General features: G+C 39.5%; 31 protein-coding genes and 2 pseudogenes. 20 read left to right on the top strand and 13 right to left on the bottom strand.

Annotated elements, in window-relative coordinates; genetic code table 11:
- Window positions 1-97: 97 nt before the first annotated feature.
- From ACM03V_RS28720 to ACM03V_RS28695, 6 genes are all read right to left on the bottom strand, one after another.
- A complete protein-coding gene (locus tag ACM03V_RS28720) occupies window positions 98-1,222 on the bottom strand; it encodes an XdhC family protein (protein ID WP_414624217.1) in 1,125 nt (374 codons plus the stop codon).
- Between the two features lie 147 nt (window positions 1,223-1,369).
- A complete protein-coding gene (locus ACM03V_RS28715; protein ID WP_414624216.1) occupies window positions 1,370-3,511 on the bottom strand; it encodes a xanthine dehydrogenase family protein molybdopterin-binding subunit in 2,142 nt (713 codons plus the stop codon).
- Window positions 3,512-3,650: 139 nt separating this feature from the next.
- Window positions 3,651-4,643, bottom strand: a complete 993-nt coding sequence (locus ACM03V_RS28710; RefSeq protein ID WP_414624215.1) for an FAD binding domain-containing protein — start codon at window positions 4,641-4,643, stop codon at window positions 3,651-3,653.
- Window positions 4,644-4,789: 146 nt separating this feature from the next.
- Window positions 4,790-5,365 carry a 2Fe-2S iron-sulfur cluster-binding protein gene (locus ACM03V_RS28705; RefSeq protein ID WP_414624214.1) on the bottom strand — a complete coding sequence of 192 codons (576 nt, stop codon included), beginning with the start codon at window positions 5,363-5,365 and terminating at the stop codon, window positions 4,790-4,792.
- A gap of 192 nt (window positions 5,366-5,557) precedes the next feature.
- Window positions 5,558-6,133, bottom strand: a complete 576-nt coding sequence (locus ACM03V_RS28700) for a cation:proton antiporter (protein WP_414624220.1) — start codon at window positions 6,131-6,133, stop codon at window positions 5,558-5,560.
- Window positions 6,134-6,328: 195 nt separating this feature from the next.
- Window positions 6,329-6,841 (bottom strand): cation:proton antiporter, encoded by a 513-nt coding sequence (locus tag ACM03V_RS28695; RefSeq protein ID WP_414624213.1) that lies wholly within the window; start codon window positions 6,839-6,841, stop codon window positions 6,329-6,331.
- Between the two features lie 229 nt (window positions 6,842-7,070).
- Here ACM03V_RS28695 and mgtE point away from each other — a divergent pair, with 229 nt between their 5' ends.
- The gene (mgtE, locus tag ACM03V_RS28690) at window positions 7,071-8,462 is read left to right on the top strand and encodes a magnesium transporter (RefSeq protein ID WP_414624219.1); all 1,392 of its coding nucleotides are present in this window, start codon (window positions 7,071-7,073) and stop codon (window positions 8,460-8,462) included.
- Between the two features lie 519 nt (window positions 8,463-8,981).
- Here the strand turns inward: mgtE and ACM03V_RS28685 are convergent.
- Entirely contained in the window at window positions 8,982-9,239 is a 258-nt protein-coding gene (locus ACM03V_RS28685; RefSeq protein ID WP_414624218.1) for a hypothetical protein, read from the bottom strand.
- Between the two features lie 250 nt (window positions 9,240-9,489).
- On the opposite strand from ACM03V_RS28685, the gene ACM03V_RS28680 reads away from it, so the two are divergent.
- From ACM03V_RS28680 to ACM03V_RS28670, 3 genes are all read left to right on the top strand, one after another.
- Entirely contained in the window at window positions 9,490-11,088 is a 1,599-nt protein-coding gene (locus ACM03V_RS28680; protein ID WP_414624212.1) for a peptide ligase PGM1-related protein, read from the top strand.
- Between the two features lie 297 nt (window positions 11,089-11,385).
- Complete coding sequence (locus ACM03V_RS28675; RefSeq protein ID WP_414624211.1) at window positions 11,386-13,158, top strand: protein kinase domain-containing protein; 1,773 nt, start codon at window positions 11,386-11,388, stop codon at window positions 13,156-13,158.
- Window positions 13,159-13,518: 360 nt separating this feature from the next.
- Window positions 13,519-14,082, top strand: a complete 564-nt coding sequence (locus tag ACM03V_RS28670) for a pentapeptide repeat-containing protein (protein WP_414624210.1) — start codon at window positions 13,519-13,521, stop codon at window positions 14,080-14,082.
- A gap of 482 nt (window positions 14,083-14,564) precedes the next feature.
- Here the strand turns inward: ACM03V_RS28670 and ACM03V_RS28665 are convergent, their stop codons facing one another.
- Window positions 14,565-15,050: a response regulator transcription factor gene (locus ACM03V_RS28665; RefSeq protein ID WP_414624209.1), complete on the bottom strand. Its 486-nt coding sequence runs from the start codon at window positions 15,048-15,050 to the stop codon at window positions 14,565-14,567.
- A 41-nt stretch (window positions 15,051-15,091) separates the two neighbouring features.
- Window positions 15,092-16,033, bottom strand: a complete 942-nt coding sequence (locus tag ACM03V_RS28660; protein ID WP_414624208.1) for a hypothetical protein — start codon at window positions 16,031-16,033, stop codon at window positions 15,092-15,094.
- A 1,342-nt stretch (window positions 16,034-17,375) separates the two neighbouring features.
- Here ACM03V_RS28660 and ACM03V_RS28655 point away from each other — a divergent pair.
- The 9 genes from ACM03V_RS28655 (at window position 17,376) to ACM03V_RS28615 (ending at window position 36,212) form a co-directional block, all read left to right on the top strand.
- Window positions 17,376-22,745 carry a beta-ketoacyl synthase N-terminal-like domain-containing protein gene (locus tag ACM03V_RS28655; protein ID WP_414624207.1) on the top strand — a complete coding sequence of 1,790 codons (5,370 nt, stop codon included), beginning with the start codon at window positions 17,376-17,378 and terminating at the stop codon, window positions 22,743-22,745.
- Between the two features lie 75 nt (window positions 22,746-22,820).
- Window positions 22,821-24,536, top strand: a complete 1,716-nt coding sequence (locus tag ACM03V_RS28650; protein WP_414624206.1) for an SDR family NAD(P)-dependent oxidoreductase — start codon at window positions 22,821-22,823, stop codon at window positions 24,534-24,536.
- Window positions 24,537-24,697: 161 nt separating this feature from the next.
- Window positions 24,698-27,535, top strand: a complete 2,838-nt coding sequence (locus ACM03V_RS28645) for a polyketide synthase (RefSeq protein WP_414624205.1) — start codon at window positions 24,698-24,700, stop codon at window positions 27,533-27,535.
- A gap of 151 nt (window positions 27,536-27,686) precedes the next feature.
- Window positions 27,687-29,291, top strand: coding sequence for a PfaD family polyunsaturated fatty acid/polyketide biosynthesis protein (locus tag ACM03V_RS28640; protein WP_414624204.1), 1,605 nt, complete (start codon window positions 27,687-27,689; stop codon window positions 29,289-29,291).
- Window positions 29,292-29,590: 299 nt separating this feature from the next.
- Entirely contained in the window at window positions 29,591-31,096 is a 1,506-nt protein-coding gene (locus ACM03V_RS28635) for a thioester reductase domain-containing protein (protein ID WP_414624203.1), read from the top strand.
- A 376-nt stretch (window positions 31,097-31,472) separates the two neighbouring features.
- Window positions 31,473-32,747: a glycosyltransferase gene (locus ACM03V_RS28630; RefSeq protein ID WP_414624202.1), complete on the top strand. Its 1,275-nt coding sequence runs from the start codon at window positions 31,473-31,475 to the stop codon at window positions 32,745-32,747.
- A 226-nt stretch (window positions 32,748-32,973) separates the two neighbouring features.
- Window positions 32,974-34,197: an ABC exporter membrane fusion protein gene (locus tag ACM03V_RS28625; protein WP_414624201.1), complete on the top strand. Its 1,224-nt coding sequence runs from the start codon at window positions 32,974-32,976 to the stop codon at window positions 34,195-34,197.
- A 39-nt stretch (window positions 34,198-34,236) separates the two neighbouring features.
- Complete coding sequence (gene devC / locus ACM03V_RS28620; RefSeq protein ID WP_414624200.1) at window positions 34,237-35,403, top strand: ABC transporter permease DevC; 1,167 nt, start codon at window positions 34,237-34,239, stop codon at window positions 35,401-35,403.
- Window positions 35,404-35,510: 107 nt separating this feature from the next.
- Window positions 35,511-36,212, top strand: coding sequence for a DevA family ABC transporter ATP-binding protein (locus tag ACM03V_RS28615; protein WP_414624199.1), 702 nt, complete (start codon window positions 35,511-35,513; stop codon window positions 36,210-36,212).
- A gap of 93 nt (window positions 36,213-36,305) precedes the next feature.
- Here ACM03V_RS28615 and ACM03V_RS28610 read toward each other — a convergent pair whose 3' ends face one another.
- Together ACM03V_RS28610 and ACM03V_RS28605 are read right to left on the bottom strand one after the other, a co-directional pair.
- Entirely contained in the window at window positions 36,306-37,433 is a 1,128-nt protein-coding gene (locus ACM03V_RS28610; RefSeq protein ID WP_414624198.1) for an AAA family ATPase, read from the bottom strand.
- Between the two features lie 57 nt (window positions 37,434-37,490).
- Window positions 37,491-38,279, bottom strand: a complete 789-nt coding sequence (locus ACM03V_RS28605; protein WP_414624197.1) for an RNA ligase family protein — start codon at window positions 38,277-38,279, stop codon at window positions 37,491-37,493.
- Window positions 38,280-38,596: 317 nt separating this feature from the next.
- Between ACM03V_RS28605 and ACM03V_RS28600 the strand changes: the two genes are divergently transcribed.
- A complete protein-coding gene (locus ACM03V_RS28600; protein ID WP_414624196.1) occupies window positions 38,597-39,820 on the top strand; it encodes a M20 family metallopeptidase in 1,224 nt (407 codons plus the stop codon).
- Between the two features lie 78 nt (window positions 39,821-39,898).
- Here the strand turns inward: ACM03V_RS28600 and ACM03V_RS28595 are convergent, their stop codons facing one another.
- Together ACM03V_RS28595 and ACM03V_RS28590 are read right to left on the bottom strand one after the other, a co-directional pair.
- Entirely contained in the window at window positions 39,899-40,120 is a 222-nt protein-coding gene (locus ACM03V_RS28595; protein WP_414624195.1) for a hypothetical protein, read from the bottom strand.
- A gap of 172 nt (window positions 40,121-40,292) precedes the next feature.
- Window positions 40,293-41,619 (bottom strand): annotated as a pseudogene (locus tag ACM03V_RS28590) (RNA-guided endonuclease InsQ/TnpB family protein).
- Window positions 41,620-41,979: 360 nt separating this feature from the next.
- Here ACM03V_RS28590 and ACM03V_RS28585 point away from each other — a divergent pair.
- The 6 genes and pseudogenes from ACM03V_RS28585 to ACM03V_RS28560 form a co-directional block, all read left to right on the top strand.
- Window positions 41,980-45,999 carry a PAS domain S-box protein gene (locus ACM03V_RS28585; protein ID WP_414624194.1) on the top strand — a complete coding sequence of 1,340 codons (4,020 nt, stop codon included), beginning with the start codon at window positions 41,980-41,982 and terminating at the stop codon, window positions 45,997-45,999.
- A gap of 172 nt (window positions 46,000-46,171) precedes the next feature.
- On the top strand, window positions 46,172-47,716 hold the full coding sequence (gene dacB / locus ACM03V_RS28580) for a D-alanyl-D-alanine carboxypeptidase/D-alanyl-D-alanine-endopeptidase (RefSeq protein ID WP_414624193.1): 1,545 nt from the start codon (window positions 46,172-46,174) through the stop codon (window positions 47,714-47,716).
- A 430-nt stretch (window positions 47,717-48,146) separates the two neighbouring features.
- Window positions 48,147-51,569, top strand: coding sequence for a caspase family protein (locus ACM03V_RS28575; protein ID WP_414624192.1), 3,423 nt, complete (start codon window positions 48,147-48,149; stop codon window positions 51,567-51,569).
- A gap of 349 nt (window positions 51,570-51,918) precedes the next feature.
- Window positions 51,919-53,571 carry an alpha/beta hydrolase gene (locus tag ACM03V_RS28570; RefSeq protein ID WP_414624191.1) on the top strand — a complete coding sequence of 551 codons (1,653 nt, stop codon included), beginning with the start codon at window positions 51,919-51,921 and terminating at the stop codon, window positions 53,569-53,571.
- Window positions 53,572-53,645: 74 nt separating this feature from the next.
- Window positions 53,646-53,999, top strand: a complete 354-nt coding sequence (locus ACM03V_RS28565; RefSeq protein WP_414624190.1) for a caspase family protein — start codon at window positions 53,646-53,648, stop codon at window positions 53,997-53,999.
- A pseudogene (locus ACM03V_RS28560) lies at window positions 53,944-56,008 on the top strand (hypothetical protein); the annotation flags it as partial. The gene ACM03V_RS28565 and the pseudogene ACM03V_RS28560, both read left to right, overlap by 56 nt.

Raw genomic sequence — 56,008 nt, 5'->3', positions numbered from 1 at the left:
CAGTTATCAGTTAGCAGTTATCAGTTATCAGTTAGCAGTTATCAGTTATCAGTTAGCAGTTATCAGTTATCAGTTATCAGTTATCAGTTAGCAGTTTTCAATTATCCGTTGCCAACTCTTCCTTAGCGTGAATTGGAGCGTTACGATTTTTTAAAAATCCAGCATCACGGTGAGATATTACTGCTTGAATTTCAGCAACTATCGAAAGTGCGATTTCTTCGGCGTTATCTGCACCTATATCTAATCCAACGGGACTGTACATATTAGCATTTGCTGTAATTCCTTCTTCCTGTAATTCTTTTAATATGCGGTTTGTTCTTTTTTTTGGGCCAAGTATTCCCAAATAAATTAAGTTAGATGGTACAAGTAGTTTGAGCATTTCTAAATCATCTAAATAATTATGACTCATAACTACGGCGACGGTACGCTCGGTGATTTCGATATTTTCTAAAATCTCTTCGGGAGGTGAAAGTAATATTTTATCTGCTTGTTCAAATCGCTTTTTAGTTGCTTCTCTTTGACGGTTATCTACTACTGTTACATCCCAACCAAGCTGTTTGCTGAAATTTACTAATGGTATGACATCGTAACCAGCACCAAATACGATCAAAGATAAGGGTGGTTGAATTACTTCGATAAATACTTCTATTTTTACACTTGCTAAATTATATTCTTTTAAAATACATTGATTATTTTGTAATGCCGCTTTTGTATCGCTTAAAACTTCCGTTAATAGGTTATCATCGGTCAAATTATTAATAATAGTATCTTCACCCAATAATAAACGCTGTCCGATTTGGGTTGTAGTTTCACCTTCAACTATAATTACCGTGGCGATCGCCCCATAAGTTCTATTTGACAAACATTTCTCTATAAAAGTAATTTCCTGTAGTTTATTCTCTTGTAAAGGTTCAATTAAAACATAAGCAATTCCCTGACAGCCAAGCCCCAAACCCCAAATCATATCTTCTTCGGAGGTGGTATCGTATTTAATTAAACGGGGATTTTCCGACTTAATTACAGTTTGAGCTTTTTCAAAAACATCACTTTCCAAACAACCACCGCTAATTGAACCAATACTATTTCCGTCAGCACTTATTAGCATTCTTGCACCGGGGCTTCTATAAGTAGAGCCGCTGACTTTTACTAATGTTGCTATTGCTATTTCGTTTGTATTTTTTAATTTTTCTATAGCTGAAATGATATTTTTTAATTCTTTCATTATGACTTTTTGATTATCTCTCTTTACTTCTTCTCTCTGCGTACTCAGCGTCTAGTAAGGTTTTTTAATTCATTATCTTTTAGGATCAAAAAAAGATTCGTAGCGTTTAGATCCCCCCAACCCCCCTTAAAAAGGGGGGCTATTTTATTACATCACTTTGTCGGGGGTAATTGGTAAATCTCTAATCCGCTTACCTGTGGCATGATAAACGGCATTTGCTACCGCAGCAGCAACACCTGTAATTCCAATTTCACCGATACCTTTTGTGCCAATTGGATTGACATGATTATCGACTTCTTCGACCATTTCTATGTCAATATCGGGAATATCGGCGTTTACTGGAACATGATATTCACCAAGATTTGCATTCATTACTCTTCCTAAATTTGGATCGACTACGGTTTCTTCCATCAATGCCATGCCGATGCCCATAATGATACCGCCCATAAATTGCGATCGCGCTGTTTTATGATTTAATATCTTTCCGCAAGCAAAGGCTCCGGTGTAACGGTTAATCCGCACCTCGCCAAAATCTGGATCTATCCGCACTTGCACAAATTGAGCGCCGAAAGCATGTTTGGAATACTTTTTCTCTTGTGAAGACTGAGCATCGTATTCTATTTCAATTTGCTCTTTGTTATTCTTAGCTAAAATATTTGCGTAATCTTCGATTGTTAGTGAGTCGTTTTGATTCTTGCCGCCAAGCTCTAAAACCTTTGCTTGCAATCCTTTAATAGCACCATGTACCGCACTACCAACGCTACTTACTGTCATCGAACCACCGCTGACGGGTGCTTTTGGTAATCTAGTGTCTCCATATTCAAAGCAGACTTTTTCAAAGGGTAAACCCAATGTCTCGGCGATCAGTTGCGCCATCACGGTAGCCGTACCACCACCCATATCGTGAGTGCTGCTTTGTACCACTACGCTACCATCTGCAAGCATTTTAGCTTTAGCAGAAGCAGGTGAAGTAAAAGCTGGGTAAGTTGCTGATGCCATACCCATCCCAATTAAATAGCGTCCGTCGCGCATCGAACCTATTTCTGGATTGCGTTTCGACCAGCCAAATTTCTCCGCACCGATTTGGTAACATTCTTTCAGAGATTTACTCGACCAAGGTAGATTTTCATCTGGATCGGTATCGGCGTGATTTATTAATCTTAATTCTATGGGGTCAATTTTCAAAGCATAAGCAAGTTCATCCATTGCCGCTTCAATTGCAAAAATTCCCGAAGCTTCCCCAGGGGCACGCATGAAGGTGGGAGTAACTCGATTTAAACGTATCAAACGCTGAGAAGCGTGCAAATTATCACAAGCGTACAGCATATGAGTTGCTACTGTGAATGGTTCGGCAAACTCATCGTACATCGATGTATGGGAAATACCATCGTGAATAATTGCCGTTAACTTACCGTCGCTAGTTGCCCCTAACTTAACGTTTTGTTCTGTTTCGGCGCGATGCCCAACAACGTTAAACATATCTTCGCGGGTTAACACCAACTTTACCGGACGATTCACCTGACGAGAAGCAATTACTGGTAACAACATATGCGACCAAAAAGCACCTTTGCAACCGAATGCACCACCAATAAACTGACAAATTACCCGCACGTTTTCTTCTGGAATATCCAAACTTGTTGCCAAAGCTTTTCTAGTTCCGTAAGTGTTTTGCGTCGAGGTATAAACCGTTAACTGATCATTTTCCCATACAGCAGTTGTTGCCGAAGGTTCTATAGGATTATGGTTTTCGGTGGGTGTTGTGTAAATTTCATCTACTTTGATATCTGCTTTATCGAAAGCTTCTTGAGGATTGCCTCTAACAACTTTCGCTGGCTTACCCATTATGGTTTGCGGTTCAAATTCTTCTTCTCGTTGCTTTTGCATCTCCATAATTGGAGTAACTTGATCATAAGTAAATTGCACCAAGGAAGCAGCATAAGTTGCCTGCTCTAAAGTATCTGCAATTACTACCCCAATATGTTGCCCACTGTAGTAAACAGAATTATCTTGAAAAGGTAGAAACTCTTCTGCGGCTGTTCCACCCTGCATAAAGGTTTTCAAAGGTTTTAACTCAGGTGCATTTTCATGAGTAATTACCTTAATAACACCCGGTAATTTTTCCGCCGCACTCGTATCAATACTTTTTATTTTTCCTCTGGCGATAGTGCTGGGAATAGCAACAGCATAAGCCAGATTTTCTTGAGGAAATTCAGCCGAATAAAGTGCGCCACCAGTAACTTTAAGATTACCGTCAACGCGGTTTAAAGGTTTTCCGATTATATTAACCATTTCTATTTTAGATTCTCAAATTAATTTTTCTCTTCTTAGCGCTCCTTTGCGAAAACCTCGGCGTTACTCTGCGTTTCAAAAAAATTTTGTATTCTAACGCAAAGGCACGCAAAGGTATGCGCGGAGGTTTGCAGAGGGTTTATTCTGCTACTGTCATCAACGCTCGCACAATTGCCCGTTTCGCAAGTTCGATTTTGAAATTATTATGTTGATAACCTTGCGCTCCTTCCAATGCGGTTTCTGCTGCTTGTCGAAATACTTCTTCGCCTTGTGTTGCACCAATTAAAATTTCTTCTGCGTTGGTTGCTCTCCAAGGTTTATGGGCAACACCACCCATTGCCAAACGCGCTGTTTTAATAGAATTATTTTCAATTTCTAGTACAGCAGCAACGGAAACTAAGGCGAATGCATAAGATGCTCTATCTCTGACTTTTAAATAATAAGACTTTGCCCCAGAATGAGAAAAATAAGATGGAGGTAAATCGACGGCGGTAATTAATTCGTTTTCTTGTAAATTTGTATCTATATTTGGCGTATCTCCCGGTAAACGGTGAAATTCTGTGGCGGGTATTTCTCTTTCTTCCCCTGATGCACTCACGACTCTTACAACTGCATCCAAAGCGGCTAAAGCAACGCACATATCCGAGGGATGGGTAGCAATACAACTTTCGGAAGCGCCTAAAATAGCGTGAATTCTGTTAAAACCTTCTACAGCAGGACATCCAGAACCCGGTTCCCGTTTATTACAAGGTGTTGCAGTATCGTAGAAATAATAGCAGCGAGTTCTTTGCATTAAATTTCCGCCAACCGTCGCCATATTGCGTAACTGCTGAGTTGCACCGGAAAGAAAAGCCTGAGATAACAAAGGATATTTTTCACGAATTAAAGGATGATTTGCAGTAGCAGTATTCCGCGCCAAAGCACCAATACGCACCCCACCATTAGGTAATTCTGTAATTTCAGCCAGCGGTAATTTAGTGATATCAATTAAACTATCCGGTACTTCCACACCAGATTTCATTAAATCGAGTAAATTCGTACCGCCACCAATAAACTTGGCTTGGTTATTACTGCTTAATTCCTGTACCGCAGCATTTGAAGAATCAGCTTTTTGATAATTAAATGGTTTCATTTTCAGTGAGCAGTGAACAGTTATCAGTGTTAGCGTTAGCGTGTCCCGGAGGGACATACAGTAACCAGTTATCAATTGGGCATGGGGCATTGGTAGTTGGGAATTTCTACCTCCTCTACCCACTCTCCCCCCTTTCTCTTCAACCTTTAACCGTCCGAAGCTTCCTTAACAGCAGCGACAATATGCGGATAAGCACCGCAACGACAAAGGTTTCCGCTCATGCGTTCGCGAATTTCTGTATCGGTTAATTCAATTGATGCGGTTGGGTTAGCAATTAATTCTAAGTCTGTCACCGTACTTGCTTGCCCTGCTTCTATCTCCGAGAGTAAAGCCACAGCAGAACAAATTTGACCGGAAGTACAGTAACCGCATTGAAAACCATCATTATTTACAAATGCAGCCTGCATTGCATGAAGTTCCTCACCCGTACTCAAACCTTCGATAGTTGTAATTTCGTCCCCTTCATGCATTACGGCTAAAGCTAGACAAGAATTAATGCGATCGCCATTTACTAAAACGGTACAAGCACCACATTGTCCATGATTGCAACCTTTTTTACTACCAGTTAAATCTAAACGTTCCCGCAATGCATCCAAAAGAGTAACGCGAGGTTCGATGTTTAAAGTATGTGACCTACCGTTAACTCGTAACTTAACTTCAACGGTATCAACGCTGTTGTTTTTGACAGCAGTTGATAGCGGATTTGGTTTGGTTGTAGTCATTTTTAATTATTCCTATCCCTCTTGCAAATCTTAAATCTAGACTTGAGGGAGTAGTACTATCGAAAGAAGTATGTTGAGTAAACTACATAAAAGTTTAGACAGTTATCAGTTATCAGTGAACAATTATCAAGTAATAGCCAAATATTATCAATTAATATTACAAAATTACAACTAAAAATAAAGCCAAAATATTCACTCTCGCCAGGGTAAGCGAACGGGCATTTCTTCTACAGGTTTCATTTCGGGCATTGTTTCGTGAATATGTTCTTTGTTTGAAATCCGATTAGCGTACCAATTTGCTCCAGGAAAAGCAGTTAAACCATGAGCGAAGACACTGATTAAAACTGTAACTACCATTGTAGAAAACATTAATTCGCTTCCCTGCAAATTTTCTTTTTCTACAATTAACAAACCGTAAACAATTGAAGCGATACCTCTAGGACCAAACCAGCCGATAAATAAGATAGTATCTAACTGTAATTTTAAGCTACTTGTAGAAATTGCAACTCCTAGCATCCGAACAACTGTTAAACTACAAACCGCATATAACCAAGTTTGCCAAGTTGCTTCTGATAAACTTGGAAAAACCATTACCGCGCCGTATAGTAGAAAAGTGATTAAAGTAAGTAATTGTCCTTCTGCTTCGCCAAATTCATATAGCTTTTGTAAAACTGATTTGCTAGCAATTCTTCCCAAAGTTAAACCAGCGCAGAAAGCAGCAATAAAACCGTTTCCACCAATTAACTCGGCACAAGTATAAGCTAAAATTGATCATCCTAATACCGACAAATCTTCAAATGAATCGTTCATCCATTTGCGTCGAATACTTTTAACAATTAACTTGCTACCAAAGTAACCAACCGCGATACCAATTATTGCACCGAAAATAATTTGTTTGCTGGTAAAAGTCAGCCAATAATTAGCCGTATTCAGTTGTTCGCTTTCTCCTGCTAAGGAAATAAATCATAAGAGAATTGGCAAACAAATACCGTCATTTAAACCACTTTCGACATTGATAGCTTGACGAATTGAAACTGGTACGCGAGAACTATTAACTACAGCTTGACCTAATGCAGCGTCTGTAGGTGCAAGAATGGTAGCTAAAGCTGCTGCTTCCCAGATATTTAATTCTGTAGGAAACAATAATAGGGCAAAAATCGTACCGAAGACGATAGTTAAGGGCAGCCCAATACCCAGTAAACGTAAAGGTAAATTATATTCTTGCCGTAATAGTTTTAACTGAATGCGCGAAGCATCAGTAAAAAGAACTATTGCTAATGTAATTTCTGCTAAAGTTCTAATAATTTCGTTGGTAATATTTAGATCATTTACTAATCCGAATACCGTATAACTAATTAGCAAACCGAAGGTGACATAAGCCATTGGTGGAGTAATTACACTCTTTTCTAACCTTCGAGAAATCAACCCAAAGCCTAGTATAAATAATGCTATCGCCGCAATTATTTCTTTGTTCATTTTAAATTCTCGGATTTAAAAACCTGCTCGTTTTAAACTATCTCAACTCAATGCCCATAACGCAAAGCTTTCAATCAAAAGAGATAAAATCATAAAATTAAACTATTATAAATATCCATCGGGGGAATGAAAATTAACCGATTGAACGTTTTTTGCTGCCAATTTCCCATAAACTATGAGTGGTAGACCATTATCAAATCACCTTGAGGAGATACCCGAATTGACTGAGATGGACAACGTAGCTTCTGTCATTCAGGAATCAACGCGCCAGGAATTGCGGGATTTAGTGCGAACTCAATTGCAAATGCTGCTCGAACAAGGAGACTTGCGAGGTGCAAAAGCAATTCTCGTACCAGTTCAGCCTGCGGATATAGCCGAGGTGATTGAAGGTTTACCTGAAACAATGCACGCTTTAGTGTTTCGCTTACTTTCCAAGAATGAAGCGATCGAGGTTTACGAACATCTCGATCACAGCGTTCAAGAAAAGTTAATAGAAGAATTTCGTTCCCAGGAAGTCCTTGATATTGTTGATAAAATGTCACCGGATGATAGAGCAAGATTATTTGATGAATTACCAGCAAAAGTTGTTAATCGCCTCTTAGAACAACTTAGTCCGGCTCAAAAAGAAGCTACTGCTCTACTTTTGGGTTATGAATCCGGTACTGCTGGACGCATCATGACTCCTCAAGTGATCTTGCTCAAGGAAAATTTTACCGTAGCGCAAGCTTTGGAGCGGATTCGCCGTCAAGCTAACGCTAGCGAGATGATTTATTATCTTTACGTTACCGATGATGCTCGCCGTTTAGCTGGTATTGTTTCCTTGCGTCAATTAGTAACAGCTCGCACAGACCAAAAAATTAGCGAAATTATTAGTCGCGACCCGATATATGTTTATACCGATACCGACCAAGAAGAAGTTGCCAGAATTATCCAAAAGTATGATTTTCTCGCCGTACCTGTGGTAGATAGGGAGCAGCGGTTAGTCGGTATTGTTACGGTAGATGATGTAATAGATATTATCCAAGAAGAAACCACCGAAGATATTTATGCCCTTGGTGGTGGCGTACAGTCTGACGGTGACAACTACTTTCAAACAGATTTATTTACGGTTGCTCGCAAGCGCGTAGTTTGGCTATTAGTGTTGTTGATCACGAATACCGTAACCGGAACAATTATTAAATCACAAGAAGATATTTTACAAAAAGTCGTGACCTTAGCAGCTTTCATTCCCTTGCTTACGGGTACTGGAGGTAACGTCGGCGCTCAATCTTCCACGGTGGTAATACGGGGGATGAACACCGATGAAATCCGCTCCCTTGGTACAATGCAGGTAGTTGCTAGAGAAGCCGTTGCCGGTGCAATATTAGGAATAACATTAGGAACCATTGCCACCCTCTGGGCATATCTATTGCAAGGTAACTTACAAGTTGCGATCGCAGTTGGTACTAGTTTGGTGGCAATTTCAATTTTGGCTTCAGTTTCGGGTTCTGCATTACCGTTTCTATTCCGCTTCATGAAATTAGATCCAGCATTGATGTCTGCACCGTTTATCACCACGGCGGTAGATGTTGCAGGTGTTTTGATTTACTTTGGGTTGGCAAGGTTTATTCTTAATCTTTAGTTGATAGTTGATAGTTGTTAGTTGATAGTTTTAGCTTTAAGCAACGTCGATAAATTTACCGTTAACTGATAATGGTGCGTTACTTATGCCGTAACACACCCGCGCAAGCTACGGATCGCTGCTCACTGCTCATTAGACATCTCCGGAAAACATTTAGGTAGTTTAATTTTACACACAAACCTAACCCCCCCTGCCCCCCTTCCCTATGAGGGAAGTGGGGTTTTAAAGCCTCTCAGGGGTGGGAGAGAGGTTTGTATAGAGTTGTTTTTCTTTTTCGGAGATGTCTACTGATAACTTACATTTTGCATCTTGCATCAATGTCGTTAAGTCCCTTCTACCCGCCTTGTAAGCCGGAGGCTTTCTCGCAGAGAAATCAATTGATGCGGCTAATATGCAAAGTAGGTTAAAACGCACTAAAAGCCCTGCCCAGTCGTCAAAAGAGCGACTTTGTTTGTGCAGCCCTGGGATTTATTCCAAGGCGGTTGTTGAGAATGGTGAAAGATGTTAGTGATAACTGATTTACAAATCAGATGGAGTATCGGGAGCAACAACTTCACCAACGCCAATATTCAACATTGGATCTGGAGTGGTAATTAATTCATTGAGTTCGGAAACTTGTAAATTCATCTCTTCACAAGCATTGCTCAATTCTCGTCTAAATGTATTTAAATCATCACCATAGCCACATTGAAGAGCAGCGGTTTCTATACCTTGCTTTGCGTTTGCTTTCGCGCAGTCTACTAAATCGGTACCTTTTAGTGGTGTAGGAGATGCCATATTTATATCTGTAATTGGGTTAACAATAATTATTGCTATGTTAACAGCAGTTCTCCATATGCTCATCTCTCAAATGGTTGAACGTTTTCTAGGCTATTAGGCAGAAAATTGCTGCTAATTCGTCAATCGGTAATAATAAAAGTTAGAATTTGCTGCACTACGCAATTCGTAACCGATCGCAGGTAATTATTAATTGATAATTGATCAACCGCACCTTGCGGGTGAAAACTGACAACCGATAATTAATAAAATGCTTCAGATCACAGATAAAGACTTACTAGAGAAATTTCGTTATCTTCAGTCGGGCTTGCGCGATAAGTGGAAATGTATAGAAGGTGATGAAAGCGATACGAGTGATGTTGATATTTTAGTAATTCCTTCTCTTAGTCTCGATCAGCGGGAACTAAAGAAGGTTGAAGGTTACGAACATTATGAAGAACGTTTGTTATTTTCTTTAATTCGGTTATGGAACCCTCGCAACCGGCTAATTTATGTAACATCGGTGCCTTTACATCCAAGTATTATAGATTATTATTTACAGCTGTTACCGGGAATTCCTTTCTCTCATGCTCGCAATCGCTTGCTACTGCTTTCTACTTACGATTCTTCGCTCAAACCTCTGAGTCAAAAGATTTTAGAACGTCCCCGGTTATTACAGCATATTCAACAAGCTTTAAGAATAGATAAATCTTTTATGATATGTTACAACTCCACTGGTTTTGAAGCAGAATTGTCTTTAAAGTTAGGAGTTCCGCTGTATGCTGCTGCTCCAGATTTACAGATTTGGGGGACAAAAAGCGGCTCCAGACAAATTTTTGCCGAAGCTGAAGTTCCTTTTCCAGATGGTAGCGAACTGATGTGGAATACAGAAGATTTAGCAGAAGCTGCGGCTTTATTGTGGGAACGCCAGCCTTCATTACAAAGAATGGTAGTAAAACTTAATGAAGGAATTTCTGGAGAAGGAAATGCGCTGTTAGATTTAAGACCGATTCCTGAAGTAGCTCCTCCAAAAGCATCTCATCAAGAAAGGGTAATGGCGATCGCCCTACGTTTTAGTAAAATGAGTTTTCAAGCAAAACTTGAAAATTGGTCAACATTTTCGGGAAGAATAACCGAATTAGGAGCGATTGTAGAAGCTTTTGTAGAAGGTGAAGTTAAGCTTTCACCAAGCGTTCAAGGACGCATTACACCGATGGGAGAAGTGGAAATTCTATCTACTCACGATCAAATTTTAGGAGGGCCAGACGGTCAAATTTTCCTTGGTTGTAAATTTCCTGCCGACGAAGATTATCGATTGCAGCTACAGCAGTTGGGCTTACAAGTTGGTCGCAAATTAGCACAAAAAGGCGCTTTAGAAAGATACGGTGTCGATTTTATCGTTGTCAAGCATGATGGAGAATGGGATATCCAAGCAATTGAGATTAATTTGCGAAAAGGCGGTACTACCCATCCCTTCATGACCTTAAAATTACTTACAAACGGTCGCTACGAACTTTCTACAGGTTTATTTTACTCTCAGCAAGGACGACCCAAATATTACATCGCCACCGATAACTTGCAAAAAGACCGCTACAAGGGACTTTTACCCAACGATTTAATGGATATTATTGCTCAACACAGATTGCATTTCGACACCGGAACCGAAACGGGTACAGTATTCCATTTAATGGGTTGTTTATCACAATTTGGTAAATTAGGATTAACCAGCATCGGTGATTCCCCGCAACAAGCAGAAGAAATCTATAACAGAGTAGTCAAAGTTATTGATGAAGAAACCCCAAACCATGATCCGGATTTCTCATTGCTATCAAAACAAACTTTCCCTATTTCCTGGGAAGCAGTTGGTTAAGAATGGGAGTTAGGAGTTAGGAGTTAGGAGTTAGGAGTTAAGAGTAGTAAGTAATGAGCAGTGAAGAATTCTTACCCCCACTCTCCCTATCTCCCCAACTTCCTGTCCGCACACAAATGAAAATCGCGTCATCAGGAATTAAAAATCTTGTTATTAGAAACTTTCTGTAGGAACTAGCCACAAGTGAAAGATGTAAAAGCAGTCTCATACCCCAATCGTTAAAATCTTGATAAAAATATGTTGCTTAAATTCTCAACTCATAACTCCTAACTCCCCATTCCCCATGCCCAATTCCCCATGCCCAATTCTCAACCTAATTTAAATGCAATTCACTGCGTAAATCCTAATTGTTCGCGTCCTTATCCTCAACCTTGGGGAAACAAATTTTGTCTTGCTTGTGGGGCAAAATTACAGTTGCAGGATAGATTTATTCCTCTCGAACGTTTGGGTTCTGGGGGTTTTGCTCGCATTTATACGGTTTGGGATGTTAAGACACAAACAGAAAAAGTTTTGAAAGTGCTGGTGGAAACTTCGCCGAAAGCACTGGAATTATTTGCTCAGGAAGCAGAAGTTTTACAGCGGTTAAAGCATGGGGGTGTTCCTAAAGTTGAACCGGATGGGTATTTTTTCCATAATCTCTCAAGTTCTAACCAAGATTTGGATTTACCTTGTTTGATCATGGAAAAAATCAACGGGCAAACTCTGGAAGAAGTTCCTTATTTGTATCCGAATGGTTGTTCTCAAGAGTTGGTTTTGGATTGGTTGAAGCAAGCGGTGGATATTTTGCAACACCTCCACGAACATATGATTATTCATCGCGATATCAAACCTTCAAATTTAATGTTGCGCGATCCATCTCCCAGCTTAAAGGGTTCTGAATTGGTGGTAATTGACTTTGGTGGTGCCAAACACTTTAGCGTTGCAGCCTCTCACCGTCAATCTAGTTCTACCAGATTGTTTTCTACCGGCTACAGTCCCCCAGAACAAGTTACAGGACGTAATGTTGGGCCATCAGCCGATTTTTACGCTCTTGGAAGAACAGCGATTGAATTACTCACGGGAAAAAATCCTCAAGAATTAGAAGATCCGTTAACGGGAGCATTACGCTGGAGAGAAGCGCTAAAATTTTCTGATTATGGCGGCGATGTCAACCCTCTGCTGGTAGATTTACTCGATGATATGGCGCAGGAAGAAGTGCGATCGCGTCCCGAAAATGCACTAATTATTCAAAAACGTTTGGCGCAAATTATTAGATCGACTAAATCAACATCATATTTGCCAGCACGCCAGCGAAAAAATATTTTTAGCAGAATAGCAGAATCTCTAAAAAAAGTTTTTCTTTTAATCAATGAATTTATTCAGCAATTGATTTTAGGAACAACCCGAGGTGTTAGTAATACCACTTTATTCGCATTTAAAACAATTGTAGGGATAATTCGCGGTTGTTTTGAAACGCTGTGGACAATGATTTTAGCAAGTATCGGCGCTTGTATAGGTACAATTGCCGGTTTTTTCCTGGCATTTGGTACAGTTTTTGGCGATAGAGTTGGCGAAGTGGTTGCGAACTTAATAATAGCTTTTACATCCAATCCTCAACCCGTATTGGGTTCGGAAATAATTTTATTTGCAGCATCTGGCTTGGGAACAGCTTGGGGAATAACTTTAGCCGGGGGTTTCAATCAAAAACGACGATTTTTGATAGCTTCCTTAATTGCAATAATCGGCTATAGCGGAGGCTGGTTTATCTTACAGCTAATAGCACCACAACAAGCAGAAGGATGGGTAGGGCTAATATTATTTGCCATCTCCCTTCTCACCTTGGGTTTAGGACTTCGTTCCCATCAAATCATCCATGCGATAATGGCTGCATTTGGTACGGCAATTATTTTTGCAGGCTTAATAAACTTAGGATTATCACCAACCATATTTACTTCCTCCAGCCCCTTCGATTTATCACAACTGTGGCTCAAAATCGGCTTTTTCAGTATGTTAGGCATCTTCATCAGTTTTTGGTTGGGAATCAGTAACTACTTAGTAGTTCCCGCATTAAAGCTTTTAGGCTGGAGGTAATCAGTTAGCAGTGAGCAGTGAACAGTTATCAATTATCAATTAATTTCTACCCCCTCTACCCCACCCATCTTCCCATGCCCAATTACCAATTACCAAAAAAAGTGAATCCCTCCGCCACCATATAACTGGGCTAGAGGGATTCGATAATTCGTAGACTATAGAACTTTCGGTATATTTCTCGATGTCACTATTCTAAAACCTGTATATGGGATTGTGTAGTTCAGAGTTAACATTTTATAAGTTTTTTATAATTTATTTATCAAGTCTTTATACTTGTTATATAATAATCAGTTTGTATATGTAAGTATAACAATACATAATAGTTTAAAACCCTTACCTTGATAAGTATCTCTAAAAAATATGAAATTAGCAATTGTATCTAGTATTACCATGCTCGCTTGTTTGGGATTTATGCAACAAACAAAAGCATTTAATCCGCAAGATATAGAACTGTTTCAAGCAAATGGTGCTTGCCCGAGATGCGATTTAAGTGGTGCTAATTTGTCGCAAGCTAATTTGTCAGGAGTAAATCTAAGGGATGCGAATTTAAGAGGTGCAGATTTGACAGGTGCGAATTTGTCAAACGCCGATCTTGCAGGTGCAGATTTACAAGATGCAGTTATGAGTAATGCTAATCTTTCAGGTGCTTCTTTGGTGGGTGCGAATCTGAGGTCAGCTTCAATGGAAAATGCTAACTTGTCTTATGCTGGTTTAATGAGTGCTAATTTATCGGCAGCTAATTTAACTGGAGCAAGTGTATTTTTAACCAACTTCCGAGGAGCAAATTTTAGATTAACTACTCAGAGTAATGGTGTTGTTTCATCTGACAAACCTTACTGGTGGTCTTTACAGTCAGAAAGTCTTAAAGATTGTAATAAATTTAGTTACGAGAAAGTTCCAGGTACAACTTGTTACGGCGAATAAATTAATTTAGTTGTTAGTTCTTAGTTGTTATTTATTATTCATTAGGCATCATTACTAATAAACAATAGTTAATTGCTTTTTTCAATACCTTTATAAACCCGGTTTTTTAAACTGGGTTTATTATTTTATAGAGAAATTTTCTGCTCTAGTAGTTCATCACATTAATTTTCACGGGTAAAGGAAGGTTCGTAGTAGCGCTGAAGCGCATCTGGATTCCGGATGCGCTTCAGCGCTACTACGAACCCCCATTGCAATTGATCCCACCAATAGTTTGGGGGATTTTTTGAAGAATATAGTTAAAAATTATGACTTTAACTATTAAGAGGCTTTTGCGCTTTAAGCTAATCAATAATCATATCTACAAATAAATCGTTCACTTACTTAGGGCATCTTAGGGAGCGATGGCACCGCAATGTTAACGAAAATTGGAAAACGCACAAATATGTTTCCTACTCCCCTGACGATACTAAATTGATGGAGTACTAAACTTCGGCTTCTGTTTGCAAGATAAAGTTAATCAGTGGGGCACAACGGTAAACCATAGCAGCGCGACTATCAACTCCAAGTTTAATGAAAGTTCTACGCAAGTGTGTTGAAACTGTCCATTCACTGATTTGCAATCGATTGGCAATCTGTTTATTTGAGTATCCCAGGGCAACGAAAGCAGCTATCTGTAACTCTCGTGCGGTTAATAAATCTGTTACAGTCGGCTCTGCAACCTTAAATGTATTTTTCGCTTTGATAATTAAACAGTATTGGTTTTGAATTTCAATCCGTCCAACTATCCAATAATAATCAGCTTCTTCAGATGGAATCATGTCGTGTTGTGCATAATCTTCCGAGCAATTTCCAAATGAAACAATCATATATTTGAAGCCTTGCAGGCAAAATTCCCCTAAAACTCCTAATCCAGCAGATTGAGCTAATGCTTGAAGACAAGCTTTATTCGGCTCTTCAAAGTTATTCATATAATCCCTTCCCTGTTAAATTACAAAATTACTTGCGAATCTCAAAGTTGGTACCAGAATGTTTCGATATTTGCCCAAAAATTATTTTCTGGTTCAATATATTGTGTTTCTTGAGAAGAAAATTGGTTGGTAATTAGATTATTTTTCAGTTCAGTTCGAGGTAAACCACTAGGAACTACTAAGTGCAGAATAACAATATGGATATCAGCCCAAAAAGGTTGAGCTAATCCAGTATTAGTAATTAACTCACGTAAATATTCGCGTTCGAGAATAACAACTGGGTCATTTTCTGTCAAATATGTACAAGGTATATTCCAAGTTTCCAGAGTTTTGCATATGTCTGGAGGAAGATTTTTTTCATAGTCAGAAGGTAATTGATAGGTAAGAATAAACGCAGATCCTAAACTAGCTGCAAGTGCTACGGCATCTCGAAAAGCTAATGTTAAAACATCATTAGTTGGAATCCGATCTATTTGATTATCTAATGAACGTGCTAAAAATTCCCAATCCGAAAAAATCTCCGGTTCTCTATCTTTAGGAAGTAATGATTCTCGCAAGTTATCTCCTAGCCAGAATAAATTTAACCGGCTTAAGTCCGTTGCTCCTCGTACTCTTTCCCATTCTTTTAGACTCCAAAGCGTTTCTTCTAAGGAAGTACGCTTCTCAGATAGCGTTTTCTCCGAAGCGTTAATTCCTGGAACAACTAACTCCGGCCTTTGCAAGTAAAGATTAATGTTGTCGAGAATGTACCAGAGTTCTCGCACTACCCATAATTCCATTGCTTCTCCCAAGTTTTTGTAGAGAAGTAGTCCCGAAGGTGATAACGCAAGGGCTGGATCTATTACGCAGCGAGGACGTTGTTGATTGTTTGGTAACAAACTAACTGAGAGCATTACCTGATAATCTCGTGTAAATTCACTCATTGCTTGTCGCGTAAATAAGCGTAAATCATTGGCAAAAACAACATTAGTGTAATTAAGCATAGTTAGATGCATAATATAAGGCTGCTTATTGCTCTAAAGCAGGTTTTGCGGTAATTAGATATATGTATAAAAAGAAGTTTCACACCTGCTCAAAGCTATTTAGAAATGGTTTTACCAATTACTACTTATCTATTTATTTGAACATTTGACTTCTGTTTCATGCAAACATTTTAATCAACATTTGTTTCATTTTTCACAGTATACACATCCCAAATACTCCGGACAAGCTGTTTGTTATTTAGATGCATATCGACAGGATTTAGCAAGTATAAAAAAAGTCACATATTTGATAACTAATTTTTATAAACTATTCAAAAATCAAATTGCTTATATCTCTTACAAAAACAGTCTTTACAAGAAAAAACTCGGTTCAAGAATTGTATTCAGATAATTAACATTTAAACAATATGTAACATTTCTTATTTTTGAAAAATCATCATAATTTCAGTATATTAATGTCAACATTTACTAAATTTAATTTATAAAATTTAATTTCAATAGCGAAAAATAACTGAAAATTATAGCAACTCGTTTAAAGAATACTTTGTGCTTATAATTATATTAACTTTGAAGCTAGATTACACATCTTTCCCTGGTATGATTTTTATTACTACATCCGGTAAGTAATGTAGATTTATTCTTCGATTCTCAACTTTGCCTGTGATACCTAATTTCGACATGATACAACCATAAAATCACTTGTATATAAATTAAACTAAGCTTCTCTAAATCATCTACCGTCACAAACAAACTTATATCTAATCTGTCTGACTTTTAAAGTAATTTTCCGTCAAATTGTAATAGTGCGATCGCTGGGTAGGCGTTTTTCAATATTGACTTATATTTTGCAGCATTTTTAACTACATCTAAGTAGACCTGTTTTTTAAGGTACTAATAGGCGTTTGGGGTTCGATCGCAATTAAAATAACCGACTTTGCTTTTAATGCAACATACTATTTTGTATTTTTTACTATATATCAGATGGAACTGAAAAGTCATTTTTGTAACTTTATGGATAAAGTTATTACTTAGGGCATAGCATATTTGTGTTACCTCAAATCAGTTACTGTGAAAAAGTGACTTGTATTAACTGTATTATCGTTTTATTACTAAGGTGGTTGGGAAAACATTGTATTTTTCATCTATTTAGATAGCGATAATAACTGTAACAGGGTTCCTATTTACTTGCCAATAAAGTTCTGGTTGGTACGCTCATCAATAAATTATTTAAATTGATACTTCTTATTCGCACTGTTTTATCGGTTTTAATAATTTTAATTGATAGTAAAATAAGCTTTTGACAAATTCATAGATTCAGGTATTGAAAATAAATTCATGCCAAATGTTAACTAACAAAATTGGCGCTGCTTTAGCTCAGTTTCACAAAGAAATTGATAATTGCGAACGGGCAATATTAGACCTAATTAAACTAAAAAATATGACTTCTGAATCGGTAAAACTTGATCGAACTAATACACAATTACAACAAACTCCCATAGCGATTATTGGGATGGGTTCGCTGTTTCCGCAAGCAAAGAATTTACAAGAATATTGGGAAAAAATTATCGCAGGTGTTGACTGTATTACCGATGTTCCTGCATCGCGGTGGAATGTTAAAGATTATTACGACCCCGACCCTAAAGCACCCGATAAAACTTACTGTAAAAGAGGCGGCTTTATTCCCGATATCGAATTTAACCCGATGGAGTTTGGACTACCTCCGAATCAGTTAGAGGTGACGGATATCTCGCAGTTGCTAGCTTTAGTTGTTGCAAAACAGGCGCTTTGCGATGCCGGATATGACTCTGATAGTGGGTTTAATCACGAACGCACCGGGGTAGTGTTGGGGGTAGCTTTAGCAAGACAGCTGACAATGCCTTTGGCTGCAAGATTACAATATCCCGTTTGGGAGAAAGTTCTCAAAAGTCAGGGTTTATCTGACGAAGATACACAAAATATTATTGAAAAAATTAAAAGCGCTTATATAAATTGGGACACCAACGCTTTTCCGGGAATGCTAGCTAACGTAGTAACGGGAAGAATCGCCAATCGTTTTGATTTTGGCGGAACTAATTGCGTTGTGGATGCTGCTTGTGCCAGTTCCTTGGGTGCATTGTCAATGGCAATTAGCGAATTAGCCGACTATCGTGCCGATATGATGCTTACGGGTGGAGTTGACACCGATAACTCTATTGTTGCCTATATGTGTTTCAGCAAAACTCCGGCTGTAACGCCTGGAGAAAACGTTAAGCCTTTTGATGCTGAGTCCAACGGAATGATGCTAGGTGAGGGTGTTGGGATGATATTGCTCAAGCGTCTGGAAGATGCCGAGCGCGATCGCGATAAAATATATGCGGTAATTCGAGGTGTTGGAACTTCCAGCGATGGCAGGCACAAAAGTATTTACGCACCTCGTGCCGAAGGGCAGATGAAAGCTTTGGAACGTGCCTACGAGCGGGCTGGATTTACACCCCGTACCGTTGGTTTAATTGAAGCGCACGGTACGGGGACAATGGCTGGAGATCCGGCAGAATTCGCAGCGTTGAAAGCTGTATTTGGTAAAGATAATGCATCTGAGCAGTCTGTTGCTTTGGGTAGTGTTAAATCTCAGATTGGACATACTAAAGCAGCAGCCGGAGCGGCAAGTTTGATTAAAACAGCTTTGGCTTTGCATCATAAGGTTTTACCGCCGACGATTAATGTTAATAAACCAAATCCAAAGTTAGAAATTGAGTCTTCACCATTTTATTTGAATACACAAACTCGTCCTTGGCTGCAAGCAGGGGAAACACCCCGACGTGCTGGCGTTAGTTCTTTTGGCTTCGGTGGCACTAACTATCATATTGTGTTGGAAGAATACTGCAATCAAAATCAGCAATTTCGCATTAACCGCACTCCCCAAGAAATATTATTGTCTGCACCTTCACCGGAACAGTTATTGCAAGAGTGCGAATCTGCTTTGATTGAATTGAAATCAGATCAGGCAGAAAGTTATTTTAAAGAGTTAGTTAATCGAAGTAAATCGGTGCAAATCCCGGTAACGGCAGCTAGATTGGGATTCGTTGCTGACTCGGTGGTTGAGTCAATCAAGAAATTACAAATATCTATAAATTGGTTCAATAAGCAGCCTGAAGCAGAAAACTGGCAACTTCCTCAAGGAGTCTATTACCGAAAGCAAGGAATGGATTTGCAAGGAAAAGTAGTAGCTCTATTTTCCGGGCAAGGTTCGCAATATTTAGAAATGGGACGGGAAATAGTCATGAACTTCCCGGTATTGCAGCAAACTTACAACCAAGTCGATCGCTTGTTTTGTAAATCTGGTTTATCGCCTATTTCCGAAAAAGTATTTCCCGCACCCGTATTTGATTCGGCGCAAAAACAGGCACAAACCCAGGCTTTACAACAAACCGAAATATCTCAACCGGCGATCGCTGCATTTAGCGTCGGATTATATAAGGTTTTACAGCAAGCTGGCTTCAAACCAGATATTGTTGCCGGACATAGTTTTGGCGAACTTACGGCATTATGGGCAGCAGAAGTCCTCAGCGATGAAGATTACTTCTATCTGGTGAAAGAGCGGGGGCAAGCGATGGCGAAACCCGACGATTCTAGCCAGGATATGGGAGCAATGCTTGCAGTTAAGGGTGATGTAGCCAAAGTTAAACAGATACTTAGTGGTTTCCCCGAAGTTAAACTCGCTAATTGCAATTCTCCTTTTCAGGTAGTTTTAGCTGGTGCTACCGATAAAATTGCTGAATTGAAGCAGGTTTTAACAGATAAAGGCTTTTCGGCAATTAGTTTACCTGTCTCCGGTGCTTTCCATACATCTTTGATTGCTCGTGCTGAAAAACCCTTTACTAAAGCAATTGGGAAAGTCACCTTTAATACTCCAAAGATACCGATTTATACCAATACAACCGCTACAGTTTATCCTCAAGAATCCGAAGCAATCAGAAAAAATCTGCAAGCTCATATCAGTAATTCAGTACTGTTCGAGCAAGAAATAGAGAATATCTATGACAAAGGCGGTTATTGCTTTGTTGAATTTGGTCCGAGAAGCATTTTAACTAACCTCGTAGGTGAAATTTTAGGCTCGCGTCCCCATATGGCGATCGCCCTGAATGGCAGCCGTCAAAAAGACAGTGACAGTCAACTTCGAGAGGCTGTAGTGCAGTTGCGCGTTGCTGGTTTAGAATTAGCCGAACTCGATCCTCATCAGTTAGAACTAAAGTCGCCGGAAGTTAAGTCCAATAAGGCTTTAAATGTAACTTTGGGATGCCATAATTACGTTTCCGATAAAACTAAAGCAGCATTTACAAAAGCTTTAGAAAATACAAATGGGAATAGGGCATTGCAAAATGGAAATGGAAGACGCGATGAAGGTTTAGTTAGTGCAAATGGTAACGGACATTCTTCAAATGGAAATGGAAGTTCTCAGAATCTTACTTTAGTTACCTCTGCGAATGGTGAATCCACCCCCGTGGGTCGGTTCCCTCCGTTGAGGGGAGTGGTGAACCCGGAGGGTAACGGACATTACAGAAATGGAAATGGAAGTTTGCATAACAAAGATTTAGTCACGGCTAAAATTGCAAGTGCGACAAAATCCAGTACTGCTTTGAAGGAAAAACTGCCTGTAGAACAAACAATGACTTCGATCGAAGGAAATTCTCGTCGGCAAAACGGACAATCTATTACTACAACCGTTGTCGATCGCAAATTGGCTGCTGAAAATAAGCTAGAATCTGCTTTACCGAATCCGGAACTTATTGCTTCTATAGAATCTAGCATCGAACAGTTTAGTCAGACTCAAAGTCAAACTTTAGAAGTTCACGGACAATATTTAGATAATCAGCAGGAATATGTGCAAGCCTGTTTCCAACTGATGCAGCAGCAAAGCGCTTTATTCTCTAATATTGCTCAATCGGGAAAAACCCAACCTGTAGAACGAATTATTGAAAGCGTCGAACGCAGCATGATGCAGGTTCACAAGCATCAAGCAGATACATTACAGATACACCAACAATATTTGCGATCGCAGGTTGAATCGACGGGAAAGTTTTATAAATTAACTCAAAAAGGCTATTCGCATCTAGTAGAAGATGATTATACTCAGCCATTAATATCACGGTATAAAGTAGTTATAGATAGTGATATTACTGAGCCTGTCAGTCAAAATGAACAGTCTATAGATAATCAATCTTTACCCGTTACCTTTGCTGAACCAGAAGTTGAGAATAATTCACCAAAAATCGAACCACAAAAAGTAAATATCGATTTTGATACCTTAAGTCAAGCGCTACTTGCAGTAGTCAGCGATAAAACTGGTTATCCATCAGAAATGTTGGAATTAGACATGGATATCGAAGCCGATTTAGGGATAGATTCGATTAAGCGAGTTGAGATTATTGGAGCATTACAAGAGCAAGTACCCGATTTACCGCAACCGAATCTCGAAGAAATGGCAGAAGTGGAGCTGCGAACTTTGGGACAAATCGTTGATTATATGCGGAGTTTGACGGAAGGTGGAACGGGAAACCTAACCCCCCAGCCCCCTTCCCTACGTTCGCGCAGCGTGTCCGAAGGACATGGGAATGGGGAGAATTTAACAGATAATTTAACCGAACAGCTTTCTTCCCTACGAGGGAATGGCGAGAATTCAACGGAAGATTCAAAGCCTCTCTCCTTGCAGGAGAGAGGTTTGGAGAGAGGTTCTCAAAATGTCATCGACAGCGATACCTTAAGTCAAACCTTACTTGAAGTAGTCAGCGATAAAACTGGTTATCCATCAGAAATGTTGGAACTAGATATGGATATCGAAGCAGATTTAGGGATTGATTCGATAAAACGAGTTGAGATTATCGGCGCATTACAAGAGCAAGTACCCGACTTACCGCAGCCGAATCTCGAAGAAATGGCAGAAGTGGAACTGCGAACCTTGGGACAAATTGTTGATTATATGCAGTCTCTGACAACGGAGACTGAAAAAAAAAAGCAATCGGATACAGTTGACGACGGGCAACCCAACCTAGAGCATAATATCCAAAGAGCGGTTGTTAAGCAAAAGTTTCTACCTCCTCCAGATAAATTAGAATTCGATTTACCTGCAAACCATATTTGCTTGCTTACTGATGATGGTTCTCAACTAACTTGCGAATTAGCTCAATCTTTACAGCATCAAGGTTGGAAAGTGGTAGTTCTGTGTTTTCCTCAATTAGCAACAAAATCATCTTTACCACAAGGTATTGAACGAGTAATGCTACAAAATGGCAGCGATGAACAAATAAAAACACAATTAGCTGAAATTCAAGCTAATTATGGACAAATTGCCACTTTCATGCATCTAAATCCTAGCGAACATCAAGACGCAGCAATTATCAAGCAAGTGTTTTTCCTAGCCAAACATCTTAAAAATTCACTGACTAAAGCCGCGAAATTAGGGCGTAGTTGTTTCATAACCGTAACTCGTTTAGATGGAGAATTAGGATGTTCCGGTAAAGGTGACATAAATCCAGTCAGCGGTGGATTATTCGGCTTAACCAAATCCTTGCGATGGGAATGGCAATCGGTATTTTGTAGAGCGATCGACATAAATCCCGAATTAGATAATACCACCGCAACCCAACATATAATTGCCGAACTCCACGACCCAAATCGCTTAATAACCGAAGTTGGCTATGGTGCGAGGAGGATTACAGTGAGCAGTGAACAGTGAACAGTGAACAGTGAGCAGTTAGCAGTTAATAGTTAGTTATTCTTCTCCCCATCTCCCCCCTACTCCCTTCCAAACATGATTAACCAAAATTCCGTTTGTGCAATAACTGGTGGTGGTAAAGGAATCACTGCCAAGTCGGCTATCAAGCTGGCTCAACAATATAAATGTCAGTTTGTTTTACTGGGGCGATCGCCTTTACCGAAAGCTCCGGAACCTGCTTGGATAGAAGATTGTACGGAAACTGAGTTGAAGCGGCGGATTTTGGAACAACTTGTGGCTGGTGGTGAGAAACCAACGCCGATGATGGTGCAAAAAGAGTATCAAGCAATTTCGTCGCGACGGGAGATTGAGCAAACCCTTGCAGCGATTGAAGCAGCGGGAGGAAAAGCGGAATACCTCAGCGTTGATGTCACCGATGAAAGTGTATTGCAAGAAAAATTAACTGAAGTTGAGCAGAGACTCGGTAAAATAACCGCAATTGTCCACGGTGCTGGTAATTTAGCGGATAAACCGATTGAAAAGAAAACTGAATCGGATTTTGACAAGGTTTACAATCCTAAAGTTAAAGGATTAAGCAATTTATTAAAATGCGTACCTCCGAGTCAGCTAAATTCTTTAATTTTGTTTTCCTCGGTGGTGGGATTCTATGGAAATGCCGGACAAACTGATTATGCGATCGCCAACGAAATTCTGAATAAAACAGCTTATCTGGTTAAACAACAACATCCCGATTGTCATGTAGTCGCAATTAACTGGGGTCCTTGGGATAGTGGTATGGTAAGTCCAGAATTGAAACGAGCATTTGCTCAACGCAATATTGAGACGATACCCGTCGAAGTGGGAACGCAAATGTTAGTTGAAGAGTTTGCACCTGAAAATCATCACGTACAGGTAATAATCGGTTCTCCTTTAACACCTCCTCCCGTTGCTTTAGATTCCGAGTTAAAGAGTTATAGAATCCGACGCTATTTAAACTTAGCTGATAATCCATTTTTACACGACCACGAAATTGCAGGTTATGCAGTTCTTCCCGCTACTTGTGCAATTAATTGGATTGCGAATACTTGCGAGCAACTTTATCCTGGATACAAATTTTTTGGCGTTCAAAACTATAAAGTTTTAAAAGGAATTGTTTTTGATGATACCCTTGCAGATGAATATATTTTAGACTTACAAGAAATTGCTAAAAAAAGTGGAGATGAAATTGTTTTTGATGCCAAAATATGGAGTATAAATCAAGCAGGAAAAACTCGCTATCACTTCAGCGTTAAAATAACACTTAAACAGCAAATTCCTGAACCTCCGCTGTACGATTCATTAGACTTAACACCAAGCAATAAAATCTTTACTTCTCGCGAACAAATATATCAACAAGGGGGAGCAAGTTTATTTCACGGTGCTGCTTTTCAAGGAGTAGAAAAAGTCTTAAATATCAATGACAAAAAAATCACCATCCTGTGTAATTTACCATCCGTAGACATTGAGAAACAAGGACAATTTCCCGTCCAAACTTTTAATCCTTACATAGTTGACGTGAAAATCCATTCATTATGGCTTTGGGTGCAAAATTATTATCAATGTGGCTGCTTGCCTTCAGGAATTATAGCTTACGAACAATTTGCCCCTATCCCCTTTGACGAAACATTTTATATTTCCTGCGAAATCGTAAGCAAAACAAAAACAGCAGCAGTAGCTCAAATCATCGCTCACGATAGCCAAGGAAAAATTTACATCAAAATGCAAGAAGCGAAAGGAACAATTCTACCTTTGAACTTAATCAGTGAACAGTAATCAGTGAGCAGTTTGAAACTCTTAATTCCTATTCTGCTTTAAGATTATCTATCTCTCCTTACCTCTTTCCTCTGCGCTCTCTGCGGTTTTTTAAAATCGGGAATCATAGAGCCGGGAAGAAAGTAATTCTTAACTCCTACCTCCTAACTCTTATTTTAATTATGGTAAATATAAAAAATCAAAACCATAAATTAGCCATAATTGGTATAAATATAAATGGCGGTTCGCTTGTCGAACTAGATAATTTTGAACGTACTATTTATCAGGGAAAACAATATAATATTTCCCCTGATTCCAATCTAAACATAAATGAAATTGTAAATAAAGCACTTAAAGATGCGGAAGTTGAATCTAACGCTAAAATAGCAGTAATTATTGTTAGCGATGAAGATAATACTGCTAATCTTCCTTTTACTCATACGGCAACATCAAAAACAGTATTTAGCGCAATTCAAATGGCGCAAAAGCTACTTGCTGTTAAAGAAGTAGACACGGTTGCGATTGCTTCTGTAGCTTCTCCAAACTCCCCTGCTTTGAATGGTGGATTAGTTCTAATTGATGCTGAATCTATAACAAATAACCAGCGAATTTACGCGATAATTGATGCAGTAACTATTCCCCAAAATTCTTCCCCGAAAGCACAAACAATAACCCAAACTTGTCAGCAAGCTTTCAATATTGCTGGGATTAAAGCTGAAGATATTGGTTATTTAGAAATTTGCGGTAGTTGTATTTCAGAGCCAAATCAGTTAGAAATTAAGGAGTTAGTTGCTGCTTATCAAACTTCTGCTTCAGAATTAAATTGTGCAGTAGGTAGCTTAAAAACGAACATCGGTAATGATGTAAGTTCGGAAATGGGCAGTTTAATCAAAACCGCTCTATGCCTTTACTATCGCTACATCCCCGCAGTCCCAGAATGGTCTAATCCTAAATATCCGGAACTATGGCAAGGTAGTTCTTTTTATGTTCAAACTCAGTCAAAACCCTGGTTTCTAGCCGCAGAAACTAATAAAAGAATTGCCGCTATTAATGGTTTTAGCAACGGTAATATAGCTCATCTGATTTTATCAGAATCACCGCTTGTTCAAGAACGTGACAGCAGATATTTGGCACAAATGCCCATCTTGTTGTTTCCTTTAGCTGCCGATGATTTAACAACATTAATAGAGCAAATCAAAGTATTAGAAACAAAAATATCGCAGAGTGATTCTCTTGCCGTTGCCGCAGCACAAACCTTTGCAACCTACCTTTCGGATCAAAACGCGACTTATGCTGTAGGCATTCTCGGACGAAATCTTAAAGAATTACAGCGCGAAACACAACGTGCTATCAAAGGTATTGAAAAAGCTTTTGAAACTGGGGGAGAATGGAAAACTCCTGTAGGTAGCTACTTCACCGCTAAACCGTTAGGTAAAAAAAGTAAAGTTGCCTTTGTATATCCAGGTGCTTACAGCTCTTATTTAGGAATCGCTCGAAATCTATTTCGCTTGTTCCCTAAAATCTGGGATTCTCCAGTAATTCAAAGTGTTTACAGCCGCGTGGCTGGGATTGAGAAATTTGTTTATCCTCGCAGCTTAAACGCCTTGACAAAAAGACAGTTAGAAGTATTAGAACAGGAGTTAATAGATAACCCTCTTTCAATGTTGGAATCGGAAGTAGGTATTGCCGGATTGATGAGTGCTGTACTCAGAGATTATTTTGGACTGCAACCCGACTGTTGCTTTGGTTACAGCGTGGGCGAAACTACTATGGCGATCGCTCAAGGGATCTGGACTGATTTTAGCTCAATTAGCAGCGGTTTGAATTCTTCGCAACTGTTTAACAGCAGGTTATGCGGTGCAAAAAATGCGGTACGGGAATATTGGAGATTAACAGACGCAGAAACAAAAAGCGATTTTTGGCGTAACTACGTTTTGATGGCAGGGGTTTCCGAAGTTAAGGAACAGCTAAAAAAAGAAAGCCGGGTTTATTTAACTCAAATTAATACGCCTAGAGAAGTTGTTATTGCTGGTGATATCGCAGCCTGTCAAAGAGTAATTGCTTCCCTTGGATGTAATGCAATTGCAGCCCCCTTTAACCATGCTATTCACTGCGAAGCAATGGCTTCAGAATACGATGAATTTGTTAAACTGCACACCCTACCTATTAACAATCAACCTCAGATAGAGTTTTACTCAGCAGCAGAATATGAAACCTTTAAACCTGATAGTGAGGTTATGGGGCATAATATCGCTAAAGTTCTATGCGAGCAGTTTGATTTTCCCCGAATCGTCAACCGTCTTTATGAAGCCAAAGCAAGAATTTTTGTAGAAGTAGGGGCTGGAAACGCCTGTTCCCGATGGATTGGTGAAAATCTCAAAGGAAGAGAACACACTACAATATCTTTAAATCGTCGGGGAATAGATGAATATACCAGCTTACTTAGAGGTTTAGCGCAGCTTTTATCTCAGCGAGTTGAGATAGATTTATCGCCGCTATATAACTTAAATTATTTAGTAAATGATTTAGAATCAAAAGCTTCTTCCCCTGAAGTAAGAGAAGTACAAAAAACAGTTCCACAATCTACTTCACCTAAGTCTGAATTTACGTTAAATAATCAAAACCAAAATCAAAATAAAAACCACGAAGTAATGGTAACTTTATCTCCACATTATTGGAGTAACTTTAGTATGCAAGAGTTACAAACATCGGCAAATAGCAGCAAAGATATAGAAGTATTACATTTTGCAAACCCTCAACTAAATACAGCTAGCTCAAATGAAAATATTGCTAATTTTAAAGCTCCTTCAACATTAATAAATAAGAAATTAAATTCTACTTCGACAAGCAATAAAAAATTATCTGGCTTAATTAATTCTCATGCCAAAGCAATTAGCGAAACCGATCGGCAATCCAGCCAATCCCAAGCTATTTTTTTACAAGCCAGACAATCATCATTTAATCAAATGGTAAACATGGTTGAGCTTCATTTATCTATGTTGAATCAACAAATTAAATGAATGTAGGGAATAGGGAGAAGGGGAGACAAGGGGAAAGGGGACAAGGGGAAGAATAACTAACTCCTAACTCCTAATTACCAATTACCAATGCCCAATTCCCCAATGCCCAATTCCCCAATTACCAATTACCAATTACCAATTACCAATCTATATGACTATCACAAATGTAGCGCCTGAAAAAAATGGGCATCATCTCAAATCAACATTACTCATACAAAATCGAGATATTGCTTTTGATGAAGCAGGAATTAAATCTAAATTATTAAATTTAAATCAACCCTGCTACGTTGTTAGTGCCAAGGGAAAAATCGGATTTACTAATAAATTTGACGCGGATGAACCTAGAGAATTACTCATGGCGCTGCCACCTCTGACACTGCAACAATTGGGCGATAGAAGTTTTCTTGAATTCCACAAAGTAAAATACGCCTATACAGCAGGTGCAATGGCTGGCGGTATTGCTTCAGAGGAATTAGTCATCGCTTTTGGAAAAGCGGGAATCCTCAGTTCTTTTGGTGCTGGTGGTTTGAGTCGGGAACGTGTGGAATCAGCAATCAAGCGAATTCAGCAAGCTTTACCGGAGGGGCCATACGCTTTTAACCTGCTCCACAGCCCTAGCGAACCTGCAATGGAAAGAGGTTCGGTGGACTTGTATTTGCAATATGGAGTCAAAACCGTTGAAGCTTCGGCTTTCCTTGATATTACGCCTAATATCGTTTACTATCGCGCTGCGGGATTGAGCCTTAATAGCGACAATCAAATAGAAATAAACAACAAAGTTATCGCTAAAGTTTCCCGGAGAGAAGTAGCCAGTAAATTCCTAGCTCCCGCACCGCTCAAAATGCTTCAGGAACTGGTCAATCAAGGCTTAATTACCGAACTACAGGCTACTTTAGCCCAAAAAGTTCCTGTCGCTGATGATATCACCGTTGAAGCCGATTCTGGCGGACATACAGACAATCGACCTTTAGTTTGCTTATTACCTACGATACTTGAATTACGCGATGAATATCAGCAACAATACGGTTATACAAATCCCGTAAGAATTGGTGTCGCTGGAGGTATAGCAACACCACAATCAGCATTAGCAGGCTTTATGATGGGTGCTGCTTATGTCGTGACGGGTTCAATCAATCAATCTTGTATAGAAGCGGGAACCTCCGACTATACCAAAAACCTGCTGACAAAAGCCGAAATGACAGACGTAACAATGGCACCAGCCGCCGATATGTTTGAGATGGGCGTGAAATTGCAGGTACTCAAACGTGGCACGCTCTTCGGAATGCGATCGCAGAAGTTATATGAGCTTTATCAGCGTTATGACTGCATCGAAGATATCCCCGTTGCAGAAAGAGAAAAGTTAGAAAAACAAGTATTCCAGCAAAGCTTGGATGCAATTTGGCAAAGCACCCAGCAATATTTATCACAACGCAGTCCCCAAAAATTAGAAAGGGCTATCAAAAATCCTAAATTCAAAATGGCGTTAATTTTCCGCTGGTATTTAGGCTTATCTTCACGGTGGTCAAACTCCGGAGAAAAAGGGCGAGAAACCGACTATCAAATTTGGTGCGGCCCCGCGATGGGAGCTTTTAACAACTGGGTAAAAGACACTTATCTCGCTCAACCGCAGAATCGTCACGTAGTTGATATTGCCCATCATATCCTCACCGGAGCAGCATATTTATACCGACTGCAAACTTTGAAATTACAAGGCGTAGAATTGCCAGCGCGTTTTGCTCAATATCACCCCGGTTGAGGAGCTACCGCGTACACACAAGTCTTCAAAATTTGCTCCATAACGTTTTGATCCCCCCTAGCCCCCCTTTTAAAGGGGGGAATCAAAGTAAAAGTCCCCCAATTTAGCGGGGAATCAAAGTAAAAGTCCCCCTTTTAAAGGGGGATTTAGGGGGATCTTACGAGATGTGTATATACCGTAGGGTTGAGGAGAGGGGGAGATAATATTTATTCTTAACTCCTAACTCCATTACCTATTCCCAACAACAACTAACAACTAACAACTAACAACTAATAACTAATAACTAACAATTAAAAACTATGTCTTTAACTGCTCAAGATATTCAAGATTGGATGCTTACTCAACTTGCGGAACAATTAAATATTGAAGTTGATGAAATTGATATTCAAGAACCTTTAGATACTTATGGGTTGGATTCGGCAGAGGCGATGATTTTGGCTAGTAAAGCCGAAAAGTTGCTAGGTTTTGAATTGCCTTTGAATCTACTGTGGCTTTATCCTACTATTGAAGGGCTTTCCGAGCGTTTAGCTGAGGAAATTGTCGAGAGAAAATCACAACAAGAAACCGGAAATAATCAATCATCAAAAATAGCAGATTTCAAGTTAGATTTAGGTGCTGAAGTGGTTCTCGATCCAAGTATAGATCCTAGTAAAGTACCTTTTGAAGCCAAAGAGGAGCCGGACAATATTTTAGTTACCGGGGGAACCGGCTTTCTCGGAGCGTTCTTAATTCAAGAACTTTTGCAGCAAACTAAAGCTAATATCTATTGTTTGGTAAGAGCGGGTGATGCCGAGTCTGGAAAAAATCGGTTACTGAAAAACTTACAGCAATATCAAATTTGGAAGGAAGAATACGGCTCTAGAATTATTCCAGTTATCGGCGATTTATCGCAGCCACTATTAAATCTTTCTCAGGAACAGTTTAATTTATTAGCAGCCAAAATAGACGTTATTTATCATAGCGCTGCTTTACTAAACTATGTTTATCCATACTCAGTGATGAAGGCTGCAAACGTGTTGGGAACTCAAGAAATTCTCAGATTAGCCTGTGAAGTTAAACGTAAACCCTTACACCACGTATCTAGCGTTGCAATATTTGAATCAACAGCTTATACAGGTAAAGTTGTTCAAGAAGATGATAATTTTGATGAACATGAAGGAATTTTCTTGGGTTACTCTCAAACTAAATGGGTATCTGAGAAATTAGTCAAAATAGCTGCTTCGCGAGGTCTTCCCGTAACTATTTACAGACCACCTTTGATTGGTGGACATAGTAAAACTGGAGTCAGTAACACCGAAGATTTCATCTGTTTAATGTTGAAAGGCTGCGTACAGATGAAAGCTTTTCCCGATATAGATTACTGGTTGGATATGTCCCCTGTAGATTATGTAACTTCTTCAATTGTATATTTATCGCAGCAGCCAGAATCGGTTTCTAAAGCTTTCCATTTACAACATCCTAAGCCAATTCACTTAAGCAAATTAATCAACTGGATTTCAATACTTGGCTACAAGATCGAAAAAGTTTCTTACGAAGATTGGTTAGATAAACTACAAACTAGCGCTTGCTCTCCCGATAATCCTCTTTACACTTTAAAGCCCTTTCTACTTCAGCGCTGGACTGAAGAACAGTTAACCGCCACCGAAATATATATGCAAGCAAGAAGACCAGCCGAAATCAGTTGCAAACAAACTCTTAAAGCCCTTAAAGGTTCCGGCATAGTTTGTCCTTCATTAAATCCACAACTATTTAATAAGTACTTATCATACCTGCTGAAAAATGGTTTCTTGACAGTAGCAGGTTAACAGTTAGGAGTTAAGAATTAAGAGTAGCAAGTAGTGAGTAGAAAGTAAAATACCAATTCGTTATTATTCTCGGCTCATCAACCATCCATTCGGGCTATGATTACTCGCTACTCACTACTTCAGAAATCTCCCCCAATCCCTAAACAAGTTAACTGCCGATGTATAGATTAAAAATAAATAAACCTTGGAATATTAAATTAATTAAATATCGCCCATATAAATCAATAGATAAATCAATTAATTATTCTGCTTGACTTTGAATTTAGTTATAGGGGACGGGAAATATCGAAATCTAGATACAGCCTATTGCTATAACTTTAGAAAAAGGAAACATCCAACATAAATAATATTTTGATAGAATAAATAGGAGAAATAAATGAATGAAGTATCGATTATAATTTGTGGTTTACTAACCTGTTTAGCAATATTTTATGTATGGCTAACGGTTGCTTTCGTATCCAAATTAAACCAATATCGGAGTACACCACAAGAAAAAGATATATTAATAGATGAAAAGAAAAATTTACCATCAGCTAGTGTAATACTTTGTTTGCGTGGTGCAGACCCATTTTTACCTAAATGTTTAGAGGCATTGCTCAACCAAAATTATCCCGACTATGAATTACAAATAGTGGTAGATAGCGATAAAGATCCAGCTTGGGAAATGGTGACTCAGACGGTAGAAAAACAAGCCGCAAAGCACGTTAAAATTAGCTCTTTAGTGGTTCCGCGTTTAACTTGTAGTCTCAAATGTAGTGCCTTAGTGCAAGCTGTATCTAACTTAGATGCTAATTGCGAAGTGGTAGCGTTAGTAGATGCAGATACGGTTGTACATTCCAATTGGTTGCGTCAATTAATTAGTCCTTTAGCCGATCCTCAAGTTGGAGCAACAACAGGCAACCGTTGGTTTTTGCCGCAAGGTAAATATTGGGGAAGTGTAGTTAGATATATATGGAATGTAGCTGCGGTGATTCAGATGCACTTTTACCGGATTCCTTGGGGTGGAAGTTTGGCAATCAAAACAAAAGTTTTTCGTCGAACACAACTCTTAAAGAAGTGGGAACAAGCTTTTAACGAAGACACAATGCTAAAGCACATCTTGCAACAACAAGGGCTAAGAGTCGAGTTTGTACCTTCCATAATTATGGTAAATCGCGAAGAAACCGATTTAAAAAGCTTTATACCTTGGGTTCAACGTCAATTGCTTTGCTCTCGACTGTATCACACCTCTTGGAAGGCGATCGCCATTCATGGAGTTTTAACTACAGTAATTCCCACAGTCGCGATCGCGTTATCGCCCTTTATGTGGTTAAACGGGCAATTACCTGCTGTAGCTTATTTTGGCAGTGGGTTGGCGATCTATGTAGTTACCCAAATCCTATGTCTGGTAATTTTAGAATATCAGGTACGCGGTATAGTTAAACTCAAAGGCGAAATACTTCCATCAATTGATGCAGCTACAGTTTTCAAAGTCTTACTAGCACTTCCCCTGACTCAAATGGTTTATACTTTTGCCTTAACTTCAGCAATGTTTATGCAACAAGTTAAATGGCGCGGTATTACCTATCAAATCAAAGGACCGTGGGATATAAAATTAGTTGAATATCAACCATATACTGCGACAGAAACTTCGGTAGATTCTATAATGTAAAGATTTTAGTCATATCAAAAAAAGAAGTTTACTTTGTCTCCCCGATTTTTAATTTCATCAGTTAAAGCTAAATATAAACCAGAAAAATTTTCTGTTTGTTTTCAATTTATAGTCTAGATATCAGTCACTATTTCTTAGTTGAAAAAAGCTGAGAATTAAAACTTAAATTTAGACTCGAAATAAGTTACAAAGCAACTACTAATCATTCTCAAGGCACGAAACAGTCATGGTTCAAAAGGAAGGTCAGCCTTTAAAGAAACCCCTTTTAGGGCGAATTATATATGTATTAATCGCCTTGGCTGCGAGCGGTGGGGCGGCTGTCTTTCTTTACGGCTTGGTACAGCTTCGCTCTAATTCCCAACAAGTTGCACCTACTACACAACCAAGCGAACCAGCTATTATTGGTGTTGCAGCTTTAGGACGTTTGGAACCGCAAGGAGAAGTTATTCGTTTGTCCGCACCAACTTCGACTGGAACCAATAGAGTCACCCAACTTTTAATCAAAGAAGGGGATAAAGTTAGCAAAGATCAAATAGTGGCAATTATGGAAACTTACGACCGCAGCGAAGCCGCTTTAAACAAAGCCAAAGTAGACGTTGAAGTTGCCAAAGCCCAATTAGCGCGGGTAAAAGCTGGCGCAAAATCCGGGGATATTCAGGCCCAAAAAGAAGACATTTCTCGTTTAACAGCTGAATTAGAAGGACAAATCGCCACTCAAAGAGCAACCATCGCTCGAATAGAAGCCGAGGTTAAAAATGCCGAAGTTGAAAATCGACGCTATCAAGGACTTTACAAAGCCGGAGCTATCGCAGCATCAGAAGCAGATACTCGTCGTTTGCGGCTCGAAACCGCCCAAAAACAACTTCAAGAAGCCAAAGAAACATTAAACCGGACTATCGAAACCACCAAAATTCAGTTAGAGCAGGCAAAAGCAACCTTAAACAGCGTACAAGAAGTGCGTCCAGTCGATGTACAAGTAGCAGAAGCCGAATTGCAAAGCGCGATCGCCGCCGTCAAACAAGCAAAAGCCGATTACGAATTAACCGCGATTCGCTCTCCTATAGACGGTAAAATCCTCGATGTCAACGTCCGTGCGGGAGAAGTAGTTGGTAATAACGGAATTGCCGACATCGGAAAAACAGGTCAAATGTACGTCGTCGCTGAAGTCTACGAAACCGACATTAAAAAAGTGCAAATCGGTCAACCTGCTGTCATTACCAGTGCAGCCTTCAATGGAGAACTACAAGGAACAGTTAATCAAATTGGTTTACAAGTAGACAGACAAGACATTTTTGATGTCAATCCACAAGCAGACACAGACAACAAAGTAATAGACGTAAAAATCCGTCTTCAACCAGAAGACAGTGAAAAAGTTGCTAATCTAACTAATCTCCAAGTACAAACACTTATTAAGACAGTGAGCAGTGAACAGTTACCAGTTATGAATTAATTATCTACCCCCTCTACCCCCTCTCTCCTTCTCCCCATCATGACCATTCCCGTTGCTTGGCTACAACTAACTCAACAAAGAGTACGCTTTCTAGCGACTTTAGCGGGTGTTTCCTTCGTTGTCATTCTGATTTTTATGCAGTTTGGCTTTCAGGATGCGCTCTACTCTAGTGCTACACAATTGCATCAAAATTTTAAAGGAGATTTGTTTGTAATAAGTTCTCAATATAATGCTTTAACTTCTCAACAAAGCTTTCCCCGGAGTCGTTTATATCAGACTTTAGCTTTTAATGGTGTAGAGTCAGTTAACCCTGTTTACGTTCAATTTGCTAAATTAAAAAATCCTTATACTGGAGAAAAAAATCCTATTTATGTAGTTGGTTTCGACCCAGCCGAAACAGTTTTTAACCTACCTCAAGTAAATAAATTATTACCATTAATTAAACTTCCTAATACAGTTCTTTTTGACGGAGCTTCTCGACCGGAGTATGGCCCAATTGCTGAAAACTTTTCGCAAGGAAAAGATATCAAAGTAGAAGTATTTAGCTACAATGCTAACGTTGGTTATAAAGTTAAAATTGGTGGCTTATTTTCTCTCGGTCCTTCCTTTGGTGTAGATGGTCATTTAATTCTCAGCTATTCAACTTTTTTACGAAGCTTTCTTGACCGTAAAGCCAGCTATATAGATATAGGTTTAATCAACCTTAAAGAGAACGTCGATAAAGAAAAACTAATAGCAAATCTGAAAGCCAATTTACCCAATGATGTCCGAATTCTAAACCGTGAAGATTTCATTAAATTTGAAAAAGATTACTGGTCTTTACGCACACCTATTGGTTTTGTGTTTAGTATGATGACCATCATGGGTTTAGTAGTCGGAACTGTATTTGTCTATCAAATTCTCTATAGCAATATTTCCACCAATTTAGTTGCCTTTGCCACTTTAAAAGCAATGGGATTTAAACATAAATATTTATTAAAAGTCGTATTTCAACAAGCGATATTATTAGCCGTACTTAGCTATATTCCAGGATTAATCATTACCTTTGGTTTGTATGATGTAGCCAAAGAAGCCACAAAACTACCAATAGTAATGACTTGGGATAAAGGAATATTAGTTGTATCCTTAGTAACTTCAATGTGTATAGCCTCCGGGTTTTTAGCAGTACAAAAATTACAAGCTGCCGATCCGGCGGATATTTTTTAAGGAAACAAGGAGAGGGGGGATGGGGAGACATTGCCAATTACCAATTACCAATTACCAATGCCCTATTCCCAATGCCCTATTCCCTATTCCCTATTCCCAAAATTATTATGAATGAACCGATTATAAAAGCAAAAAACTTAAATTATTTCTACGGCAATAAATCGCTAAAAAAACAAATTCTGTTTGATATTAATTTAGAAATTAATCCTAGAGAAATTACTCTACTTACAGGGCCATCAGGTTCGGGTAAAACCACATTATTAACTTTAGTTGGTGGTTTGCGTTCGGTTCAAGAAGGAAGTCTGCAATTTCTGGGAAACGAACTTTATAAAGCTAGTTCCGATAAATTGGTTAATGTACGTCGTCAAATTGGCTATATTTTTCAGGCTCATAATTTATTGGAATTCTTGACAGCAAGGCAAAACGTGCAAATGTCATTAGAACTTCAATCAGTTCCCGAACGAGAATCAATTTCTAGAGCCGAAGCAATCTTAAAGTCAGTGATGTTGGGTAATCGCGCCAATCACTACCCCAGCGAACTTTCAGGTGGACAAAAACAAAGAGTGGCGATCGCCCGCGCTTTAGTTGGTAAACCTAAATTAATTCTTGCCGATGAACCTACTGCTGCTTTAGACAGTAAAACCGGAAGAGACATCATCGAACTTATGCAGCGACTATCTAGAGAACAAGGTTCGGCAATTTTGATGGTAACTCATGACAACCGTATTTTAGATGTAGCAGACAGAACTATTCATATGGAAGATGGCTTCCTCAAAGAAATAACCGAAAAATCTAAAGTTAGCAGTTAGGAGTTAAGAGTTAAGAATTAAAAATGTAGTGGGAGCGTCTCGCTCCCTGCTAATAATTAATAAGTTGGGAATTTCCCCTTGTCTCCCCCTCTCTTACTCTTGACTCGCAATCCAATCCACTCGATGCGCTTCAATAACAGTCGGAACTTCCAAACGATTTTTCATCCGGTAAAGTACTTTTTCTGGTAATTTTTCAGTTCTAGTTTGATTTCTTCGCAATAGTTCTGTCCAAGATTTTTCTAGATAAACAATGCGAATCTCTGCTTGATAAGCTGCAAATAAATTAATCAGCATTCCGCGTAACTGCTTGTTTAAATTAGTTGCATTCCAAACAAAAGATTCTCCCGCTCGCATATATTCTTTAGCAATAGATTTCGCGGCATTTGCAACTTCACCTTGATTTTCGCCGGGTTTAATACCCATCTCGTGACGCAATTGATCGAGAGAAATGACTTTATATTCGGGAAGATTTTCATTAATCCAAGTGTCTTTTCCCGAACCGGGTAATCCTGACATCATTATTACTTGAAAGCGAGTATCGTCATAAGCGTGATAATTTGGATTGCCGTTTTGTTTTTGAAAATAAATAAATCTACTGTGGGCTGATGGAAACGAGCGCGGTTGAGTAAAACAATCGTTTTCTTGGCAAAATTCTCTAAAAAATTCAATGCGTTCAAATAATTGCTGTCGATCGTCACAATAACGCCCTCTGACATCAGCTTCGGCAAGCATTGCTAACATATCACAACGGATTATTTGGCTAGCTTTAATTACAGCTTCCTGCGGATTTGATTTATCCCAAAACCACAGAGGTAAACTTCCGTATTTTACCAAAGCCACAATTTCTTCTCGTTGTTTAAAAGGTACATTCAAATCCCAGAGAATTTCCTGGGTCATTTTTGCACCTTGTAACACGTGCCCCTTAGAACTAATTGCACCCGAATCTTCTATTTTGCTAGCCTTTGGTTTTGCGACATCATGCAGTAAAGCCGCAGCAAACAGCACCGAGCGCTGTGTTTCAGGTAAAGCTTGCCATTCAGGTAATCCAACCATTGCCTCACACACCAATTTTGTATGAGTAAGAACATCACCTTCAGCGTGATAGCGTGCATCCTGCGGACAATCAGCAAGCAACCGCAACCACTCAAATTTATCTTCTAATTCGCGCCAATTTATAGCAAAATCACCCTGATTTGGGCAATAAGCAAAAGTCCAATTCATGATTTTAGATTTTGGATTAACAACTGTAGAGACGTAGCAGTGCTACGTCTGTCTGTACTATGCTGCAAACAAGTCAACACCATCGCGCAACTGATTCGGAATTATCGGACGATTGAGCCAATGTCCATCCGATCGCTCGATGGTGGTTAAGAAGCTCGATCGCACGTATTTATATCGTTCTACAACCGTATCTGTTGATTCGATTTTGATATACAAACCTTCCATTACAGAACTTTGATCGGTTTGTTGCAAACAACGTTCGATATCTAGTCCTTTTTGCAAACAAATATTTTCAAAATTTTGTAAATGCTCGGAGGTTTGATAATGCGATTTTCCCAGTAAACTAATTAATTGTTTGTAGGATTGAAGTTCTCCTTTCATAAGCACGGGTACGGAAACTAACGGTAATCCTGCTAATAACTGTTTTCTTTTCGCCGTACTCAAAAATAGCTGCTTTTCTAAATCTAAGACATCGAATTCAAAGAAATAGTGGGGTAAAGCATCGTAAAAAACGGTATGTTTTGCATACAGCCATTCTCCGTAAAGAATGTAACGTTTACCTAATACTTCCCAAAAACTGGCGACATGAGTATTAGCCCACTGCTTAAACAAGTTGAAGTGCTTTTCTCCCGCTCCCCCCGTTAAGTAATGTCCCCGACTTTGCAGTTGAATTTGTCCATCAGCAGTAAAACTAATAGCAGCATTCGCACCATCAATTTTTTCTTCAACAACTCCATAGCGCTGTTTAATTTCCGCAAAAGGGATATTATCTAACTCTTCATCCCCAGGCTGGAGTCGCGAACCCTGAATGTGATGGGTACGCGGATATTTATATATTTGTTTCATTTCTTTTAACTCTCGGTAAGTTCAATCAAAATTTCAATCAAATTCAAATTCAAAGTTTGCAGCGAATAAAAATAGAAGCGTCCAAAAAGACAACATTCGCGCTAAAACATAAACTTGAGTGATTTGAAGAACTACATATCTAGTTACCGTTTATTTCCAAGAGTTAATATTTTTGTATGTTACATCATAATACAGTTAGCAGTCAACAGTGAGCAGTTATCAATTCCCCATTGCCAACAAATTAATTTGTATAAAATGAACGGTAATAAGTGTTACATTTCTTTATTATGGGAAAAAGCTCGTAAAAAAATTAATCAATGCTTTCTCGTATTAAAGATTTAGCAGCAGAACTAGCACCGCGTTTAATTGAAATTCGTCGTCACATTCATTCTCATCCGGAACTCAGTGGTGAAGAGTTTCAAACGGCCGCTTTCGTGGCTGGGGTTTTGTCTTCTAACGGTATTCATGTTCAGGAAAATGTTGGCAAAACTGGCGTAATTGGCGAACTCGAAGGTAGTGGCGATGATCAGCGTATATTGGCTATTCGTACCGATATGGATGCTTTACCGATTCAGGAATTAGCTCCATTAGATTATGCTTCGCGCAATCAAGGCATTATGCACGCTTGCGGTCACGATGTCCATACCACGGTGGGTTTGGGTACGGCAATGATTTTGTCGAAGTTATCACAAGAGTTGTCAGGAAAAATACGGTTTATATTTCAGCCAGCAGAGGAAATTGCTCAAGGTGCAAGCTGGATGGTTGCAGATGGAGCGATGAATAATGTGGATAGTATTTTGGGAATTCACGTTTTTCCTTCTATAGCTGCGGGTTCTGTAGGTATACGTTATGGTGCTTTAACCGCAGCAGCAGACGATTTAGAAATTATTATTACTGGTGAATCGGGACATGGGGCACGCCCTCATCAAGCAATAGATGCTATTTGGATAGCCGCACAGGTAATTACCACATTACAGCAAGCAATTAGCCGCACCCAAAACCCCCTACATCCAGTAGTATTAAGTATAGGAAAAATTACTGGTGGTAGAGCGCCAAACATTATAGCCGATTCCGTGCGCTTGCAGGGAACAGTGCGATCGCTCCACCCAGATAGCAGCAAGGAATTACCAGGCTGGATTGAAAATATTGTCAAAAACGTTTGCGATACCTACGGTGCAAAATACCAAATCGACTATCGCCAAGGGGTGCCCAGCGTTCAAAATGATTTAGCGCTTACTCAAATAATTCAGTCAGCAGCAGAAGAAGCATGGGGTGGCGATCGCGTTGAAATTTTACCGGAGCCTTCTTTGGGTGGAGAAGATTTTTCGATGTATTTAGAAAAAGCACCGGGTTCAATGTTCCGTTTGGGTGTGGGTTTCACGGATAGAGAAGTAAATCACCCATTACACCATCCCAAGTTTGAAGTTGACGAATCCGCAATTATTACCGGGGTTGTCACCTTTGCCTACGCTGCTTATAAGTATTGGGAACTTAAGAGCGATACTACTGCAACTTTGGCTCCTGTAGCAGTTAACAGTTAACAGTGAGCAGTGAGCAGTGAGCAGTTACCAGTTGCAAAACTCCATTCCTTTGTAAAGGGGTGGAGTTAACTAACAGGATTAACTATTATTAACGCTGCAAGTATATATGGTTTCTTGCTTGCTATTATCCTTTATCCCATATCCTTTTTCTTTTAAAAATTTAATCAGTTCATCAGTTCGTGGTTTATTAATACTTTCATCTAAACCTAACAATAATTTCAGATATTTATTTAATCCTTTTGATGCTTCTTTCTGCAAATTTCTGATTCTAGCATCAAGTTTTTCTTTGTATTGAATCAATTCTTCTTTTTTCGGTATCCTATTTTTATCGTATATAAAAGCAATTTCGCGTCCCGAATATCCACGAAGAGATAAACATAAATAACGCTTTTCAAATCTTGTTAGTTTACAATTCGGTTTAAATTCGCAGTCTCTCTTTATTTCTTGAAGGTTATGAAGTAAGCGGTTGATATCAAGCCCTGACTTTTTTGTAAGGGGGATTTAGGGTAGGGTGTTGACTCCGTACCTTTTTAGCGGTTAAAACTTCATGCAAAAAACCTGTTCTTAGTGACGTACCTACACTGACCTTACGGTACAGTGTAGGCTTCTCAGCGACTCGAATGCAACGACATTGACTGAGCTTGTTTATACAGGTCGTGCGTCCCACGATTCCTGATATTTATAGCCGCGTTCAAGTCCCTGCACAAATTGGTATGGCATACCGGACAATTGTGCATTCTCTGAGACAACGGCTTTTTGACAACATGACCGCAATTAGAACATTTCTGGCTTGTACCGTTTGGAGAGACAGCTATTACCTTCAGCCCAGCATTTTCGGCTTTGAATGAAAGTATATTGATAAACTGACCCCAACCAGCATCATGAATCGACTTAGCCAATCGTGTTTTAGCAAGTCCTTTTACATTCAACTTCTCAACAGTAATTACATCATATTTTGATAGCAATTTCTTAGCTGTTTTGAAATGGAAATTATTACGGGTATCAGCTACTTTTTTATGTCTAAGACCTAATTGTTTAATTGCTTTCTTTCTACGCTTAGAACCTTTCTTTCTACGCGATACTTTACGTTGCGCTGACTTTAATTTTCTTTCAGCTTTACGCAAATGTTTTGGCGCTGCAATTCGGGTATTATCAGAAGCTACATAAAAATCAATAAGTCCTACATCAATGCCGACAATATTATCCGCATTGAAATCAGGCTTAATCGTTGGAACTTCTTTATTATCAAGACTTAGAGTAACATAGTAACCGTTAGCTTTCTTTGTAACTGATACGGTTTTTATAACGAAACCATCTGGTATAGGACGGTGGACAATTACTTTTACATCTCCAATTTTTGACAAGGTAATTTTATTGCCAACAAGATCATGTTGCTTGAATTGAGGATAAGTAAAAGTCTTATATTGTCCTACACCTTTGAATCTTGGTCTACCAGATTTTTTGCCGTTACAATCACCTTTTAACCATCTATCAAATCCAATCTCAACTTTTTTAGGAACCTCCTGCAATACTTGGCTATGAATACCTTTATACCAAGGACGTTCTTTTTTGAGTTGCTTTAACGATGCTTGCTGACTAAAACGGTTAGGTTTGTCTTTTAATTCTGGAAGATGACAAACAAGAGGACATCTGTCAATGGAACATCGATTTTCCTCGTACCAATCAAATCTTTGAGCTAATTCATAGTTATATTGACAGCGCAACATATTGAGCGTGTTGTCAATAATTTCTCGCTGTTCTTTATTAGGTTTTAATCGGTATTGATACGAAGTTCTCATTGATAAATCCCTTGCTGCTCGACCTCTAAACATACTAACATAAATGTAATGATTATGTCAGGATGATAATGAAAAATAAAAAGTTGGAAGTAAGATTGAGCGACCGTAGGATGAATAAACTTCGGTTGTACGCGGCAAGTAAGGACAAATCAATGACAGCAGTAATCGAAGACTTTATTGATTCGTTGGCATCCGAGGAGATTGATAAAAGTCTCGCTGTCCTAAAAAGCTCGTCGTAAACATTGCAATTTAGGACGCAAGACTTTTATCCGCGCATTCATCCCACACTCCCCTATCGGGTGAGATGTGGGACTTCTGCGGTTATTGGTAAATAATACACCTGTATCGGGCTCTGAGGGAATGGTGCTAGCTCTTGCTAATGGTGATATTTGTGCCTGTAACGCTACCGTAGAAACTATTCTTGGATGCAGTATTACTCAAATACAAGGCAATTCTTCTACCAACCTTTGGAAACAAACGATCGATCGAGATGGTTCGCTGATGCAAAGTGAAATGCAGCCAGCAATGGTAGCGTTGCAAACAAGCGAACCTTGCCATAACGTTGTAATGGGATTTTACAAGCCGGATGGCTCTTTGATTTGGCTTAATTGTAGTTCTCAGCCTTTGTTTCAAGCGGGAACATCCGCACCTTATGCGACTGTAACTACATTTAGCGATATTACACGAAAGATTAGACAAAATAATATACAAAATAATATACCTTCCAAAATTTCGGAATCTGCGAGTGATTCTGCTGTAAATGCTGTAAATAATGAAAATGTAGAAATTGGATTATCCGATACTAAGTTTTTTAATATCTCCTTAGACTTAATGTGTGTTGCCGGATTTGATCGATATTTTAAACGGTTAAATCCTGCTTTTAGTAAAACCTTGGGCTACTCAACTGAGGAACTTCTTGCCACTTCTTTCCTTGAGTTTGTTCATCCTGAAGATCGAGATGCTACTATCGCAGAAGTGGAAAAACTGAATACGGGAGTATCCACAGTTTACTTTGAAAATCGCTATCGCACTCAAGATGGTTCTTACAAATGGCTGGCTTGGACTGCGGTTGCCGCGATTGAGAAGCAATTATTATACGGGGTAGCACGAGACATTACCGAACGCAAACAGCTTGAAACCTCGTTACAAATAGCAAATCAGGAATTAAAGCAGTGTCTTGAGAGTCAAACTACACAATTAGAGCAAGCTAACATTAACCTAAGCGAACGAGAAACGCTTTATCGAAGTTTAGCTAAACATATTCCTAATAGCATAGTATTTTTATTTGACCGCGATTTACGTTATTTGTTGTGTGAAGGAACTGAATTAGAAGTTATTGGACTCGACAATAAAGAAATAATTGGTAAAACCCCCAGGGAAATTTTTTCCACTCAAACAATATCGCAAATCGAACCTATATATCGTGCAGCTTTAGCGGGACAAACCACCGTTAATGAAATTGCTTATGACGATCGTGTTTATTCTTCCTATACCGTTCCTATCCTTAACGAGCGGGGTGAAATTTTTGCCGGTATGGTGCTGACGCAAAATATTACCAATCGCAAAAGAAACGAAGCTCTGCTTACCGCGCAAAATCAAGTCTTGGCACTTATTAGTACGGGCGCTTCTCTATCCGAAGTACTAAAAATGCTCGTGCAGTCAATAGAGACACAGTTAAATCAAGGCTTGTGTTCGATTCTGCTGCTGGATAAAAATACTCAAAAACTTTATCCCGGCGTAAGTCTTAGCTTACCAAAAGAATATACTCAAGGGCTAATGTCGGGTGTTCCGATGGGTGCATCTGAAGGCAGTTGCGGTACGGCAGCTTATACGCGACAAACGGTTATTGTGCCAGACATCGCCTGCGATCGCAAATGGGAAAACTACCGTGAATTGGCACTTACTAACAATTTACAGGCTTGCTGGTCTACACCAATCTTTGATAGCAAAAAAAATGTTTTAGGAACCTTTGCAATATACTATCGCACGCCGAGCAGTCCCAGTGAATGGGAATTGCAACTGATTCATACAGCCTCTTACTTGGCAGGATTGGCGATTGAGCGGCAACGAGCCTTAGATATGTTGTACCAAAAAGAATACCAATTATGGTTGATTGCCGAAACTATTCCGCAACAGGTATGGACGGCTTTACCAAACGGACAAGTTGATTACCGCAACCAGCGCTGGTATGACTTTACGGGTATGAAGCGTCAAGATTTAAAAACCAAAAATTGTGATTGTGTAGTTCATCCAGAAGATTTAGGGCGATTGAAACAACTTTGGCAAGAAGCCGTACAAACCGGAAACGAATTCCAAGCAGAGATTCGCGTGCGTTCGGCTGATGGGGAATACCATTGGGTACTTCAACAAGCCCGTCCGTTACGAAGTCAGGAAGGAAGTATTATTAAATGGTATGGAACTAATACCGATATTAGCGATCGCAAAACCACCGAAGCAGAATTAGCGCAAAAAAATAGCATCTTAAAAGCAGTGGTTGAAGGTGCTAGTGACGCTATTTTTGTGAAAAATTTACAAGGAGGTTATGTAATTGCCAATAAAACCACTTCTGAATGGTTGGGTACTACGGTTGAGAGAATTGTTGGTAAGCAGGATACCGAATTGTTTCCCTCAGAAATTGCCGAAAATATTGCACGGGTAGATAAGCAAGTTTTAAGAGAAGGCGAATCGATAACTTACAGCGAACAAATTCCCGCACGCGGAATGCTGGTAACTTTGCTGACAACTAAATACCTTTGGCGCGACGAGCAAGGTAACACTACAGGAGTAATTGGTATTTCGCGAGACATTACCGAGCGTCACTCTTTCGAGGAAGCTTTACGAGAAAGCGAGTTAAATTTCCGAACTTTGGCAAACACCATGCCGCAGTTAGTCTGGACGAGTTTACCCGATGGTAGCCTCAACTACTTTAACCAACGGTGTTATGAATATTTAGGTATGAGTCAGGAACAACTCCAGGGTTGGGGCTGGGGTGATTCCTTACACCCCGATGACTACCAAAGCTCTATTGATGTTTGGAATGAAGCGCTATGTACAGGTGAAGTATACAATACTGAGTTCCGCCTTCGACGCGCTAGTGATGGACAATACCGCTGGTTTCTTGGTAAAGCGTTTGCGCTGCGGAATGATTCAGGAGAAATTATTAAATGGTTTGGTTCCTGTACCGATATTGACGACCAAAAGCGGACTGAAGAAGCTTTGCAAGATGCCCTGCAACAAGCGCAAACTGCCCACGAGCAAGCAGAAACGGCAAATCGCCTCAAAGATCAGTTTCTCGCCATGCTTTCCCACGAATTACGCACCCCGCTTAACCCGATCTTGGGTTGGACTCAGCTACTCAAAAGGCGAATATTGAACGAAGATAAGCAGGCTGAAGGTTTAAAAGTTATTGAACGCAATGTCAAATTGCAGGTTAACCTGATTGAAGATTTGCTTGATATCTCCCGGATTATGCGAGGTAAGCTGGTAATGAAAGCTGCCCCAATTAATCTCGAATCGGTAATGATGGCAGCTTTAGAGACAGTGCGTTTAGCAGCAGAAACTAAAGCAATTGAAATTCATACGGAATTTGTAAACCCTATCGGACAAGTTACGGGTGATGAAGTCCGCTTGCAGCAAGTATTCTGGAACCTGCTTTCTAACGCGATCAAGTTTACCCCCAATGGTGGAAGAGTAGAAGTAAAATTGCATCGCTGTGATACAATAGCTCAAATTACAGTCAGCGATACTGGTAAAGGTATCAATCCGGAATTTTTACCATACATATTTCATTACTTTCGTCAGGAAGACACTTCTATTTCCAGAAAATTCGGCGGATTGGGATTAGGACTCGCCATTGTGCGTAATATTGTAGAAATGCATGGTGGTACCATCGAAGCATCCAGTTTAGGTGAAGGGCAAGGAGCTACTTTCCGAGTCAGATTACCATTAGCTTCAAATCGGAAAATTAATCGAGAAAGCGAGCAGCAGTATATATCTCAAGATTTGAGTGGGATTAAAGTTTTAGTTGTAGATGATGAAGCTGATTCCCTTGAATATATTGCCTTTGATTTGCAACTGCATGGAGCTTCCGTTACAGCAGTATCATCAGCATCCGCAGCACTGCAAATTCTTCCTGACTTAAAACCAGATGTGTTAGTCAGCGATATTGGAATGCCAGAAATAGATGGCTATCAAATGTTACGTCAAATAAGGACTTCCCAGCCAGAGAATTGCAGTCAAATTCCGGCGATCGCACTTACGGCTTATGCTGGAGAAACAGAACAACAAAAAGCCTTAGAAGCCGGTTTTCAAATGCATCTATCCAAACCAGTAGAAGCTAATGCAGTAATTGCAGCAGTTGCTAAATTGGTATTTGAATGATAAAAAAAATGTTCGTAGTAGCGCTTTAGCGCATCCGGATTCCAGATGCGAGTCACCGCGTTACTACGAACCAATAACATATTTGTGTTTAAATAACAACATTCGTGGAACCTCAGTAACGCGAAAGCACTCATAAAGTACACGTGAAATATAAAGAATTATCGCTACTCGAATGTCTAAAAAGTCTTCTCTAAGTTTACTATTACTATTCTTCGGCGTTCAAATTGGCGTTAACCACTCCGCAGCAACAGCACAAACTGTAATACCAACAACTCCTAGAAATACACCTCGGGTTCCTAGTACAACTATACCGACACTTCCGAGAAATATTCCCACTACTCCTAGAAATACTCCCGCACCAGCAAATAAATTTTGCGCTTCTCAACTAAATTCTGCGGTAGATACTGTAACAAATCGCGCCCAGTTTAACAGAACTCATTGGGGTGTTTTGGTTCAAAATCTGGGTTCGCCACAAACGCTTTACAGCCAGAATGCCAGTAAATACTTCACTCCCGCATCCGTTACCAAGTTAATGACAACGGCGGCAGCATTACAGGCACTTAGTCCTAATTATCGCATCCGCACTTCCGTATATGGTGACGGTAATGGTGTAGTACAAGTTGTAGGTAGAGGAGATCCGAGTTTAAAAGACGAGCAGCTTGAAGTATTGGCAAAACAATTGCGACAAAAAGGTGTTAGTCGAATTAATCAATTAATTGCCAATGACGCTTACTTTAAAGGTGAAGCAGTCGAACCCAGTTGGATGTGGGAAGACGTACAGTTTTATTACGGCGCACCAGTTAACAGCTTGATCTTAAATGAAAATGCTGCTGTAATTAGGTTGTTTCCTCAAAAAGTGGGTAGACCTTTATTATTAAAGTGGGATAATCCTTTAGATGGATCTGGGTGGAAAGTTGTTAACCAAACGGTGACAGCAGGTAAAGGTACTAAAAAATATATCGAAGTTAAACGCGATTTGAAAGGACAAATACTGTATTTAAAAGGACAACTTGCTGAAGATTCTCCTCCAGATGTAACCGCGATCGCAGTTTTCGATCCCATCCAAAATTTCCTAACGCATTTCCGTCAAAGTCTTGGTAAACAAGGAATTTCGGTTGCAGGAGCGTACCGGGGAACTCCTAAAAGTACTGGAAGGGAATTAGCAGCAGTGCAATCTCCACCGCTATCGGAATTAATTACAGAGACAAATATTAATAGCAATAACCTGTATGCAGAAGCTTTATTGAAAGCATTGGCTACTAAAAAGCCGTTGGAGAGAAACGAAACTACTGTTGATGCTGGCTTGGAAGTGATGAAATCCACTTTAACAAGCATAGGAGTTGACCCCAGCACATATAAACTAGTAGATGGTTCGGGTTTATCTCGCAAAGATTTAATTAGTCCCCAAGCATTAGTGCAGACATTGCAGGGAATGGCGAAATCTCCTTACGATCAAGTTTTCCGTGCTTCCCTACCAGTAGCAGGTAAAAATGGTACTTTAAAAAATCGTTTTAAAGATATGGCTCCTGAAGGTTTAGTACAAGCAAAAACCGGAACAATGACTGGTGTGATAACGCTTGCGGGATATGTCAACGCACCTAATTATGGCCCCGTAGTATTCAGTATTATGGTGAATCAAACCGAACAGCCAATTAGTACTGTTAGGAATGCAATTGATGAGATTGTGGTGCATTTGAGTCAGTTGAAAAGGTGTTGAGGATTGGGCATAGGGCATAGGTAGCAGCCCGCACTCTAGAAGCCTGGGCTACAATTACAAAGCCCACTATTAAGAGTTATGACTCGCTACTGTTTGCTTTGTCCTATTTGTTATCAAGCTCACTATACATAATTTATACAGTAATTGATAGTGCGTTTTTTGATTTTTTATATTTTTCCTTTGTTCCCTGTTTCCTGTTCCCTCTTTTCCAAATATTTAATCAGCAAGCCCTATGTACGGAAGAACCGAATAAATAAGGTTTTGGGGCGCTTGTCACTAGTCAGATTGTCGGTTGAGTCATAGCTACTGCATAAGCTCAACTCCTTAACTTCTATAACAATTTAGTTGATGAGATACATAGGGTTAGTACTAATTGTTCTCTCCAGATTTATCTGTGGAATCAATCCAAAATTTAGAATCCAAAATTGTTATGACTAGCAACATTTACGCTTTATTAGTAGGCATCGACAAATACGCTGCTCCTGTTAGCGCTCTTCAAGGTTGTGTTAACGATGTAAAGGCAATAGAAGAATATTTACAAACCCGTGTCAAAACAGAAGGATGGAATTTACAGTTAAGAACTCTTAAGGATAGTGAAGCAACCCGTCAAGGAATTATTGATGGTTTTCGCGAGCATTTATGTCAAGCAACTAGTAATGATGTAGCATTATTTTACTATAGCGGTCACGGTTCCCAAGAACAAGCACCAGGAGAATTTTGGCATTTGGAACCAGATAAATTAGATGAAACTTTAGTTTGTTATGACAGTCGATCGCAAGGAGGTTGGGATTTAGCAGATAAGGAATTAGCAAAATTAATTTCGGAAGTTGCTGATAAAAATCCTCATATTACCTTGATTTTAGATTGCTGTCATTCTGGATCTGGAAGTAGAGATCCATACCAAGAAACCGCAGTGCGTCAATATTCAACAGATGAGCGTATACGCCCTTTAGATAGCTTTATTTTTTCACCAGAAGAAATTCGGGATTTAATCGCATCAGATAAACAAGCTTCTGGTTGGAATTTACCTAGAGGAAGACATATTCTATTTGCATCTTGTCAAGATTCGGAAACTGCTAAAGAATATCGTGCAGATGGCGAACATCGGGGAGCTTTTTGTTATTTTCTCACGGAAACACTCAAAAAAGTTCAGGGAAATCTAACATATCGAGATTTATTCAAGCAAATAAACGCATCAGTACGCAGTAAAATCAAACAACAATCTCCGCAGCTAGAAGCGATCGATACCAGAGATTTAGAGCAATACTTTTTGGGTGGTGCAATTGGCGATCGCCTTCCTTACTATACCGTGTCATATCACAAACAACATGGCTGGGCGATCGATGGTGGTGCGGTACATGGTGTACCTCGTCGAGATGGTGAGGAAACGATGCATTTGGCTCTTTTCCCGATTGAAACTCAAGGACAAAATTTACGTGCATTATCTAACAAAGTTGCAGAAGCGAAAGTAACCGAAGTTTTACCGCAATTAAGTAAAGTTGAAATTACCCCTAACTTTGACGATAAAAAAGAACAAACTTTCAAAGCCGTTATAACCAGTTTACCTTTACCTCCGAAGACTGTACGCGTTGAAGGCGATGCAGAAGGAGTGAAGCTATTACAACAAGCAATACAAACCATCGAAGATAATAATCAACCCTCGCTATATGTGCGAGAAACTGACAGCGAAGCAGAATTTAAGGTATTGGCTCTAAAGAATGAATATATCATTACTCGACCTGCTGACGGTGTACCAATAGTTGCTTCAATTCAAGACTACACCAAAGATAGCGCCGTCAAAATTATTCAACGACTCGAACATATTGCCCGGTGGACAAATTTAAGCGAACTTGCCAGCACTGCGAATAGTCGGATTAGCGCTGATGCTGTAAAAATGGAAATTCATCAAGATGATGAAATTTTGTCAGATGGTGAAATCCATCTCAATTATTATCAAGACGATAGCGGTAAATGGAAAAAACCCGCTTTTACAGTTAAGCTGAAAAACACTAGCAATGAAACCCTATATTGTGCTTTACTCGATTTAACCGAACAATTTGCTATTAGTGCGGGCTTTTTTGAAGCTGGTTGCGTCAAACTCGAACCAAATCAAGAAGCTTGGGCTTTAGGTAAAAAATCGATTCGTGCTAGCGTTCCCCAAGAAGTATGGGAACGAGGAATTACTGAATATCAAGATATTTTCAAACTAATTGTTTGCACGGATGAATTTGATGCTCGGCTTTTAGAACAGGATAAACTCGATTTGCCGCGTCAAAAAGATACACGCGGAGAACGAGGAAGTTTGCGTGCGGGTAGTTTAAATCGTTTGATGAATCGCTTGCAATCAAGGGATTTAATCGCTGATGATGAGGTAGAAGAATACGATGATTGGGTAACTTCTCAAGTTGTAATTAAGACTCATAGACCCCTGGAGACTACGTGCGTACCCAACTCTGGGAATGGTGTATCTCTCGGTGCAGGTGTGTTATTGCAAGCTCATCCACAGTTACAAGCACAAGCTCGTTTAACAAATATTTCCTCATCTACGAGAGATGCAGACAACATACATTTACCACCATTATTACGGGAATCCCAACCATTTATACTAACTAGCAGTCGCGGAATCGAACCTGGTTTAAACGTCTTGGAACTAAGAGATATAAATGCCGAAACTATCTCTACACTCACCCGCGAAAATCCTTTAAAATTAATCGTTGACACATCCTTAGCACCAGGAGAAAAAGTTTTACCGATCGCTTATGACGGCGAATTTTATTTTCCCTTGGGAATTGGATATTCTAAAAACGGTAGAACCGAAATTAAACTAGAGCGTCTACCCGAACCCGTATCGGGGGAACGCAGTATACAAAGTGCTGTGCAAATTTACTTCCAAAAAGTAGTATGTGAAAAATTGGGATTAGAGTATGCTTATCCGCGATTAGCAGCAGCAGAAGTAACAGCAGATGAAAAAGTTAGTTATGAATCCGATTTAGAACAAGTCAAGCAGCAAGTTAAGCAAGCAGAAAAAATAGTTCTCTTTATCCACGGTATTATCGGCGATACTGAAAGCATGATACCCGCAATGCAGCGAGCAAAAATGGAAGTAGAAGGTCAGGAAAAACCCTTAGCACAAATGTATGATTTAATTCTTGCTTTCGATTACGAAAACCTAAATACCTCAATTGAAGAAAACGGCAGACTATTAAAACAGCGTCTTGAAGCAGTAGGTTTGGGTGAAAATCACGGTAAACAATTACATATTGTCGCGCATTCGATGGGTGGTTTAGTCTCTCGTTGGTTTATCGAACGCGAGGGTGGTAATAAAATAGTCAATCATTTGATTATGTTAGGTACACCCAATGCGGGTTCACCTTGGGCTACAGTCCAAGACTGGGCGATAATATTACTCACATTTGGGTTAAATAGTTTATCTACAGTCGCTTTACCAGTGAAGATATTAGGTAACTTAGTTGCAACCTTAGAAATGATTGATATTTCCTTAGATCAAATGCAGCCGGAGTCGGATTTTCTCAAATCCTTAGCTGCAAGTCCAGATCCGGGAATTCCCTACACCATTATTGCAGGAAATAACTTAATGGAGTCTGCTACAGAGAAATTGCAGCGATTAGCGCAAAAACTGCGACATAAATCAATAGACTTAGTATTCTTCAATCAACTTAATGATATCGCCGTAACGGTTAATAGTATCAAGAATGTTAATGTTGCGCGGGTTCCTCAACCACAAATTCAGGAAATTTCTTGCAACCATATTAACTACTTTAGCGATGTAGCAGGATTAAACGCATTGAAGACAGCGTTAAAGCCATCCCGCGCAGGCTTATCACCCTTTTAAGATTAGTTCCGGATGAATCACGGTTCATTCGGAATTTGCTTAGGAATGAACATTTAAGTAAATTACCCCTATCCCGCTCTAAGATTACCTATCTCTCTTTATCTCTTTTCTCTGCGCTCTCTGCGTCTCTGCGGTTTTTTTTAGGTAATCTTCTGGCGGAAAGGGAGTAACTTGTCGTCATTTCTTAGGAATTCTTGATTGCTGTTTTGCTGGTGCTTTGCGCCGATCAATTTCCCGACTGCATCAGTTAAAAAAAGTGGCAACTATATCTATACATACACGGGAAATAACAGCACCCACGGTTGCAAACTCCCTATTACCGACCACTTTTTGAAACTAAAAAATAGTTATGCAAACCTATTTGAATATCTTAAAAACATCTGCTGGCTTACTTTCTGCAACTGCTACTTATCTATTAAGCACGAATATTCCCAGTATTGCTGCCGAAAACGTCGTATTGCGTTACGGTATTTTGTCCGAATCTATCTCGGTGACAGAATTACAACAGATTGCCGAAACCGGAAAAATCCAGGGACATTACAAAAAATATACTAACCGATTGCCTGTGGAGAAACGTCAAGCATTATTAACAAAACTACAAACAAAATATCCCGTTAATTTTGTCACATTAAGTCGATTTTTATATACCCCAGGTGCTAGTGCGATTCTCAAGGATTTAGCAAAAGTAACTTTGCATTCGGAGAGTGGGGGAATGCAAGCATTGAGGTCTGCGTTAGTTCATGGTGCTAAAAATAAGAAGGGACTTTCGATTATTAGTTTTATTGATGCTTATCCCAGCGAACAGCTAGAAATAGATGTCGAAAAAGCATCAAAAGCATTTAACCAATTAGATTTAGCTTACAAGCAAACCCAGCAGTTTATGGATGCGATCGCTCCTCAACTGTCTGCGATTAACAATTCTCAATTTAGTTCAGATTTCGATCCAACTCAACCGGGGAATGCGGGTGTAGATGTTCTTAAGCTCAATTTAAAGGACGAAAAACGCTCTTCTCGCTCGGTTCCCGTGGATATTTATTTTCCTCAAGCTTCAACTAAAAAAACCACAGCAAAACCCGTAGTTGTCCTCAGCCACGGTTTTTCGTCGAATAAGTCCGATATGGTTTATATCGCGAAGCATCTCGCATCCCACGGATATGTGGTTGCAGCAGTCGAGCATACGGGTAGCGACCAAAATTATCAAATCAATTGGACTAAAAAAGATGGAATCGTTTCCTTAATGAAGCCGCAGGAATTTCTAGAACGTCCCCGAGATATTAGTTTTATTTTAGATAAATTAACAGAATTTAATAACCAATCTAATCACCCACTTTTCGGTCAAGTCTCTACCGATAATGTGACTGCGATCGGTCATTCTTTTGGTGGTGGGACGGTTTTAGCCATAGCAGGAGGTGAAATGCAAATCGATTATTTAAAAGCTTATTGCCGCGATCTCCCAGCTTCCACGAATTCATCAGAATGGTTACAGTGTATTGCCCAAGATTTACCAGAAAAGAAATATCAACTCCGAGATCGTCGCGTTAAACAAGTAATTGCCCTCAACCCAACAACTTCTGTAATGTTTGGTGAAACTGGATTGGAAAAAATCCAAATTCCTACATTTATGCTGGCATCCTCCGCAGACAAAACCACCCCAGCTTTAACCGAACAAGTGATTAGTTTTAACAAAATTCCGTCACCTAAATGGCTGGTGGGGATTGTCGGTGCAACTCACGGTAGCGTCAAAGATCCAGCATCTATAGCAGGAAGGGAAAGCCAGAATAAAAGTGAAGTAGTGGGAGAAAAAGCTGCCGATATTCGTAAATATATCCAGGGAATTACTTTGGCTTTTGTTTCCAAAAATAGTTCTTTCTCCTCTGACGTATTTCTCACACCCGAATATGCGGTAGATGCATCTACGAAAACATTCCCCATTCGTTTAGTGAGAGAAATTCCAGCAGATGTAATGAAATTAGTTTATCAAGCTGTTGGTAAAAATAAGTAATCTAAAATTAACTCATGGGGAATTAATGCTAAACTTCCAATTTTTTCCAACATTACTAAACTGTTCATCGAAATATGTTCTCCCGCAACCTCGCATTTATCATCGGCATCAACAATTACACAAACGGCATTTCTCCCTTGAAAACCGCCGTCAACGATGCTAAAAAGCTAGTAGAAACTCTTCGCGAAAAACATGGTTATCAAGTTTGGGTATGTTTGGACGAAGTTGCAACTTTAAGTACATTAAATCAATTTTTAGAAAAAACATTACCAGAACAAGTCAGTGAAAATGACCGTTTATTATTTTACTTTGCCGGTCATGGAGTCGCGCTCAATGGTGATGAGGGGCCTGCTGGTTACTTAATTCCCCAGGATGCCAAACGAGGCGATATTGATAGTTATCTGCCGAGGTCAAAGCGAATTAGTTGAAAAGTTACAGAATTTTGTTAAAACTCATCCTTTAACAGTGGTATTGGGTGCTAGTGGTTCGGGTAAATCCAGCTTGGTGAAAGCCGGATTAATTCCTAAGTTAAAAAAAGAAACTACCGATAAATGGTTTATCTTGTCACCGATACGTCCTGGAGAAACACCTTTCCAAGCCTTAAACAATGCCCTTGTTGATGCTCAATTACCGCTCGTAGAGTTAAAGCAACAAAAAACTCTCGCTCAAAGTGTTGATGTTTGGGTCAAAAATAATCCAAATTGCAAATTATTAATTTTTATTGACCAAAGCGAAGAATTAATTACACTTTGTCATTCGGAGAGCGATCGCAAAGAATTTTTTCAACAGATACTCACAGCAATTAATCACCACCGTAATCAATTACGAATAGTGTTAACTTTGCGTTCCGACTTTGAACCTCAAGTTAGGGATGCTGGCTTAAAATTTGTTTGCGATGAACTTAACTTAGGAAATACATTCTTACAAAGACGTTGGCAAAGCGGAAGATTTATTGTACCTGCGATGACGCGGGGGGAACTGCGCGAGGCAATCGAAAAACCCGCAGAAACACGGGTGATGTATTTTCAACCCCATGATTTAGTAGAACAACTAATTGATGAAGTGGATAATATGCCTGGAGCCTTGCCACTACTTTCTTTTGCTTTGAGCGAACTTTACCTCAAATATTTAAAGCGACAACGGGTCGCAGAATACGGTGGTATCACAATTGACCGGGCGCTGATTCAAAAAGATTATGAAGAATTGGGGGGAGTAATGCTTAGTCTCACTCAAAAAGCAGATGAGGAATATGAGACGCTAGTTAAAGAAAATCCAGCTTATGACCAAGTTATTCGTCATGTAATGTTACGGATGGTAGCCCAGACTGGGGGTGAGTTAGCTCGCAGACAGGTACCTTTATCAGAATTGGAATATCCTCCACAGAAAAATATTTTAGTTAAAGAAGTCATCGAGCGTTTTAGTAGAGCGAGATTATTGGTGGAAGGACAAGATGCAGAAGGTAATCCTTTTGTTGAACCTGCTCATGATGCTTTAGTGCGGGGGTGGGAAAAGCTATTAGCTTGGAAGCAAGAGGAAGAAGAAATTTTCATTTTACAACGGCGGTTGACTCCAGCGGCACAGGAGTGGCGAAGTGTTGCAAGCCAAGAAAAACAAGCATCTGGTTTTCAAGCCAACGCTAAACCTGTACTTGATTGGTTAGATCGCAAACTCTGCATCGTCGAAAACTTTTTTAACAAAATTAATCCTCGCATCGACGATCATTTTCTGCGGTTATGGTATGGAATACCAAATGGTGAAGAAGGTTCGAGAGATCAACCCGAACAGTTTTTGTGGAATGCTAATCCTTATCTCAATGTCTTGAATGAAACATTGAACTCTAATGACAATTGGTTAAACCAAGTAGAAGCTGAGTTTGTGCAGGAAAGTATTGTGCGAAAACAGCAGATTCATAAGTGGCGGTGGCGGATTGCGATCGCCGTTATACTGGGATCGATTGGGTTGACTTTTTGGGCTTTAGCTGGTCAAAGGAACGCGCAGATAAAACAAATTGAAGCTTTTCAACAAGCCGCAGACGCAGAGTGGGGATCAAACAAGGATTTAGAAGCGGCAATGGATATTTTGCGGGCAGGAAACGCTCTCGATAAACTTTTACCCTTTGGACTTTTTAAGCCAGATGTAGAATTAGCACAAGTGAGAGGAACGCTGCAAAAGGTGGGTTACACACAGAGAGTGAAAGAATTCAATCGCTTGAAAGAGGATAGCGGTAGTTTATCAAGCGTGGTGTTCAGCCCTAATGGTCAAATAATTGTCGCTGCTAATACTAACAACTCTGTAACAATCTGGAGTATTGAAGGTATAAAGCTACAAACTCTTACCGGACATCGTGGTGGGGTAACAAGCGTCGCTTTTAGTTTTGATGGTCAAACAATTGCTAGTGCTAGCGATGACCAAACGGTCAAACTTTGGAAACGAAATA

The sequence above is a fragment of the Calothrix sp. CCY 0018 genome (assembly GCF_963920925.1).
Taxonomy (GTDB): domain Bacteria; phylum Cyanobacteriota; class Cyanobacteriia; order Cyanobacteriales; family Nostocaceae; genus Rivularia.
The sequence above is the reverse complement of the archived record's forward strand: the minus strand, read 5'-3'. Positions and strand labels throughout refer to the sequence as shown.

Coding starts and splice junctions, on each gene's coding strand:
- ACM03V_RS28705 (WP_414624214.1), bottom strand. CDS start 5,365: ATGACTACAACCAAACCAAATCCGCTATCAACTGCTGTCAAAAACAAC.
- ACM03V_RS28645 (WP_414624205.1), top strand. CDS start 24,698: ATGGTAAATATAAAAAATCAAAACCATAAATTAGCCATAATTGGTATA.
- ACM03V_RS28655 (WP_414624207.1), top strand. CDS start 17,376: ATGTTAACTAACAAAATTGGCGCTGCTTTAGCTCAGTTTCACAAAGAA.
- devC (WP_414624200.1), top strand. CDS start 34,237: ATGACCATTCCCGTTGCTTGGCTACAACTAACTCAACAAAGAGTACGC.
- ACM03V_RS28670 (WP_414624210.1), top strand. CDS start 13,519: ATGAAATTAGCAATTGTATCTAGTATTACCATGCTCGCTTGTTTGGGA.
- ACM03V_RS28710 (WP_414624215.1), bottom strand. CDS start 4,643: ATGAAACCATTTAATTATCAAAAAGCTGATTCTTCAAATGCTGCGGTA.
- ACM03V_RS28615 (WP_414624199.1), top strand. CDS start 35,511: ATGAATGAACCGATTATAAAAGCAAAAAACTTAAATTATTTCTACGGC.
- ACM03V_RS28600 (WP_414624196.1), top strand. CDS start 38,597: ATGCTTTCTCGTATTAAAGATTTAGCAGCAGAACTAGCACCGCGTTTA.
- ACM03V_RS28630 (WP_414624202.1), top strand. CDS start 31,473: ATGAATGAAGTATCGATTATAATTTGTGGTTTACTAACCTGTTTAGCA.
- ACM03V_RS28680 (WP_414624212.1), top strand. CDS start 9,490: ATGCTTCAGATCACAGATAAAGACTTACTAGAGAAATTTCGTTATCTT.
- ACM03V_RS28610 (WP_414624198.1), bottom strand. CDS start 37,433: ATGAATTGGACTTTTGCTTATTGCCCAAATCAGGGTGATTTTGCTATA.
- ACM03V_RS28585 (WP_414624194.1), top strand. CDS start 41,980: ATGGTGCTAGCTCTTGCTAATGGTGATATTTGTGCCTGTAACGCTACC.
- ACM03V_RS28570 (WP_414624191.1), top strand. CDS start 51,919: ATGCAAACCTATTTGAATATCTTAAAAACATCTGCTGGCTTACTTTCT.
- ACM03V_RS28575 (WP_414624192.1), top strand. CDS start 48,147: ATGACTAGCAACATTTACGCTTTATTAGTAGGCATCGACAAATACGCT.
- ACM03V_RS28675 (WP_414624211.1), top strand. CDS start 11,386: ATGCCCAATTCTCAACCTAATTTAAATGCAATTCACTGCGTAAATCCT.
- ACM03V_RS28565 (WP_414624190.1), top strand. CDS start 53,646: ATGTTCTCCCGCAACCTCGCATTTATCATCGGCATCAACAATTACACA.
- ACM03V_RS28605 (WP_414624197.1), bottom strand. CDS start 38,279: ATGAAACAAATATATAAATATCCGCGTACCCATCACATTCAGGGTTCG.
- ACM03V_RS28640 (WP_414624204.1), top strand. CDS start 27,687: ATGACTATCACAAATGTAGCGCCTGAAAAAAATGGGCATCATCTCAAA.
- ACM03V_RS28695 (WP_414624213.1), bottom strand. CDS start 6,841: ATGAACAAAGAAATAATTGCGGCGATAGCATTATTTATACTAGGCTTT.
- ACM03V_RS28625 (WP_414624201.1), top strand. CDS start 32,974: ATGGTTCAAAAGGAAGGTCAGCCTTTAAAGAAACCCCTTTTAGGGCGA.
- ACM03V_RS28660 (WP_414624208.1), bottom strand. CDS start 16,033: ATGCTTAATTACACTAATGTTGTTTTTGCCAATGATTTACGCTTATTT.
- ACM03V_RS28650 (WP_414624206.1), top strand. CDS start 22,821: ATGATTAACCAAAATTCCGTTTGTGCAATAACTGGTGGTGGTAAAGGA.
- dacB (WP_414624193.1), top strand. CDS start 46,172: ATGTCTAAAAAGTCTTCTCTAAGTTTACTATTACTATTCTTCGGCGTT.
- ACM03V_RS28635 (WP_414624203.1), top strand. CDS start 29,591: ATGTCTTTAACTGCTCAAGATATTCAAGATTGGATGCTTACTCAACTT.
- ACM03V_RS28715 (WP_414624216.1), bottom strand. CDS start 3,511: ATGGTTAATATAATCGGAAAACCTTTAAACCGCGTTGACGGTAATCTT.
- ACM03V_RS28720 (WP_414624217.1), bottom strand. CDS start 1,222: ATGAAAGAATTAAAAAATATCATTTCAGCTATAGAAAAATTAAAAAAT.
- ACM03V_RS28685 (WP_414624218.1), bottom strand. CDS start 9,239: ATGGCATCTCCTACACCACTAAAAGGTACCGATTTAGTAGACTGCGCG.
- ACM03V_RS28665 (WP_414624209.1), bottom strand. CDS start 15,050: ATGAATAACTTTGAAGAGCCGAATAAAGCTTGTCTTCAAGCATTAGCT.
- mgtE (WP_414624219.1), top strand. CDS start 7,071: ATGGACAACGTAGCTTCTGTCATTCAGGAATCAACGCGCCAGGAATTG.